Origin of the sequence: Spiroplasma phoeniceum P40 (genome assembly GCF_003339775.1) — a bacterium.
Taxonomy (GTDB): domain Bacteria; phylum Bacillota_I; class Bacilli_A; order Mycoplasmatales; family Mycoplasmataceae; genus Spiroplasma; species Spiroplasma phoeniceum.
Window position 1 is genome coordinate 1,211,102 of the sequence record NZ_CP031088.1, and the last position, 57,671, is coordinate 1,268,772.

The window sequence follows — 57,671 nt, forward strand, 5'->3', positions numbered from 1 at the left end:
GTAGAAAACTGTCCTTGCGGACAATTATATTTTATCATATTTTATTTCTTTTTAGAAAAAATGGTAAACCGCATTTATTCAATTCCTAATAAATTAGAAATTACAAAACTTCCGATTAAATAACTAGAAACTGTTCCATAGATATTTGCAACAACTAATTTAACTCCAATTTTTTGTTCAATTGGTAAAATTGGTAAGTTTTCAAAAATATTTTCGTTACTATTAACAACAGGATGGCCATCAACAAAATATTTGGTTCATTTTTCAGGATCTCAGACCGTAAAAGTTAAAGTGATTCCTGCAATATCATGACTAATAATATTTTGAATGCTTTCTTTATCGTTTTTGTTGCTATATTCTTTTCAAATATTTTTTAATTGAACATTATAATGTGTCTGCACTTTTTGCAAGTAAGTGTTAAGTAAAACATAATAAAAAATTCCTTGATCAAATTTTGTGTTTTCATTATAATTTGCGCTAGTAGGATTTAAAGTCCATGAATGAGAATCTTTAAATCAATCTTTTACATTTTCACTACGCAGTTGGTCAACATATAATCAACGTTTTTTGTCATATAAATCTGATTTTTCTGAAATTTGATTATCATAATAAGATACTAAAGTTTCTAAATCAGTTACTGTTTTATTTTTACTTGTTTGATCTAAATATCAATTATATTTCTCAACAACCGTTGGTCACGGCTGACTTCTTAAATCTCGAGATGACAGTAAACTTTTTTTCATATATTCTAAACTATCTTTTGCTAAATTTTCTTCACTATGAATTTTTTTTAATTGCGACATAGTTAGTTGCATTTGTTTTAAAATATCTTTGTTTTCAATATTAATATTCATAATATTTTCTTTTGGGAAAAAAGTTGGTTTTACTCATGTATCAAGATTATAATCAAATAATGTGTTAACATTACTATTTTCATCCAAAACAAGACTATTAATATTTTTCTTAGTATTTTCTGAAATTTGATTATTTGAAATATAAGGTAAATCAGGGATTGGATTACATCCAATTGTGTATGTTACCGGAGCAGCTAAGATGCTAATTGCATCAAAGACACTGAACAATTTTTTCATTCCTATTTATCTCCTTTACCAAGAATTTCACATTTGGTATTGTGTAATTACAAATAATTAATAATATATCATTTTTATAAAAAACAAGATTAAATTATCTTTTTTCTCAAATTGGGTGAACTTCGTGAACTTTCATCATTGTTGTTTTAATAATTTTATCACTTTTAATATTCATTGGTTTTTGAAACTCTTTTTTATTGTCTGTTTTGGTAACACCTTGGACTACTGCTTTTCAATCATTTAATGTTTCTCGTCGAGCTTTTGCATTTTTTCAATGCATTGCTAAACAATTATTAACTTCTAATTTACCGCCTTTTTCTATTGGCATTAATGGTTCAATCACTCACCCAAATTCTGTTTCTTGATTTAATTCTCCCATTTTAATAAAAGCTCCTGCAATATCACGACGATAAAGTAAATTATTACGACCACCACCACGAGCAGTATTATCTCAAATTGCACGAATTTCTGGTTCTGATAATTTTGAAAGATATTGTTTCTTCATAAGGTAATCCCCTTTTTAAATTAGTATTTTTTAACTAACAGGATTAATTATACACTATTTTATGTTATTTTCAATCTCTTAACAATCAGAACGATATCCTCTTTGTCAAAAATAAAAAAAGATAATAAAATAAATATTATCTTTTTTTAAATCAAATATTTTTACAATAAAAATTTCTTTTAAATTATTTTGATATAAAATAATCTTATTTTTCTATTCCGATGTCATCTGTATCTTTAACTTGCCCTACTAATTTATTTACGGCGTCTTCTTTTTCGTGTAATAACAGATTATTAGCATCATCAAGTAATTCTTTGTATTTATTTCCTTAGTCTTTATTAACAAAAGGAACATTATCGTAAATTGGTATTTCTTGCGAACATGCTAATGTTGGTGCTACTGATTCATTAACACTTTTTTTATTTTCTGAATTTTGTCAAAAACTAGGTGTTTGATAAGGTAAGTCTATTTGTTCAAAGTATCTACTATTTATGCATTATATTTATTAACTCATTTACATCATTAGAAATCTTACTTGATATTTTATTAGTTTCAATTTTATTAAAACCAAGTTTTTTAAAAAATTTATTAATGCTTTTTTTAATTGATTTATAATTTTTTTTAATGCTCTTTTAATTTCTGCAGTAATTTCCATTCTGTTTTTCTTTCTTATTCAATTAAGGCAATTTATTTTAAACCATAATACTTATTTTTTAAAATTATATACGGTTTTTATTCTATAACATTTAATTTAAATTAGCAATAGATTTTAAATTTATCATACTAGTTAAAAATCAAATTATTGCTTTATATAAAATAATAATAAATAAAAAACAACTTATAAAAAGTTGATTTATTGTCTTTATTTTTTTAAAAAAAATAAGCAAACTTAAATTCGATTAAAACTAAAATTAGATTTATCAAATTTTTGTTTTTTTTGTTTTCATTTTTTATTACCTTGGGTATTAAATTTCTTTTTTGCATTAGATTGGTTCTTTTTATTATCTAAATATGAATACTCATATTTAAAACTATTATTTTTTTGATTAAAAGTTGCTTTTTTATTACTAGAACTAATGTTTTTTGTTCCTTGTGGTTTTTGTTTTAAATCATATGTTGTAATATCTAATAACTCAATTTTTTTCTTTTGATATGCACCTAAATGTTGAATTTCTCTTAAATCATTACGTTTTGAAACAATTGATATTGCTACACCAGTAGCACCAGCACGTGCTGTTCTTCCAATCCGATGAATATAACTTTCTCGTTCTATTGGAATATCGTAATTAATAACATAATCAATATTATCAATATCAATTCCTCGTGCCGCAACATCAGTGGCAACCATAACTTGTACTTTACCATCCCGAAATAAACGCATTGCCTGCGCTCGTTCATAACGACTTTTATCACCATTAATGACACAACAAGGAATAGCATTAGTTGTTAACATTTCAGCAATTTTATTAGTAAAAACTTTTGTATTTGAAAAAATAATACTTCGTTTTGGTTGCAAATGTTTATATAATGCTATTAAAACATCTTCCTTATGATAAGACAATGCATTTACATATTGCTGTCTAATATTATTTTGTTCAATAACATTTTTTGTAACAACAATTTCAACAGGATTATTTTGATAGTTATTAGCAATTTCTAATACTTGTTTTGACATTGTTGCTGAAAATAATAATGTTTGATATTGTTTAGGAGTATTTTGAAATACTTTATCAAGATCATTTTTAAATCCCATTTTTAACATTTCATCAGCTTCATCTAAAACAATTGTTTTAATTTTATCTAATCGTAATGTTTTACGATTAATATGATCAGCAATTCGTCCCGGAGTTCCCACAATAATATTACTTTTTCGTAAAGCATAAATTTGACGTTGGATATGTGAACCACCACAAATTAAGGTTGCATTTACACCTTCCAAGTAAGTTGCTAATTTTCGAACCTGGTCAATTATTTGGGTCGCTAATTCATGGGTTGGGCATAAAATAATCGCTTGTGTTTGTTTTAAGTGCGTATTTAAGTTTTGTAAAATTGGCAAAATAAAAGCTACAGTTTTACCAGTTCCGGTATGACTTTTACCAATAATATCTTGATTATTAAGAGCCACTGGAATAGCTTTTTCTTGAATTTCAGTTAGGTTAGTATAACCCATTTTAACAATCATTCGCTGTAATGCTGGGTATAAATTTAATGTATTAAAATTCATTTAGTCTCCTTTAAAATTTAGTATAAATAGTTTAGTTGTTTTTTTAACATTACAGCTGTTGAATTTACATATTAATATTATTTTATATAACAGAATAAATTAAAGTTTAACAACTTATTAATTATATCTTAAAAAATTAATAAAATAAAGCATTTTTCCTAGAAATTAAAAGGAATTTTATTATAATTTTAGAATCACAAGCAAAATTAAAAGTAATGAATCCCATTGAATACAGAAAATCATTCCTATAACTTACTTTCTATATGTCTATTTTTTAGGTAGTATTCATTATTCTTAGGTTTTTAATAAAATTAAGTAATTAGAAACAAATTAAGTTTAACTTATGACTTAAATGGTAACAAAATTTATAAAAAATTCAACTTTTTAAAAAAATAATTTTTAATTAAATAAATAATTTTATAAAATGAACTATGTAAAATGAAGTGCAACAAATCTTTATTAATTAAATAATATAATAAAAATTACAAAAATCAACCATAAATTTAAAAAAAATAAAAATATTTTAATTTTTATTTTATTGACCGCGTAAAATATTCGGTTGGTATAAAATTTCCAAAAACTAAGAAAAAGATAGATATAAAATTCTATCTTTTTTAATTAGGTTAAAATTGTCGTTAACCTTGCTTAGTTTAAGAAAATAACAGCAAAACCAACCGAATAAAACTCTCCTACTTGGAATGTCGTAAAACCAAGCAAGCGAGGATAAACAATATAGGGGTGGCCGTACCGCTACGACATAATGGAGGCAATTCTTTTAGGCAATATAAAAGAGTTATTGTGGTTTGGGGATAAATCTTTAATCTGCAATGGTTAAAGGGTAAGTGTTCCACAATAAAAAAATTTAGAAATCTTACTATTTATAAGGAGGATTTGAAAGTGTCTTTAAAAGAACTCTGTTGAAAAGAGTTAAAAATTAAATTAACAAATAAGAGAGGATTAATTAATAAATGTCAGTGTTATATCAATGAGTACTTTACAAAATTAACCAAAAACAAAAAAGGCGGTTGATATTGTAAAAAGTATGCTCGGCATTGTTTAGCGAGACTAGAATTTATTAATAAACAAAAAATAAGTTATAATCTTTGATTTTTGACTTTACAATGCAAAAATAATCACCAAATTATTAAAAAAATAATTTTTAAGAAAAATAAATGATGAATTATTAATATCAAAAATTAGAAAGGAGAAATTATATGTTTGAAAATAATATCAAAAATACAATTAGCGATTTAATTAACGAGATTAAAACAACAACAGAAAACAATTTAAGCAATTTAGAACAAATTATGGAAGCTTTAATTGATAAAGTTAATAATATTGAAAATATTTTAAATCAAATACGATAAAAAAAATTAAACCAACTATTTATTAAAATTAGTTGGTTTTTTATTTTTGATAAATAAAAAAGAAAGGAGATAAAAATAATGAGGAAAAGTTGTCCTAAATGTAGATCAAAAATAGATGGTGATAATAAACATTTATGATGTACAAATGTTTATTGTATTTTTGCAAAAAACCCATATATTTTTAAAAAGAAAAATTAGATAAATATGTTTGTTTGTGACTCTTATTTTATTTTTTTTATTTAAGTTTTTAGATGATCGCTTAGTTATTTAAAATGTTGTGAAATATTAGGAAATTTGGAGAAAATTTAATATGTTTGATAAAAAGCAATATAAAAAATGAAACATATTATCAAAATATTTAAGTTGAGATGAAATATTTAGATATTTTAAAAGAGTTTATGATTATAAAAATGAAGAACAATTAAATCAAACACTTAATAATTATTTAAACAATTTACCAATTAAGGATATTGAAGAATATGAAAGAGAGATTTTAAATAATGACAATAACAAAATCAATTAAATTTAACAAACTACAAGAAGAAAACGAAAAACTAAAAAAGGAACTTATTGAAAAAAACAAAGAAATTGAAGAACTAAAATATAAACAATTATTTGAAGAAGATTTTGATAATATTTATATTCAAAGTAATATCCATAATTTTAGCGAACTTGAATGAAACTATTTTCAAAAATATAATTTTTTTTGTAAATAATGAGAGATTAATTAGGATGTTTGTTTTAAAAGACAGTTTAAAATATGAATTATTAGAAAGCAAAGGTGAAGAATAAAATATGTATTTAGTTACAAAAGATTCAGATAATATAAAAGATCATTATAAAATAACGGATTTAATTTCAAAAAATACCGATCATAAAGAAAAAGAAAACTTTTGATATAAATTTGGTTTAGAACAATATTGAACAGAATATTGTTTATCAAGTGGAACAATAGATAATATAAAAGATATTGATGAATATTTAACCAAAAAGTTTAAAGAATTTCAAGAAAAATCGTGAAATGAAATTATAGAAAATTATGTTGAAGATAAATTTGGTTATACAGTGATAAATTATTTATCTGATATTAAATGACAAAAAGAGTAAGACAAAAATATAGAACCAGTTCGTTAAGAAGTGATTTTTTGGTTTAATTAATTATTTATTTTTAAAATACTATTAGATATTAATTTTAGGAAAAATAAAATTAAAAGCAAAAAAAGTGAGGTAGGTGTTAAATGTGATAAAAAAAATTTATTTAAACCAAAATTTAATTTCACAAGAAATAAAAAATAAAACGCATATTTTAATAAACAAACAAAAAGATTGTGTTGTTTTAGATAAAAATTGTTTAGGTTTATCAAATTATAAAAATTATTTTTGTTTAAAAATTGATGAAAATAAAAATTATGCGGTTCATAGTAGTATCAATAATAAAAATGGTAATATTGTGGGAAAAAATTTAATTTTATCTTTTGAAAAATTAAAACAAGAAAACAAAAAACAGTTTAATTCGCAAAACAACATTGATGCTAATAATGATTTACTAAATAAATATGATAATCATTATAAAAATAATAAAATACAACAACAAAAATTAACATCAGAAGAATTAAAACAATTACTAGAAGATTTAGAAAATATTGATAACCCCAATTATTGAGATAATGGTTTTTATTTAGGATACAACAAATATGAAAAAATTACTTAGTTTTTTAGCAATATTTTCGTTATCGTGTACAAACACAGTGAATTTGATTAGTTGTGGTAATATTGCAAATAACAAACCACACTTACCACCAGCAAAACCAAAAGAGCCAATAGTCAAAGATGTTTTTTACTATGAAAAATTAAAACAAGAAATTACAGCAGAAATCAAAGAATATGATGAAGTAATTAAAGAAATTGAAAATAGTAAAAATGATTATGAAAACGAAACAGATTATCATATAGAATTAAACCAATCACAAGCAGAAAAATTTATTAAAATTTCTGAACTAAATAATTGCGAATATCAAATTTTACTATGTCAAAAAGAAAATGAGTTTACAGACGAACAAAAAACAACAAGCAATTAAGTTGTTAAAAAAACAAATAAACAACTTAAATAGTACTTTAAATTTATTAAGCGAAAATAAAAATAGTGATTTTGACCAGAAAGATTTAGAAAAAATAAATACAAAAATTAAAAATATAAAAACAATTTTAGACGAAATTAAAAACAATTAAGGAAGGAATGATTTATGTATAGATAACAAAAAACAAAATAAAAGCAAATATAAAGATGAAAATACATCAATAGATTAAATTAAAAAAACATAAATAATGAAAATAACACAAAACAAGATATTAATTATCTTGTTTTTTTAGAAAGAGGTGCAGAAATGATTAATTGCCCATTTTGTAAATATATTCATAATATTTATAATGAAAACAATATTAATATATTATTTTTTTGTTCTTATAGGTATCCCAATCCATGAATCATTTTAGATAAAAGAAAAATTAGAAGAATGATTGTTTATTATGCTTAAAGTAATTGAATTATTTGCTGGGATTGGGAGTCAAAGAAAAGCATTAGAAAAGATTGGAATTAACCACAAAGTAATTGCTTTTTGTGATAATGATAAATACGCTGAAAAATCATATCGAGCGATTTTTAATGATTATGACACACCAAATTTAGGTGACATTACTAAATTAGAAACTTTACCGTATGCTGATTTAATAACTTGATCATTCCCATGCCAAGACATATCAAATGCCAATAATAACGGGCAAGGATTAAATGGCAAGCGAAGTGGTTTAGCTTACAAAGTTGTTGATTTAATAGGCACAATGGCAATAAAACCGCAATATCTTTTAATGGAAAATGTACCAAATTTATTAAGTAAAAAGTTTTTTGTTGGATTTCAAAATCTACAAAATCAACTTAATAAATTAGGATATCATAACCAATATTTTACAATGAATGCCAAAGATTATGGAATTCCCCAAAATAGAAAACGATTATTTATGATTTCAACATTAAAGCAAGATTTTAAATTTCAATATCCCCAACCTTGTAATTTAAAATTTTTAGTAAAAGATATTTTAGAAAACAATGTAAATGAAAAATATTTTATTAGACAAGAATCAATGAAAAAAGCAATTGAAAACAATAAACTTAAAATCATTCAACAATGTTCTTATACAATTACAACAAAACAAATGCGATGAGGAAACGCAGGAATTATTGCAATTCCCAATGATATAAAAAAACTTAATGATGGAAAATTAATGATTAATCTGAGAAATTATAATCAAATTAATATTTTTAATGATATAACAAAAAATAATCTTATTCCAACCATTACAACAGGACACGGGAGACCACCACAAATTGCATTACCAATTAAGGATTATGGTAATTTTATTGTTTTACCACGAGCAAAAGATGGCTTGCTAATTAATGGATCATATAATCGGTTTTGAAAAACAGAAAATAATTATATGGGAACAATCGCAGCAAGTAATGTCAATAAAATTATGATTGATAATAAAAGACAACAACAAGATAGTAGTAAAATACTATCTTTTTTAATTGATGAAAAAGAATACTTTTTACGAGTGTTAACCCCTTGTGAATGTTGATTATTAATGGGATTTAGTAATAAAGACTTTGATAAAGCAAGCAAAGTTGTTTCAGAAACCCAACTTTATAAACAAGCTGGTAATAGCATTGTTGTTGATGTGTTAGAAAAAATATTTACAGCAATGTTTGAAATAGAAAAGAAAAATTAAAGATGCAAAATAAGAGAAAAGTTTGGTGAAAATGACTTTTATATCCTTTAACAATTATTATTGGAATTTTGTTGCTAGTAATTTCCCCTATTTTGTTTTTAATTGCCCTTGGAATTGATTGTGATTTTATGATTGGTAATTTATTATTGCATTTATTTTACTTACCTTTCGAAAGGAAAGAAAAAAATGACTAAGAAAAACAATATTAAAAATTACTTTAATAATCAACAGCAATATTATCAAAAAAAGAAAAATATTTATTATCAAAAAAGAAACAAATTAAGTAAAAGCAAATTTTTAAAATAACAAAGGAGGATGAAAATATGAAATCAAACAACACAGCAGATTTTAGTGGAATAATGGATGTTGTTATATTATGAAGTAATGTTGTTTTGCGAGTAATAATGGGTTTGGCAGTTGTTTTTGCAATTTGAAAATTAATTATTATTTTAATTTCAATAATGCGAAATGCTGATAATCCCGAAGCGAGAGGAAATGATTTAAGTGCTTTAAAATGACCGATTATAGCAATTATTATAATTTTAGTTGTAATTGCTGTTATGAATGTTATTTTACAAGTTATCAAAACATATAACCCTAGTATTGGAACATAGTTGATAAAAAATGAAAGGAAGTGAAAAATTATGATACTTAATGCACTGTATAAACTAATATGATCAATTTTTGTACAAGGCCCATTGCAATTAATTGCATCATTTAACACCGTTCTAAATTATTTAACGGGAGGAGTGGTTGGTGATTTAATGTTTGGATCAAAACAAGAATTTAGTTTTCAAAATATCCCAATGTCATTCTGATATTTTGTCATTACGGCTTTGTGCTTATTTTCCTTAATATTTACAATTACTATGATTAAAATTTTGTTTCAAGATGCCACCGAAACAAAAACAAAATTTATTGTTGCTTTACAAAATGGTAGTAAAGCGTTTGTTTTTATCTTTTTAATTCCAATCTTTTTCTTTTTGGCTAATTTTGCAATTGCTAACATTGCCAAAATGATTACATCGGGATTTGGTGGTGAAAACGGAAATATTGCAAACTATCTATACAATATCGGAAATACCAATTGAGATGGTGGTGGTGATAATATACCAAGGCAATTATTCCTATCCTGACAATATTGGTGATTTTAATATGATTGCCGAAGTTTTTGGAGTGTGATTTATGTTGTTTGCAATGTTTATGATTGGAATTGCTTTGGTACAAAAAATAATCAAATTGTTTTTCTTATTTATTATTTCGCCATGAGTAATGGTTATTATGACAATTGACAATGGTAAAGGAGCATTTATTTGAAAAGATATGGTAATTGCAAAATTTCTAGCATCAACCGCCACTTTAACAGGATATTTTATTTTTATGACAACAATTCAAACAATTTTAAGCACTAATTTAGCAGGATTAGGTATTGAGGGAATTGGAAAATCATTGTTTGTTATTCTGTTTATGTGCGGTGGTGGCTTGGCAGTAATGACGTTTTCGGATGTTGTTGCCAACTTAATTGGTGAAGCAGCTGGTGTTAGGGAGGGAATGAGTTCAATGAAATCAACTGTTGCTGGTGGAATGATGGCAATGGGAGCTGCTAAAATGGCAGGAAAAGCATTCGGATTTGCCAAAAGCAAAAGAGCCAAACGAGCAATGACAATGGGTGGTGGTACTAGACAAAGAAAAAGTGTTAAGGATATTTGCTAACAGTAATTATGGATTGAGTTATGATGACGAGTTATTGGCAGAGGGATTTGCATATTGGTTATTAACAAAACAAAGTATGCAAGCAAAAATATGAGCATTTTGAAACGAATACTTTACAAGTTATTTACCACAAATAAGAAATAAAAAAGAAAGGAAGTGTAAATGATGTTAAATACAATAATTGGTATGATAGGAACAATTGCCATAATCGCCTTGTTTGGTTGTTTATGGAAGTTTCTTGGTATTAAATTGCAAAAAATGAAAAAACAAATTGAGTTAACGAAATACAAAAAAACTTGTCGAATAATATTATATGTTAGTATAAGTTGTTTCGTGTTATTTTTGTTGGTATTTGGATTGTGGTTTGGATTAATATATCCAACTTTGAAATAAAATGAAAAAATATTTAAAAGCAATTTATAAAATATTTTTAAAGCAGAAAGGAGGTTATATCCTGTGAAAAAGATTATATTATCATGTTTATTAACATCGTTGATTGGTGTAAGTGAACCATTTATTGTCAAATCATCCATCAATGATAATTTTTTGTTTATAAAACAAGAACAAGTTATCAGTAAAAATGCAAAGAAAAGTTTTAATCCAACAGCACCAAGTTTTACAAAAAATATTAATTGAAATGATGATATTGATGTCGAAACGGGTGGAACTTGGGGTGGTGATTATACACAGAAAGTAGAATCATCATATTATTATGTTAATATATTGGATTATGCTAGTAGTTGAAATGATTTTAAAAATAAATACAAACAGATTAAAATTGATTTTGAGGGTTATGTTGCTCACAATCAGGCGGCTACGGCAAATTATAATGCTTATCACTATATCAATCTAAATGAAATAAGTGGCATAGCAAAAACAGAACAAATTTTTAATCACTATCAAGGTTATACCCAAAATGAAGAATGAGGATGAGCAAATGTAAGATATCAATTAGAAAATAATGATTGCATTAAAATTGATTTTTTGGTTTATGCACGAGCGAAAAACGGATGAAATTCAAGTAATACCTGAGCAAAAACATGATTAAAAGTTAATGAACTAATTTTTAATACAAGTTTTAGTTTTAATGATATGAAAAGTAATTTAACAAGAGAACTAAATAAAGAATTTAGTTATTATTCTAATATTGATAATAATCCACAAAGTTCACATAATTGAAACCAAATTAAAACACAAGTAGATAACAAAATCAAAAAAGCACTAAATGATAATAATGATACCCAAGGATGAATTGAATTTTTAAACCCAAATTATCAGTTAGAAAAAAGCAATAATGGTTATTTTATAAAAATAATAATTAACATTGATAATTATCAAAGTGGCAAGTATGAAACATGAGAATTTAAAACACCACTAAATTTTGATAGTGATTATAATATTGTTAATGCTAAAAATAGAATCGAAAATGAATTAAAACAAACAATTATTTATCAAAGTGATACATCAACCAATATTTTAGATGAAAGTAATTGAAATGCAATTAAAACTATCTTAGATAATAAAATATTTAGTGTTTTAGGAAAAAAAGGAAACATAATGGAATGAAAAAAACTTATCAATCCTAATTATGCCTTAATAACAGAAAGTAATAATTATTATCTTAAAACAAGTTTTAATATTTTTAATTATTTAACAGAACAATGAGAAAATTGAGTTTTTAAAACAAAACTCAATTTTTCATTAAGTGCAAAATATTGAAAAAGTAAATTACAAGAACGAATTTTAATAACACCAGGAAAAATTAGTGATGAAAATGGTGTTGCAATGATTAATGATATTGAAGAAGTTATTAATAACGGTGAAGGAAAAGAAAATAAATACAATTAATTTAAACGCTGTTAATGGTTTATACACATATACTTTTGATGATAAAGAAAAAGTTAATAAATATGAAATTGAAATTATCCACCGACCAAACCCTAAAATTGAGGGAGATGTTGGTGGTAATTTTAAGTTAACAATTTTAATTGAAACAATTACTCCATCATTACAATTAAAATTAATGGGGTGAGGGCCAAAAAATATTGATTATGAAAAATTAACAAGTGAATTTATCAAAGACCCAAGTAATGAAAATAAAACAATTAAAAACCCCAATTATGATCAAGAAATAAATAGACAAACAGGAACAAAAAAACAATTAATATGGGTTCGTCATCAATCTAACACCCCGTTTCCGTTAGATCCACTTGATAGAGATGGAAATTTAATAAAAAGTAGTAGTATTAATGATTATGATATTGGTTATTTAGCAGAAGCCAGTACAGTTGGAGCAGGATTTGAAAACTTTTACAATAATGACAACATTGAAAAAGTTATTCGTTATTTATCAAATGAAAATTTAGAGACTAAATTTGAAAATGGTTACGAATTAGAAAAAAACAAAACGGGAGATGTTAATACTAGTGCTGGGTGATTTCATTTTATTATTCAACAAAAACGCTTTAATGATTTAAACGGAAATACACAAACACCATTTTATCAACACAAATTTATTTATGTTGATAAAAATAAAAGTTCAAATTATGGATATTTTTTAAATTCAGTTAATAACCAAAATGCTAGTGATTTTTGAAATACAACACAAGGAAAACATTTAAAAAATTATATGATTAACTATAAAAAGTGAAATTCAGATAATGATTTATCAAAATTAACTTATGAAGCAGTTTTATCATATTGACGAGATTATGTTTCAGATATTCGTAATCATTTAGCGGTTAATGAAAGCATCAATAATTTTAAAGCATTAAATGATTTAAATATTAGTGCTTTGAAAATGAATACCAAAGATATGAAAACTATTAGAAATAAAATTGAAAACTTTGTTTGAAAAGAAATAAACAAACTTAGTTTATTAGCAACAATAAATAAAGATTATATTATTCAAATATATAAAAATAGTCAATGACAGAAATTAAATGATGATGATTTAAACCAATTAATAACTAATCAGCAAGAACAAACAAAAGAAATAATGCTAAAAATCAAAGCACTAAATACATCAATGTTTTTAATTGGTGAAACAAACCAATTTAAAGTTATTAATAACTTAAATTATGATGAAAATAAAGTAATTGATTTAAGTAAAATTAAATATCAAAATCAAGAATATAATTTTAAAGATAAAACAAAAGATGATATTTTAAATAATTATATTATGGAATATATTAAGCAAGGTTTTAAAATTAATAAATTAGATGAAATCTTGAAACAAGATATTGATTATCAAATATCATTACAAGGATTAAATGGCCAAAACATTAATATTAATGATAATGAATTACAGGAATTTATGAAAAAGATTCAAGAAAATAAATATAGTGAGTTAAAAATTAATATTTATGCTTTGGATAATAGTTTAAAAGCAGTTGGGAATGTTTCATATAAATTAATAAACAACCCAATAACAGAAAATGCTCCCAACAAACCAAATAAAATTCCCCCAACAGAGGGAATAATACCTAACACTCCTAATAATCCAAATGGAAATAACAAAAATAATGGGAATGAAGAGAATAATAATCCAAATAAACCAGAAAAACCAAACAAACAACCAGATCCTAACAAACCTAATAAAAATAATGAAAGTGGTTGAAAAAAGTTTTTTAAAAAACCAGTTAATTTATTTTTTATGACTTTGATTAGTTGTGTGATAGTTGGTGGTTTTATAACTTGGATTATCATTAAAAATCAATTAAATAAAAAAATTGGGGGCAAAAAGTTGAAAAAAATAAAAGCGATAATGAAGGAAAAAAACAGATAAAATATTAGTTTATTACCCCTTTATTTAATATCCTTATTACGCATTTTAATGGGCAAATTAGCAATGAAAGTTATTTTATAATAAAAAAATATAATTTATTTCTTAAAAAAAGGCATTTAAAATGCCGTTTTTTATTTTAAAGAAAGAGGTGCAAAATATGAAAAATGTAATACCAAAAAAACTAAAAGACGCCAAATATCGATTTTGACGCAATATAACAATAACAGATGTTTTGATAATTGCTGTTTGAGTTGGATTAACAATTATGTTTATATTTGGTTTTCAATGAAAACTATGAATAAAATTATTATCATCATCAATCATGATTTTAATTAGCTTACCACTAATTATTACAAATAAAAAGACTAATTTAAAAGGATGACAATGCTTATATTATAAAATAAATTTCCTATTTAGTTATAAGAAATATAGTAAAAACAAAACTAGTTTACTGGTGCCATATAATAAAGTTATTGATGATAATTATATTGCAACACACGGAATTTTAAAGGGTACTTTAAAAAAGACTTTAATTGGTGCAATTAAAACAAAGGGATTCGATATCACTTTATTAAGTAGCGAAGAGCAAATATTAAGATTGCGAGATTTGCAAGATGTTTTTAAATTTGCTAATTTTCCAATAACTTTTTTAAAGTTAGAATTACCATTAAATTTTGATGACAACATTAAATATTTACAAAAACAAATTAATAAAACACAAATTCGTTATAAAAACAATGAAATTATTTTTAATCAATTTGTAAAAATTACAAAACAAATTAAAAATAATATTGCTTTTTTAAAAAAAGAACTAATTAAAATAAACGATGAAATTAAAACTGAAAAATGTTTTTTTATTTTTGTATATGGAAATAATCAAAAAGATTTAAATGAAAAAATATTATTTTTAGAAGATAAATTATATAAAGGAAAAATTAATTGTAATACTTTATCTAATTACGAAATAACAAAAATCTTAAAATTAATTTGAAATCCGTATGAAAAACCATTAAATAAAACATATTTTAATAAAAATAAAGATAATTTAGCAAAATTATTGCAATTTAACTACCTAAATATTAAAAAAAATTATTTTATAGCAAATGATTTATATTATTCAATTAATACTATTCAGGACTACCCTTTATTTATTAATGATTTATGAGGGGCATGTTTATTTTCAAATGAGCAAACTATTATTTGAAATATAAATCCTTTAAATTATGATGAAACAAAAAAAGCAATCAACAGTGCCATTCAAACAACCCAAACAAGACAAGTAATGACAAAATCATATGTTAATACAAATGAAAATAACTATGAATTAGAAACATACTATCATTTAATTGATGAGATTAATGGTGGTGGCGAATTATTAAAAAATGTTAATATTTTATTTTTAAATTATGGAACAAATAAAAAAACATTACTACAATCACAAACACGATTAACAAAAGCATTAAAAGAAATGGATATTAAACTTAATCCATTGTGATATCAACAATTTAATGGTTTAAAAGGTTTTATACCCTATAATAATAAGGTCATAATAAAAAAATATGGCAGAGAAATGCCAACAAGTACCTTAGCAGCATCATTTCCATTTATTGATAGTGGCTTATATGATAAACAAGGAATGTACTTAGGAACAAATAATATTGGAAATGTTGTATTGTGAGATCAATTTAAAATTACAAGTAAAAGAACAAACCATAATATGTTTATTCTTGGTTCATCAGGAATGGGAAAAACATATTTGTTAAAAAAAATAATAAATTATCATATTCAGATGGGGCGGAAAGTGATTGTTATTGACCCTGAAAGAGAATACCAAGAATTATGCAAATATTATGATGGAAATTGAATTGATGCAGGAGATGCTTCGATAGGAAAAATAAACCCCCTACAAATTTTAGATAATAACTTTATTGATGAATTAGAAAATACCAATTCATCGCCCCTATCCAATCATTTACGATTTTTAGAACAATGATTCAAAACGCTTTATCCTGATTTTAATGGAAGAGAAATTAATTTATTAACAAAATATTTAAAATTATTATATCATCAATTTAATATTACAAATAATAGTAACATTAATAAAATTAATAATAATGATTTTCCAATTATGAATGATTTTTATTATTTATTAGAAAAAGAATATAAGAACAATAAAAATCAACTTTTAAAAGAATTTATGGATTTAATAGCAACTGATTTTTTAAATGATGGAAAATATCAAGCACTTTGAAATGGTTACACAACGATAAAATTCAATAACAACTTTATTGTTTATGATGTTTATAATTTGTTTGATTTAGATGACAAAAAAACAAACGCAGCACAATTAATTTTAATGCTAAATATTATTAAAAAAGAAGTGAAAGAAAATCGTTTTAAAAATGATAATGAAATTGTGATAATTGTTGATGAGGCTCATTTAGCAATTGACAAAGATAATCCAGTTGCTTTAAATTTTATGTATCAAGTGACAAAGCGAATTCGGAAATATAATGGTGCGTTGGTCGTGGCAACACAAAACATCGCTGATTTTGTAGAAAATGAAACCGTTTTAAAGAAAACCACAGCAATTATTAATAATAGTCAATATTCTTTTATTATGGGGTTAAAACCTAACGATTTAGAAAAAGTTATTAATTTATATAAAAGTTATGGCGGATTAACATCAGCAGAACAAGATTATATTGCTCGTAGCGTAAAAGGACAAGGGTTATTTTTTGTTTCTGGATTTGAAAGATATCGTATTGAAATTCAAGCAAACAAAAAAGAAAAAGCAGGGTTTGGAAAAAAAGATAATTAAAAAAACAAGTAAATTTACTTGTTTTTTTTAATTTTTATGAAGAATTTTATTAAATTTTTGCTTTTTTAGCAAAAAATAAAAAAGGAGGATAAAAATGTTAAAAACAAATTTAGGAAAATTAATAAATGGTGACGCATTAACTTTTATTAAAAGTTTAGAAAATGATAGCGTTGATTTAATTTTAACTGATCCACCCTATTTATATAATTTACCAAAAAGAAAAAACGAGCAAATAAATAAAAATAATATATCAAAAAGTATAAATAAATATATTAATGCTATCTATGATAATAATTTGCATAATTCATTTGATATAAATACTTATTTAGATGAGTTTTATCGAATTTCAAAAACTAAATTTATGTTAATTTGAATGAATAGATGACAAATTAAAGATTATTTAGATTGAGTTTATAAAAATAATATGAATTTTGATTTTTATTTTTGAGAAAAAACAAACCCAATGCCAACTAACAATTTTATTTTGCAAGATAAAGAATATTGTATGATTATTTACTCTAAAAAACACCAAATTCCAAATTATCAAAATAACTATGAAAATAAAAAAACAATATTTAAGAATTCAGTAGGATCAGCTTATAAAATAACACAACATCCAACAGAAAAACCACTAAATATATTTTACAATTTAATTCAAAAATATAGCAAACAAAATGATTTAATTTTTGATCCTTTTATGGGAAGTGGTACAACTGCGTATGCTTGTGAACAGTTAAATCGAAGATGACTAGGGTGTGAAATAAATAATAATTATTTTGCAATGATACAAAAACGATTAAAGAAAATACAACTTAAATTAAATTTTTAAAAAATGAATAATTTTCAATTAATTAAAAATATAAATTATGTGGCAGTTTTAATTGCAATGATGGTTGTATTATCGCAAACTATGCGAATCCAAATTATTCCAAGAACATCAATTCCATTATTTTTAATCCCCATTTTTATAAGCGGATTTATTTTAAATTGATATTGGTGTTTCTTAATTGGAATTATGGGGCATTTTCTATCAGATTTAACATTATGAGGTTTTACTGTGGGATCATTATGTTGAAATATTGGGACAGGTTTATTAGCAGTTTTAATTAAACTAATTAATTGAATAAAAATAAATCATAGTATTAAAATTATTCTTATTTTATTATCAAACATAATTATTTATCTTCCGATTGATTTTATGCTTTTTTGATTAAATATTGATGTTTTAAATATAGAACAAATAATTATCGGAATATTAATTACGAACACAATATGTTTACCAATTTTTTATTTTATAACATTAAAAATTAAAAAAAGATTAAAAATAATTTTATAGAGAAAGGAACTATCAAAATGAAAAAAACAGAAAAATATATAAGTTATCAAGTTATGACAAATAATTTAATTTTAACAAAACCTTATTATGATATTAAAGGTAATAAATGAATTGAGTTAAGGATAAAAAAATTATTGTATCCTTATGCAAGTATTAATATAAATAGCAAATATTTTAAATTACAATATAACAATGATTATTGTTTTATTACAATTTTTAAAAATCAAAACTTTTATATTAAAAATAAAGTTGGAAAAATTGAGGGTGAGATTAATTGAGAAAAAATCCACCCTTTTTTATTAGAAATGGATAAGCAAGTTTTAATTAAAAAAGCAGAACAAAAACAAATATACCAAGAAAATTTAAAATATTTTAATAGTAATAAATTTCCAAAAAAAGATGATTAATTAGACAAAATAAAAATGAAATTTTTGAAATATTTTGGCAAAGCCAAAATGTATGATGAGTAGTAATTTTGGCTTTTTAAATTTAATAAATTTTAAAGGATAAAAATTTCCAAAAAAGGAGGATAAAAAGATGGAAAAAGAATATAAATTTAAGTCATCACCACCGATTACAACTTTTAAAAAATATAAAAGTGGTACAGTTGACAAATTAATACGACATAATTTTAGAATTAAAGTACCTGAAAATGTCAACCCTGAGTTTACAAAATATAATTTTTATTATGTTGGTGATAAAAAAGAAAAAATTATAAATGATAAAGGTTTTAAGTTAGTAAATAATAAAAGATTTGAATTATTAAAAAATATAGAAGAAGATTGAAATAAACAACAACAAAAATATAGTGAAGCACAAAAATCAACTTTTAAAGAGTTTTGTAATAAACATAATACTTATATAGAAATTGTTTTGCCAGCAACAAGACAAGAATGATTTGAAAAAATGGGAATATGTCAATTTACAGATATTCAAGTATGAGATAAAAAAAACGGATACGCGTAAAATGGGACAATTAATTCCTGAAAGTATAAATTATCATAAATTAAATGAATGAGCTAATATTGAAATAAATTTTATGAAACAATGAATGAAAAATAATCTTAAAACAGATATGGGATATTTGTATTCAGCAGTTCACATGGATGAAACAACACCCCATATTCATTTTGGTTTTATTCCAATTAGTAAAGTTTTTTCAAAAAAACTTAATGGAGAAAGATACATAATTAGTAATAATCGTATTTTTGGGGGTAAAAAACAACTACAAAAATTCAATAATTATCATGCTAATTATTTAACAAAAGCAGGTTATGAAATAGAACCTGGTGAAATTGGTAGTAAAGGTAGTTATAATGCAATGAATTTTCGACAAGTTAAAGAATTTGAACGAAATAATCTGGAAAATGAAATCAATAATATATTTAATGAATACAATTTTGTAAAAAACAATATTAAAGAATTTAACAAAATTAAAAGTATTAATGATGATTATGATAGTTTAATTTATGAAATTAAACAATATTTAAAATATGAAAATAATTTTACAGATTATGAAATAAACCAATTAACTAAATATTTAGATTTAGCAGAAAAAATGAAATATTACAAAATTATAACTACTGTTGCTAACCCAAAAATAGTAGATTTTAAAAATATGAGTTTAATTGAACAAGAATTTAATAAAATGGTTTTTAAAATCAATCCGATTATGCAAAAAGAATATGATTTGGTAAGCAGTCTAGAAAGAGAATTATAAAAATATGTGAAATAAAATTAAAAAGAAAAAAATAAGTTTATTGATTGGTTTATGTTTTGTTCCAATTATTTTTATTTTTTGTTTAACATTATTTGGAATGGGTTATTCAATTTTTACTAATTGAAAAGAAATGACAATATTTATCAATGAAATTAAGCAATTTCAAATATTATCCTGATGAAATTATATAATTAAAAGTGAATATGGATTACTAATAACAGTTGGATTAAGTTTAGCGTTTTATTGCTGATTTTTTTATTTTGTTTTATTTAGTAAAGTGAAAAATAAAGAAACGGCAATCAAATCAACCGATAAAATAGATTTTGGGGATAGTAAATGATTAAGTATAAAAGAAATTGATAATATTAGTGATAAAGTTAATATCAAAGATAATTATAAAAATACTGGTTTTGTTTTTAAATGTAATAAAAACAAAAAAGATTTATTTTTTAACTTAAAAAAATAATATTCATAGTGTTATTGTTGGTTCAACAGCAAGCGGAAAAAAAACAAGGAATAGTATTACCAACAATTTATTTAAACGGAAAATCAACCGTAAAACCAACTATGATCATAACCGACCCCAAGGGAGAATTATATAATTTAACTAGTGGATTTTTAGCAGAAAATGGTTATAAAATAAAAGTTATTGATTTTCGTAATTTAGAGAAAGGAAATAATTGAAATCCATTAAAATTAATTTATGATGACTTTATTAAAATGATCATAACAGATAATGAAAAAGATAAAATAAAATGAAAAATAAAGTATCAAGATAAAATTAGATCACTTAGTCGTATGTTAATTGACAAAAATATTGAAGATGAATTTTGAAATAATTCAGCAAGTATGATTATTCAAGGAATTATTTTGGCAATATTAGAAGATTATGAATATAAAATAAATAAATTTAGTAAAAAATCAGAAATAGAAGAAATGTTAAACCAAGAATTATTTTTCAACAAATTTAATATGGCTTCTGTTGCTGCCATTGCTAGTCTTAAAAAAGATCTAGTTGAATGACTTAATAATCGAAAAAATACCAGCATTGCCAAAATAACAGCAAACCAAGCTTTGGTTGATAGTAAAGAAAATCGAACACTAGATAGTATTTTAATGACTGTTGCAAAAAGTTTAGAAATATTTAATAACGATTTTATTCGTAATTTAACATCCCAAAATGATATTAATTACAATGATTTTATCAAATATCCAACAGTTCTGTACATCATATTTAGTGACGAAAATGATAATTACTATAAATTAATAGCAATATTAATTAGTCAAATTTATCAATTTTTAACAAATAAAGCAAGTGAAACAATCGAACAAAAATTAGGAAAACCAGTATATTTTATATTAGATGAATTTGCTAATTTAACAAAAATAAACAACATTGAAAAATGAGTTAGTATTTCGCGTAGTAGAAACATCTTTTTTGAATTTATTTTACAAGATATTAACCAATTAAAATTAAATTATGGTGTTATAGTAGCAAAAATTATTTTAAATAACTGTGGGATGCATATTTTCTTACATACTAATGATTTAGAAACAATAAAATATTATAGTGAATTATTTGGAACAAAAACAATCGAACAAATTAGTATTAATGAAAATAAAAACAATATTAGTGTTTCAAAAAATTTAAAAAGTCATCCTTTAATGTTAACTAGTGAGTTAGCAAATTTAAAACAAGGGCAAGGAATTGTTAAAATAGCCATTATCAGGAGGATTGCCTTTCCGAAACATTGACATTCACATATTTAATTGACCAGTTAAAATATTTTATTCTTGTTTAATGTATTGAATACCATTGTCACTATGGATTATTACATTTTTGACTTTATTTCTTTAATTTTGTAGGTTATGTGCAAGAAGTCTAATAAATTTTTATTTAAATAAATATAATTTAAAGCAACTTTAAAATCTAATTTATGTAATCTGATTAATCCATTAACTAGTCCACAGATTAGTAAACCTAAAAATATTATAATTGGCAATAAAACTAAAATTGGCAATAAAACTAAATATACTATTAAAAATTGATTTATTTTTTTGAAATCAACTTCTCATATTATTAATTCCTTTCGCATAAGTATCCTATCCGAAAGTTAATAAAAAGCACATATTTTATTGTTCTCTAAAATTAAATTCTTTATTATGAAATTCTAAATATTTAATCATTTCCCTACCTGAAATATTGATTACTTTAGTTTCATTTACTAAATTAAAATAAGAAATTTGACCTACTATGCTTCTTGATATTTTTAAAATACCATTGGAATTAAAAGTAATTAAAAATTTATCAAACAATCCATCATGATTTGGACATAATAAAAAACCATTATTTGGATCAGAAATTTCTGTAATTTTTTGTAATTTATCTAAGGACTTATCATTAATTATTTTATTTACTGGTTTAATATGTGATGCCACCATTAACTCCAATATATTTATTCTACAATTAATAATCTCACATTCAATACCACGATTAGAAATCAACATTTCTCTGAATAGTCTTCTATATTTGTTATATTTTTTATTATTTTCATCAGTTAAATCTGATAATGGTATATTACTTAATTCTGAATTAATCATTGCTATATATTCTTTTTTTAAAATATCATTAAAAAATCATTCAAGTTTTTCTCAATAAACTATATATACATTCTTTTTATTATTATATTTATAAATTTTATTATTGATAACATCTAATATTTCTTCTAATTTAACTCATCGTGATGAAGAATTATATGTTTCTTTTTTAATAACATTTGATAAGTATATTTGTTTAGGGTCAACTATTAAATATACTTTTTTTGAGAAATCTGGATTACCATTATCGTCTAAAGGCACATAAATATTTATTACTAAAACTCTTTCGTAATTATTTATTATTTTTTTAAAAGCTGTTGTATGATAAGGTATTGCTATTTTTTTGCTTGTACTATTATAACTAATGTCTTTTCCTCCCCCATCAGGAAATTCTATAAAAATATTGTAATAAAGATTCTTATAATAAATTTTAAACAAATTTTTCTTACCATTACTAATTTCTTCAACATTTGTAATTTTTAAATCTTTCAATAAATATTCAATAAATATAGACTTATCTTTAATATTATCTAATGGATGTGGTTTTTCTAATTCAGTAATATTTCCTGAAACTATATGTTTATAACTATATGGATATTTTTTCATATACTAATAATTATTTAACAAATATTCTTGAATAAACGATACTATTGAAATATTAACTGAATTGCCAAATTGTTTATAGGAATAAAAATCATTATAATTATCTTCAATTTCACTATAAATTTTATAATTTTTAGGAAAACTTTGAAGATTTGCCGTTTCTCTAGGGGTTAAATAACGTCATGCATTATTAAATTCATCATAAATTATTGGTATTTGTACCATTGCAACTAGTGTTGGAAATTTAATAGGTCGCTTACATCTTATTCCTGATTGTCTTAACTGAATAAACGAGTCTTTTAAGTTTATAATATCTTTGCCTGCTTGTCATTCAAATTTTTGTTCACGTTTTTTTCAATTTTTTACATTATATTTTATCAATCATTTGTCTATAAATTTTTTATTTGTTTTATATATTTCTCTCATATCTAAAATATATTTTTTTCTTCATTCGCTTAATCCATCTAAATTATAATTTTTTCCAAATTCATAAGTTCAGATTACAGGAAGTGTTCTATCTTTAGGTTTTTTAACATTTTTTAAAAATTCATCTCATGCATCAAAAACAGTTAAAAGATATTTATCCTTATTATTTTCTTTACTTAAAAAATATTTTTTATCTACTTTTTTTTCTAAAAATTCATTTAATATATATATTCTAACTTCATCTGCTTTTAAATTATTTAAGGGATTATTATTTTTTAATTTAGTAAAATCAAAAACAATATATTCATCTTTGATATTTGTTTTTTCTTTTAAAATCCCCGGAATAAATACACGTTGTCTTTCTTGAGGAATTCCAAATTCATGAGGAGATAATATAAGAGGTTCTTTTGGTATTATATAACCTAAATCATCTTTTAAAGTTTTAATTATTATTTCTCAAGTTTTTCCATTATCATGATTTACTAAATGTTTTACATTTTCTAATAAAATGTATTTAGGTCTTTTGTTTTTTAAAATTTTTACAATATCAAAAAACAATGTTCCTCTAATTTCATCTAAAAATCCTTTTTTCTTTCCAGCATTAGAAAATGTTTGACATGGAAAACCAGCAAATAAAAAATCATGTTCTGGTACTTGACTAGCAGTTTCATCTAAATCATGAATATTAACGATTTTTTCTTTGTCAATTAAAAAATTATTTGAATATGTTTTTATAGCTTCTTGATCAATTTCACTAACAAATACACATTCAATATCATAGTTATTTTTTTCAGCAACTAATTGTAGTGCTTTGTGAAAACCACCAATACCTGCAAATAAATCAATAAATTTAATTTTTTTCATGAGATACTCCTATCATTTAACATTATTTCTATACATAAATGGTACCATAAATACTTTAATTTTTACTCTATAAATTTGCTTATACTCTATAAACAGGATAAGAACAGACCCCACATTCATAAAAAGCATAGATAAAATTTAGCTTTTTATTGGGGTCATATCCGTTCTTGAAAGGGTTAATTTTATCCCCTTTTGATATCAAAAGTTCGTATTTTCATACGCTTTTGCTAGAGATAAAATTAACCCTTTCTCAGCAACTCGGAAAACCGAGTTCTGTTACACTATATAAAATAATAAATCAGAAAAATAAAAATAGTAATTATTTTACTACTTTTGCACCTTTTCTTTTTTTACTTTCTTTAATTTTGTAGAAAACTCTTGATGAAATAAAAAAATCATCAATATGATAACTTAAAATAAATTTATATAAACTTTTAATATTATTATTTAACTTTTTTATACATTAAAATATAATACCGTTGATTGTTGGTTTGGTGTTAAACCTTTATGCTGGTATTTTCATTTTCAGAGATTTAAATAATTTTGAATGTTAGTGAACCCTAAACCATGATAATGAATTAAGGTTTCTTTAAGACTTGCTTGTAATTTACTAATTTTATTTAATTTTTGATAACTAGCATCAGGATTTGTACTAGTTTTAGTTGCTAATAAAATAGAATTTGTTTGTTTTGCTACTAATAAAAATAGTGGTTGCATATCAGAAATAATAATTGAATTTTCTTTGATTAATTGTTTATTCATATTGTTAATAATTAATTGTTTTTGTAATCGTTTGGTATTTGTTGATTTAACATAAATATTATTATTACTATCAATTGCCATTTGAATACAGCATTTGGTATTAGTTGAAAATGGATCAAGATTCGTTTTTCGCTTATCAAATTTATCTTTAAAATTACCTTTATGGATTTCTTTAATAAAAGTTTCATCAATTTGGATTTGACCATTTAATTTTTTAAATTTTAATTGGGTGTTTTCTAATTGTTTTGATTGCATTAATTTTTGTCGATTATATCAAGCAGTTTTTGGTGATGTTTTAATAAAACGAGAAATTATTTTGCTAGATTGCCCTAATAATGAAATTTGAATTAATAAATTTCATTGTTCATAATTTAAATGACTTCAATAAGTAAAATGATGACGAAAAGCATCAAAACTAGCACGGCATTTTTTACATAAATATTTTTGTTTTCCTTCGGGATTATGACCATTTTTAACACAATGAAAAGATTTGCAATTAGAACATGTAATGCCTTTATCTCTAAATTTTTGATCAATTTCATTTAAACGTTTTTGTTTTTTGATTATCTCTGCTTCTTTTTTGGCTTTTTCATAAAATTCTAAAAATTGATCATTTGTTAAACTGTTTTTTAATTCTGTAATTATTTTTCTATTAAGTATTTACCTCTTTATATTAAAAATGCACCTAATTTTAGATATATTCTATAAATATCAAGAGTTTTCTACAAAATTAAAGTTATTTTTTATATTGTAAATTATTACTTTTATGTTATAGTTAAATTAATTAAAAAAGATAAATTTATCTTTTTCTTAGGAATTTTATTTTAATAGGTAAATATTTATTAGAATAAGGTATCACCAACCGAATAATTTACTCCCTCTATTTTATTTTATCCATATTTAAACAAACTAAAAAATAATTTATTAATTTTAATTAATAAATACATATTTTATTATTTTAATAACATATTTTATAATTTAATATACGTTTTTAAATATTTATTGTTTATATATTCTGCAAAAACATTTTTTTAGCACTTATTCAAATTGAAACACGGTCGGAGTTTATCATTTATAACATTAACTACTCAATTTATTCTTTTCTGACTAACATTATTAAAATCAGTTCCCTTAGGAAATCAATATCTTAATTCACTATTCATATATTCAATTAAAGGTTTTTGTTGTGGTAAACCAGCATCACAAAAATACACTTGTATTTCAGCAAATATTTCCATTTCTCGTCATTTGCTAAATTCTTTCCCTCTATCTGTTATTATTCCTTTAATTTTTCCAATTAAATTATTATTTATAACAATTTCTTTAAACTTTTCAAAAACTTCATTAGCAGTATGATTTTTCTAATTTTATTGCAAAATATTTTTTACTTGATTGTTCTACTAAAACTAAACAACTAGATTGATGGTTTTTTTCAACAACAGTATCCATTTCAAATCATCCAACATTAACTCTTGGATAACGATTTTCTTTATAACGATCAACATTATCGACAATTTTTTTAGATACATCATACATCTTATATTTTACGGCAAAAGCATAAATAAAATCAGTTAAATCATCCAAAAAATTCTCCTTTTTAACATCATAAAATTTATCAACCATATATCAACTTTTTAAACTATGTCATTGTTGATAATAATTTAAAAATGTTCCACCAGGTTTATCATAAACAACTCCCGTAGAATAACTATCTTGTAAAAAATCCAAATACCATTTATCATTAAACGATAATTTTTTTGATGTTTTTAAAGTTGGATTAATAAAATAATTTGTTTCCGACCAATTTTCAAAAAAACTACTGCGTAAAAACATCGTATTAATAAAATCAGTTTCATTAATACCTTTATTAGTACTATTCTCTTGTTTAAGAGTATAATGCTGCTCATTTAAGGGTTTAAACGCCGTTAAAGTAATAAATGGAACAACCAAACCTAAAAAACTTAAAATAAATATGGCAAATAAAGATAACGATTTTTTCATAAACTCAACTCCTAACTATAAAATGTTTTTGAAACAATAAACCCAACAATATATAAACTCGATATTGTTAACATTAACGGATGACTAAACAAAACTGCCATTCTGCCAAATAATCAAATCAACCAAGTATCAGAATTATATAAATCCATAATAATATTTTTTGATGATTTAAATTGATTAATAATAACAGTAATAAAACCAGTTCCAAATATCGCGATTGCCGCAACCAATAAAACTAATTTAATCATTACTTTTTATCTCCTTTAAATTTAGTACTTCTAATATTTTTTGCTTGTTGTCTAATATTTTGTCGTTTAAGTTCTTTTTTAACTTGTTGCTTATTACTATTCTGACAAACATTTTTACCAATATTAATACCTTTTCGTACAGTTGACGAATATACTTGCGAAACACCATTATTAACTATTGAACCTAAATTATTATATTGTGTTGATGTGCCATGAATTGCATAAATAGATAACTTAATAACCATAAAAAAGACTAAAAAATAAGCAATAGATGTATTTGTCATCGGTAATTTTGTATTTCAAATTACATCAAAAATAAACAAAAATATATCAAAAACAAAACTAAAAATCTTGTCTCAATTACTATTATTATTTTCAACTAATAAATTAATCATCTTTACTATTTCCTTTCTCTTTTTTAGGTTTTAAATTCTTTTTCAAAATATCAATATCAAATAACTCCAATCGTTCTTTAACGCTTAATTTTGTGATTTCTAACCAATAATATTCTTTTTTATCAATAATTTCATCATTTTTTAAATCACGCACAAACTTTAACCATTGACTATCGTACTTATTGGCAAATTCAAGCGGAATAATTATTTTAAAAAACCGAATTCCTAACCCAACATCTGACTTATGTTTTGCTCTTTTACCTTCTGCTGTTCGTTCTACTGATTTTGTTTTTCAAATTTCATAATCCGTTATATCTTGAAAAATACCAATTCGCATAATAAAGAAACGATTAAAAAAAATTAAACCCTTTCTTAATAACTGGTTTTTTCAATGAAATTGGAATAATAATCCCACTTGCTAACTGGCGAATATTATTTCAAATCATACCCTCACGCTGAGCAGTAAACAACGCACGATTACCAAAATGTCTCGCTAAAACAATTCACGGTATTTTACTACTATGAACTTTTTTCTCATCGTGAGGACTAGTTCCATCAATATACAAATAACTTTCATCAAATAAAATAACACTATCATCGGGTGGGACTGGTTTTGTTCGATCGGTAAAATCTAAATTTTTAAATGTTAAAACTTTAACTTTATCATCTTCTAACGGATAATTACTATAAATTTCATATGTCAATAATTTCATAGTTTGCGACAAATAAGTTAAAAGTAATGTTTTACCGGTCCCTAACTTTCCAATAATAACTGATAACGGATTATCTCAAACAAAATTTACTAACCGAAAAGAATTTAAATGATAAAAAATATTTTTTCACAATCATCACACAAAATATACACATTGCAAAGCAAACAACAATCAAAATACTAAACCAACACAATACAAAGAAATTATACAAAGTAATAAATCAATTAAACTAAACAAAAACATTGAACCACTAATATAACAATAGTTTTTAAAGAAAAATATAAATTTTTTCATTATTTAAAATACCCAACTATTTTAAAAACCATTCATAATAAAAACCAAGTTAAAAACAAAATCACAATTCAAACACCAACCATTAAAGTTAAATATTGATTTTGAGTTAAATTTCAAGTTGTAATAGTTTCAACATTTGTTTTATCTATAAACAAAAAGAAATGAATAAAAAACTCTTTTAATTTAATTCAATCATTTTGCATATTTAAAAACTCCACATTTTTTGAATAAGTTTAAAAAACATCCCAAAAAACAAAACGATAAATAACACAAACGATATAACATATAAAAACTCAGGGGCATTTGCACCAATAATATAAATAACAAATTGAACTCAATAATCATATAAACTCATTTAATTTAAATTTTTCAAATCATTAATTAATTCTTGTTTTTTTCAAAACTTCAATTTATTAAATTATTATTTTTATTATTTGTTTTTGCTTTTTTAGGTTCACTTGAAAATAAAGCTTCTTTCATTTTAGTAAAATAATTTTGTTTATATTGATTATATAAATTTATTAATTCGGTTCCAGTTAAATATTTTCAAATATTCCGCTTTAAATTTTCATCATATTTTACAATAGGATAAGAATATAAACAATGTTATAAATAATGTTTATATAATGTTTATTTATTGCAATAAACACTGATTATTAACAATGTTATAAATAATGCTAATATATTGTTTATTTAATGTTTAATAAACACTGTTAATAAACATTTTTAAATATATAAAATAATAAAAATTGGCACACTGAAAATAACTATTAAGAACTTTAATAATAAATATAATAAGTTCATTTTTCTATTTAATAAATTCATTTTTTTACATCAAATCACATATAAAAAATAGTGTGCCACAGTCAAAATACATGATAAATAATAAATATTAAAATCCTTTAACCATAACACGGAAAAAGTTTAAGATTTTAATAATACAAAATATAGCAAATGGAATTAATATAATTCACGCTTCGCCTAAGAAAACCATTATCTCAGGTAAAATATTTGTTATACCTTCTTTAACTTTTCATAATGCACTAGTCAAACCAGTTCAAATCCCAGTCATACCCTCAGTCATAGTTTTAGGTGTAGGTGCTGTTAAAAAATTAAACGCTGTTGTTAAATACATACCTAACATTATTTTTTATCCTCCTTTCTTTCAATTTCTTTTTTTTCTTTTTTCTTTCCTCGAATTTGTTTAATTTTTTGATAAATTGATAAAACAATTCAAGCAAAAATCCCTAATATAATAACAACAATAAATATTGTCGTTAATCAAGTTGGCATAATATATCTCCTTTCAAAATTTTTAAATATCGCGTCACGCTCTGCGTGTTCGCTACGCTCAAAATAAACAATATTGAATAAATTACCGCTAATAAATTACGCGGATAATTTATTCATTTTCTTTTACATTATTAATTACTATTTTATTTACAGTATTAATAACAATATCTTTTCCATACTTAATTACTAAGGACCGCAAAATAAAATAATGTTTTCTTTCCATTAAAAAATCAACTCCTTTATGAGTTGATTTGTTGCACTTCGATTACACGATGCCATTACTTTATTTATATTTTTTATAAAACCTAAGCTTTTTTCTTACTATTATTTTTTAACATATTCATAAATTGCTTTTTTTATTTATTTTTAGATAAAAATCTTAAAATGGTCATCAAGTTTTTAAAAACTGAACCGTTGAAGATGCAGTATTCTTTGTTGTATCAATCGCTGAATTAGCAAAACTTTTCGCTTTATCAGGATTATTGTAAGAATAGTAAACTGCGCCAATTGTTGCTGAACCTAATACTATTCCTATTGATCCTGGCGCAAGTCCACCAAATAAAGCAAATAATAAACCATTAGTAAATTGACCTATTACTTTCCCTAATATTCGTGGTGCTTTTTTTAGCCCTTTATAAGCTAAAACTGCTTCTTTTTTAATTACTGTCTTAATATTTTTACCGTGAGTTTTTAGAAAAATTTTAAAATTCTTACCATCTTTTTTTGCAAAGGTTTTAACAGCAGCCCCTGTTGTTTTCATCCCTTGCAATCCACTATTAACAACTTTTTTTACTTTATTAGTTTTTTTTGTAAAGAAGTTTTTAATCCCATGGTTTCTTTTTACAATATCTTTAATACCAGTTTGCGATATTTTTTCAACTTTATCTAGCCCTGTTTCAATAGCTTTAGGCAGGATAATTTTTTTACCAAGACTTTTAGCATCTGCTTTAAATTCTTTATATGCTTTTTTAGTAAAATTCTGAAATTTTTTCAACATTTTAAAACCAGAATTAGTTTTAACTTTAGATGGTTTCTTATCTGAATTTAATAACGAGTAAACATTTGATGGTACTAATTCTGAATTTGATATATCCTCAATAATATCTTTCATAATAAATTCTTGTGATACAGTTTGATTTGAAGGATTTAAAGCAGGAGTTGCCATTAATGCCCCACTTAAGCCACTGCTGCTAAGTCCTAATGCCCCAAAAATAACTATTAGTTTTTTCATATTTAATTATCCTTTCTTATATAAAATTATCGTGTTTTAAAAATTGTTATGTTAAAAAGATAGTCAACTTTTTAAATAATCTGTTGTTGTTGAAATATAATGTTTAGCATTATTAACAGCTTTATTTGAAAAAGCTTTAATATCATCTCAATGTGTGTAAGTATAATATCCACCATATATTACTAATGCAATGGCTGTTGCTAACCCTAATGCTGTTGCCAATGTTCCTAATGAACCAGTTAAAAGACCACTTTCAATTGTTTCTCCAACGGTAATACTGTCATAACTCGCTTCTGCAAAAGCACTTTGAATTGTTTCTGCAATAATATCTTCTCTATCATTTTCACCCATTATTGCATTAAAAATTTCTTGCAAATCATCCATTGAAATTATTGATGATTCTTGATTAAGATCTTCTAATATTTTGCTTGAATTAGTAAGTGAACTATCCATATTATCAAGTTCATTTTTCATATTTTCAGTTTGATCACGGAATGAATCATTTCATAAATTATCACTATTTGATTTTATAATACTTACTTCAACGGTAGTTTGATTTATACTTGTATTAAATGTATTAATTGCAGGTATTGCACTACTAATAGCTCCTAATGTTCCTAAAATAATTGGTGTAACCTTCATTTGTTTTCTATCCTTTCTTAAAAATTAAATTAATCAATATAAAATAAGGACTTAAATATTATTTCTTTCTTATCTGAAGTTATATATATATATATATATATATATATATAAAAGGAATGGATAATTAATATTTTTTCTATTTTTCAAAGGAAGTTTTTAAATTTATTATTATTTTTAAAAGTTAGAAATATTATTTAAGTCCAATAGGGAGTAATACTTTTTTTAGTAAATTTAATTTTATTTCATTACTAAATTTATAATTTTATTTTGTGATAACTTAGTAATAAAACTAAGATGGTTTTAATACCGCAATTGCTAAAAATTTACTTGTACCAATTGAATTAGCAACAAAAATGATTAAGAGATAATAGAATTATACAAAGGTTAGAAACTTAAATGACTTTTTTTTGTTTTAGTATTTAAATCAACTTTTAATAATTTCTAAAATATCATATTTTCTTAATTAACATTTTGATTAGTGCTAACTAGTTATTATATTATTTCGTTTACTTTAAAATTATTGTTTATAGTTTTGTAAAAATAGATAATATAAAAGGAATTACTAACTATTAATAATTAATTAGATTTAAGAAATAATGCTTTCATAGTTTTATCTTCTTTCTTAAATATTTAAAAATAATATTTTTTAAATCAGGGAGTAAAATTATGTGTTATATATTCAGAATAAGAAAATTTGAAAACACGAAAATAATAAACTTCTAATTATCGTTTAACTTCTAGTTAATTGCCTGATTCTTTTAACTATATTATTTAATAAACAAAATTTATAATATTATTTTGATAATTGATATATCCATCTTTTTGATAAAATTTTGGTAAATAAATTTTTATAACAATACAACTGCTTACTCTATTTATAACTTTTTTTAAGAAAAAAAACAAGGATATTTTTAAAAAAAAAAAAAAAATTACTAAAGCATAATATGATAAACACTGCATTATTACTTTTAATTAATATAATTTTTTTAAAACAAATTTACAAAATCTAGATTAATTTAAAAAATACTTTAATTCTTCTTCCAAGATAATTATTATCTTTTTTACTAGAATCGGGCACTATAACAGCATAATCTTTCTTAATATCTTGAAACTTAATTCAATCAATATTTAGCATAAGGTTTTTTCTTTTAATACTTTACGTAATGTTGTTTCATTATTGTCTGTTAATATTCCCAAATTCGGGGTCTTAATTATTGAATGCAAAATAAAATTATTTGTTTTAAAAGTTACACTTGCATCGTTTTCAATTTTAGAACTGTAATTTGATAGCACTACATTGGCTTTGTTTTTTTTGAACATTAGTAAAAATAATCCGAATTGGTGCTTTAATACAAAGGTTTATTAAAACTTTGATTTAAAGTCGGATTTTTATAATATAGCGCATTACGAATATCATTTATTGAATTAGATGGAATCTTACCTAAATTAGGCTCTTTAATTAAATCTTTCATTGAATATTTATTATTTTTTTCAATAGTATTAGTATGATCATAAGTTATTGTTTTATTGGGTAAAATAATAGTAATAAAAAAAGAAATAAGCATTATTTTTATTAAAATATATACAAATAATATTATTTCAACTAAAATAATTATTTTTTTCACTAAATATCTTCCTTCCATAAATCATAAATTTTCCCTTTCATTGATTTAAAAAATTACTTTATAATTTTACCTAAATAAACTAGTTTTTACATATTATTTATGCATATTTATAAATAAAAAACAATAAAGTTTACTTTATTGTTCTTAACCTATCATAATTAATATCTTATGATGGTGGATAGACATAGTCTTCTGGTTTAAACGAAATTCGATATTTATCAATTGGTCAAGGTGTATAATAAATATTATTCGTTGTTTGGTTAACACCAAAACGAAATTTAAGTTCATTATATCATCCATAATGTCAAGTAAATGCACGATCATTACCAATGTCAACACTAAATTTGTTATGAGCTGTAACTCAGAACTTTCCAATATCAGGTAAAACTTTGATTTCAGGTTGTTCCTTAAATTCTCTTAAATAATTGTTTCAAATTGTTTTAAGCGATAAATCAGGATTTTTTGCAAATTGATTATTTAATGTTTCTCATTTTTTAATTGGTAAGAAAATAACCCCTTCAGTATGAACACGAATATCTCATGTAATTTGGAAATATTTATAAAACGCAGCAATAATTCGTCCAAAGTTCTCAATCTTTTTGATCATTCCTGCTCGTGTTATTCCTACATTAATATAAATTGGTTTATTGTCATTTACTGAAATACCTGATAACGGTAATCCAGCAACTAAAATTTTTGCTAAATTAATTTTAAACTGTCCTAACTGTAATTTTTCACCAGTTGAAGCAGTTAAAATATTCAATTTTTCACCATAAAATTCTAAGAAATTTTCAGGTGTTAATTTTTTTGGAGCATACCCAGTATTAACCCAGGCATATTTTTCATCATCTGGCAAGACTGGTGTCACACCGTTTGTATCTGGATTAATAATTGAACTTAATAAAATTAAGATTTTTTCATCACTAGCATAAGTGATATTTTCTCCAAGTTCTCCCAACGTATCATCTTCTTTTAATCCTTTTTCTAATTCTTTTTGGACAATTGTATCTAACATACTGTGATCATAAGCATAATTTAAATCAAAATTATCATAAATACTTTTGAAAGTTTCATTTTTATCAACAATAATATCACCGGACATCTTCTCATTAAAAAATTTAATAATTGACTTTGATATTTGTTCTACTACTGCTTTTAAAATTTTTTGCATTTTATCAATATCATTGGTAATAGTGTATTGAATTAAAAATGGTACAACTGTTTCTAATTTTTTAAATTTGATGTTAACATTAAATTTAAAATCTAAACGAACAGCTTTTAAACCTTCCGGATTAATATATGCTAGTTTACCTAATTTTTCAACATCAATAAAATTTAAAATAAAGTTCACACTATCTGGTTCAATATTCAGCGGAAAACTATTTGTATAATAGTTTGAATATTTATTAGCAATTTCTCGATTAATATTATTAAAAACTGCCATAAAACCAGTTTTAAGAGTTGCTAAAACTGGTGCAACCTTACCATCTTCTTCCTCTAATATTTCCTTTTGGTGATCATTTCTTACCATTGAAAATAAGTTTTCAAAATCAATATTTGGGTAAGAATTAGTATCAATTAAAGTTTTTTCTGCTGTGTATTTTTGAATAGCATTTGATGCTGCTTTTGTTATATCATTTAAAATTTTTAAATCTCCATTATAATCAATTTCATTTTCATTATTATGGTGATTATTGTTTGAATCATTTTTACAACTAATAACAGAACCAACACTAACCAAACTAAAATTTGCAACTCCCAACATTGCTAATAGCTTTTTCATAGTCTTTAAATCCATCCTTTTAAAAAATAACTATATCCCAAATATCTTATATATATTTTAATATCCTATATATTCGAAATATCTTTTATGTTATTAAAAAAAAAAAAAAAAATCAAGGGGGTTAACAATTATTTTAAAATATATTTTTTAATCCGAAAGAATTTATAATTTATGGCATAAATTAATCCATATATAAAATTTTAATCTTTAGTTTGAATTAAATATGTATAATTTAATGTAGATTTTTGCGGAATAATACGAAATAAACGTTTCAAAGAACGATTTTTTCAACCAATAATTAAATAATTTTTTCTTTTTATTCTTAATGCTTTTGGTAAAGATTTTTTAATAAATCGTTCTAATGACATTAAACCTGGCAAGGTTTTATTATTTTTAAAATCAGAATTTTTAAAAAACGCAGTTTGTGTGGCTCCAGGACAAATAGTAACTACACGAACTGGTGATTTTGTTTTCTTTAATTCAGTATTAATAGCAACAGATAAACTTAAAATATATGCTTTTGTTGCATAATAAGTTGCCATTCCAGGCCCAGGGAAAAAAGCAGATAAGGAAGAAATATTAATAATTCGTCCTTTTTTCTGCTCAATAAAATATTGCGTAAAAAGTTTTGTTAAAATATGGACTGCTTGAATATTTAGATTAATCATTTTTAATTCATCTGCTAAAGGAATTGTTATAAAAAGACCTTTTTTCCCAAAACCAGCATTATTAATAAATAAAACAATATGATACTGTTTTATTTTTTCAAATAAAGCATAACAATTTTCAGGAACAGACAAATCATATGATAAAGCAACAATTGTTTGTTCAGGAAATTGTTGTTGTAATTCTTTTGCTCATTCTGTATGGCGAGATACTCCAATAATATGATAACCTTGCTTCAACAATCACTGACAATAACCATATCCAATTCCTGATGATGCTCCTGTTACTACAACAAATTCTTTTTCCATAATATATCATCCTTTTCATTACATTAATTCTAACATTAAGTAAAATAATCTTTTTTTAAATGTAAATTAAATGCACAATAACAAATTTATTAACTAATATAATAGTAATTGTTGCAATTAAATAAATTATTAATTTATTTTATTATTTATTTTATTATAGTTCATATTAAACTTTAAAAAAGGTTAAAAACCTTAAACCTTATTTTCTAATTCCTAATGTTTTAATGATTGCTTTATATTCATTAAAATCAGTTTTGGTTAAATATGCAAGCAAGTGTTTTCTTTGTGCTACTTTTTGCAATAAGCTTCTTCTTGATACAATATCTTTTCGATGTACTTTTAAGTGTTCGGTTAAATTATTAATATCTTCTGTTAAGATTGCAATTTGAACTTTTGTTGAACCAGTATCTTTGGCATTTTGACCAAACTTTGTAACTAATTCTGCTTTTTTTTCTTTTGAAACCATTACTATTTTCTCCCTTCATTTAGTGGCTTATTATGTTAAAACAAAGAATTTAAGAAAGGGTTATCTTAAATCAACGAAATAACAACCTTATTAATATTATGCTTTTTTAGCAAAAAAAGCAAGGGTATTAACTAAATCTTGTTCTAAAAGCGTAACTAATTCTTCTAAATTATTAATTTTAATATTTTCTCGAAGATATTTTTTAAAATAAACAATGATTTCCTGACCATATAAATCCAAATTAACATTTATCAAATATGTTTCAACAACTTCTTTCCCTTCAAATAACCGATAAGATGTCATTGAAGGATAAAGTTTACCTTGTGCTAATGTTTCTGTCACATAAACACCATAGGGTAAAATTACTTTTTGTGGCAAATAAATATTTGCCGTTGGAAAATTAATTGTTCGTCCTAATTGTTTTCCTGGTTTTACTTTTCCACGTAAATTATAATCTTCATACAATAATTTATTTGCTGATGCTAAATCATATTTTAATAAAAAATTTCGAATTGTTGTTGAAGAAAACAAATTATCTTGGCGAGTAATTAAATAAACATTTTCTTGACCAAAAAAAGCAATAATATCATTAAAATCCCCTTCACGATTTTTTCCAAACCGAAAATCAGAGCCAATGACAATTTTTGTAACATTAAATTGTTTTTTTAAAATTGTTAAAAATTGTTGTGCAGATAAATTTATAATTGCAGTACTAAGCCGCACTTCTAAATAATAATTAAATCCTAATTTTTCAACAATTTGTTGTTTTGAATGATTATCTACTATTTTTGTATTTGTTTGTTGTAAAAAATCACTGACACTTTGTGACATAGTAAAAAATAATGTTGCAAGGTTATACTGTTTTTTAATCTCCATTAAACGTGTAATTAATTTTAAATGGCCTTGATGAAACCCATCAAACAAACCTAAACAAGCAACTTTTGGTTTCTTATAACTTGGATTATTTCATACTAAAGTTTTCATTAATAATGATTATCCTTCTCTCTGTCATCTTGGTTTTTAGGTTCAATATGTCCTCATAGTCCACGTTGACAGGCATAAACATGTTTTCCAATATGTTTATAAATTGCTAAAACATTTTTATTTTTATCAATAATAAAAATAATTGGGTCAGTATGATTAATAATAACAATAGGTTTTCCTTGCCGAATTTCTTCATCATGATGATAAAGTAATAATTGTTGATTATTAATAAATAAAGCATCATACATCGATATTAACTCATTAAAATTTACTGCTTCAGGGTTAATTGCTTTAGATAGCATAAAATTTCCTGATTGAGTACGGCATAAAGCTGTAACAGTAGCAATAGTATTTAATTTTGCCGCAATATCAGTCACTAAACTTCTAATATATGTTCCTTTAGTACATAACACACTAAATTTAATTGTATGATTATGTGCATCATATTTTTTTAATTTAATTGCCTTAATTGTAACAGTTCGTGGTTTAATTTTTACTTCTTTATCTTGACGTGCATACTCGTAAAGTTTTTTACCATTAACTTTAATAGAAGAATATTTTGGTGGATATTGTTCATACATAAATCCATTAAATTCATTAAAGATTTTTTTTAATATTTTCTTTTGAATCTTAAATGGTGCTGTTTCATTAAGCACATTCCCAGTAATATCACCAGTATCTGTCTCAACAAATAATCGCATTTCAACATCATACGCTTTATCTGCTGTTAACAAATATTCACTCATTTTCGTAGCATTATTCACTAAAACAACTAACAATCCTGTTGCTAATGGGTCTAATGTTCCTGCGTGACCAATTTTATTAATCTGCAATTTTTGTTTAATTTCTTGAATAACCTGATTACTTGTTTTTCCTGTTGGTTTATTGATTAAAAAAATACCGTCATGCATAATAACCACCCCACTTCCTGAAATATTATATCACTTTTTAATATATTCCTAACACTGATTAAAAAAGTACCTTATTTTTATCGTATTTTTTACAAAATTAATTGATTATTAGAAAAATATAGTTTATGATATTTATGTATGAAAAATAAATATTGTTACATTTATATCTTTCTTAAATTATTCTAGCCTTTTATTTTGTGCTAAAATTTGTATTTTGTGGCAATATTTAAATCTAAAATAATCTTAAAGTTTGTTTTTCATACGTTTTTAAAAATTAATTGAAGTTTCTTATAGGCTGTTCATTTTTCTTCAATTAATTTTTTTTATTTGTATAAAACAAAAAAAATTACTTTTAAAATCTTGCAATTTCAAAAATGTATGTTATTATTAAGAATGTCTTAAGTAGACAAATAAGTAAATCAAAATAAAAAAATTGGACATGTTATGTAATCTTTATTTTTTAATAAAATAAAGCAACGAACACAGATAAATGTATTAAATACCTAAATGGCCTTTAAAATTAATAAAATATCTCAAAAAAATATAAAAAATAGGACTTTAGTCCTATTTTTTATATTAATTTATTATCTTGTAAAATGGCAACTAATCCTTTAAAAAGTAAATCTTTATCATAATGGTAAGTAACTAATTTTTTAATGTAAACAGCATTACCTCCTGTTAAAATTACTTGTGGTTTTATTGCTTCAGTTGCAAGTTGGTTAACAAAAGCAGTAATTGCTAATAAATGACCATTGACTAATCCAATATTGATTGCTTGTTTAGTATTTTTTCCTAAAGTCGCATTGTCATAAGAAAAATCAAATTTTTGTAATAATTGTGCCCGCTCAAATAAAGCTTCTGCTGCTGTTTCTAAACCTGGCATAATAATTGTTCCTAAGAGAATTCCTTGTTTTAGTAATGAAATTGTTGTTGCTGTTCCCATATTAACTAAAATAACATCTTGTTTAGGAAATAAAACTAATGTTGCATATGAACCAACAATTAAATCAGCACCAAGATTGCGAAGATTAGGAATGTCTGTTTTTAATCGCTCAGTAAACAAATTTTTTTTAACTTGATAAAAAGGAATTTTTAAATCTGCAGCTAATTGATAAAATAAATCATCTCACATTGGCCGAACAGAAGATAAAGCTAATAATGTAAGATCTGTTAAAACTAATTTTATTGTACTTAAACCAGTTATTATTTTTTGCCGAAAATTCTTTTCAGCAACTAATTCGCGACTAGACATTGTTAAAAAAACAATAATCTTTTTTTGAGAATTAAGAATTGCAAATTTAATTGCTGTATTACCAATATCAACTAATAATTTCATTACTGTGTTCGTTCCTTTATTAATTCACTAATTGCTGCTAAAATTTCTTTTGCAATAATAATTTTGTTTTGACTACGAATTTGTTGATGCCCTTTTTTTGTTAATAAAATGATTTCATTTTGATCAGTACCCATAACATTAATTTGATTGATAATAATTAAATCTAAATTTTTGTCAATTAACTTTTGACGAGCATAATATAAATCAAAATTATTTTGAGCACTAAAACCAACTAAAATTTGGTGCTGTTTTAACTTAAATAATTTAAATAATACATCAACATTAGGAAGTAATGATACAGCAAGTTGAGGATTTTTTTGCTTGCTAATTTTTCCTTTAATTTTTCCTTTAATAGGAAACGCAACTTGATAATCATTTAAAGCAGCGCACGCAATAATAATGTCTTGTTCTTTATACGTTTTTAACATTGCTGTTAACATTTCATTGTTTGTGTTTGCTTTAACATGTTCATAATAAATTGGAAAATAACAATCACCAACAATTGTTGTTAAAGAACAGTTTGTTCATGTTAATACAGTATGCAATGCATTTCCCATTTTTCCGCTCGAATTATTTGTCAAATAACGAATATCATCTAAATATGTTTTTGTTCGCCCAAAATTAAGCATAACTTTTTTATCTTTTCACAAGTTTTTTCAAACTAAAAATTGCTTTATTTCCTTTAAAACATCTTCTCATTCTCAGGCACGACCAATCCCAACCATATTGCAAGCAAGCATCCCTAAACGAGGTTCATAAATTTGATTCCCATCTGCTATTAATTGTGCTAAATTCCGTAAATTAGTTCGTGATAAATACATCTTACTATTCATTGCGGGAAAAATCATTTTATAACTTTGCGTAGCACTATATACTAAACTCGCTAACGTATTTGTAAAACCATGAGCAATTTGAGCAATAAAGTTTTGTGTTGCTGGGTAAACAACAAATAAATCAGCTTGCTCAGCAATTGTAATATGTTCTGATAAGTCTTTTTTATCATAATATTATTTCATAAAAATTTCGGTTTTTGCTGTTGTTGGCCAATCCTTTAAAAATTTTAAAGCATCTTGTGTTAAAAGCAATTCAACATCATTTTCTTTCTTCAATGCTTCATATAAATGAAGACCCTTATGAGCAGCAATGCTTCCCGTAATAACTAAAATAATTTTTGCCATCTTAACAACTCACTCATTGTTATAATTATATAATTAAAAATCGATATATTTATGTTAATATATCGATTTTTAATTATTACCTTGTTGTTTTCTTTGCAAAAAACAGCCTGCATTCTTCGTTGCGATTCGGCAATAATTCCTTCTACTAATTCTTGTCATTGTTGTTGCTCTAAATAACGGCAATAAAAGTTACTAATTAATATTTAATCGTTCACCATAACGTTCTTGGGCAAAATATTTTACCTTTTTTAATATTGAGATATAGGCATATTGTAAATCTAATGGTTTTTGATAAATTTTTTGATAAACCTGTGCATATTCTTTAATTAACTCGGTTGCCTTATATTCTAAGGCTTTTGTTCGTTCAATAATTATTCGTTTTAAAATTTCATCTTTTTGTGTTGAATTATATTTTGAACTTTTCATAACATAATACAATTTTATTTCTAATGCTAAGACAGGGATTATTATGTGATATAATTTTTTCATTATTCACAATCATTGATAATTCACGAATAACATTATCATAAAATTGGCTACAATTGTTCCCTACTAAAGTTGACACTTTTTCACCCCACATAATAAATAGTTTTTAAATCATTATAAATAGTTTCAATCAAGTACCTTTCTCATAATAACATTATACCATATATTTATTATTTTTAATTAAAAACTTAACTAGTAAAAGTTCTAATTCATAGTTTTTATCCTTTAATTATCATTACCAATAACATAATCATCATTTTTTAAGTTATCAACAGAAGTCATAATAGCTTGCAATCGCATATAATAATTTGATGATGAAATAATTGGATATTTTTTATCAAAATAAACCTTAATATATGTCAATTTTTTACGATAAGTTGTTAATCATTTATGTGCAATTAAATTTAGTTCCTCCATAATCTCTCGTTGATTAACACTTATGGCATCTTTTCGTTTTGCCGGATCCAGTTTTTTAAATAGACCTGTTGCTTTTTGTTTAAAATTAATTGCGTAATCAATAAAACCAACTACCCCTGAAATTTTAACTGGTGTAACATAAATTCCTAAATCATGATTACGACAGTAATCATACTGAATTAGCGAAAAATTAGTATTTTTAAACTCTGATTGAACATAATTTAAATCATTAAATTCTTTAATATTATAAATTTTAAAATCCACATAATAATCATATGGTGTTAAAAAGCAATTATTGGTATATCAACTATAGCGTGAAATTGATTCAAAAATTTCTTCTTCAATAAATTCAAATTCACGAAAATAATATGTTTCTGTTTTTCAAAACCGTTCTAAAATATAAAAAATTAATTCTTCACCATCAATTTTATTTAAAAATCATTTTTTTTGAAAATTAATATTACGATACTTCATTAAATCTTGTTTTTCAATCCGCTTACTCATATCAATTTTTTGTAAATAATTATCATATCTTTTTGTAAAATATTCATAAAACCATCGTAAAGTTAAGGTATATAAAATATAATAATATGGAAAATAATCTTTCAAAACATACTTAATCATTTTTATTAATGTTCGTAATAAATTATTAGAAATCTTATTAGCTTTATTAAAAGCGTGGACAACTTGAATAACATTATCATTTTTTTCAATTCCATTTCGTCAAAAAATATATGTTAATTCTCCCTCTGAATTTTTTTTATAACAAAAAGGAATAATTCTTACAATAAAATTAATTTCATCGTTAACTTGATATTCTAAATAACCATCATTTTGACTATCCTTGATAACTGTTCTTTTACTAATATTTTTGCGCATTTCATTTAAAACAACTTGAAACATTTGTTCACGTAAGCCTGTTTTATTTTTAGGATGATACTTAAGAATGGCTAATTCTAACTCTAACTTGTCATATTTTGTTAATGTTTTAAAACCATACTCACCAAGAGCAATTGTTTGATAACCTAATTTTTGAAAACTATTTTTATAAATTCTAAAAATTTCCTGCATTTTTTTTCGAATATTAGTTGCTAAATTAAGTTGTTTACTAACAATACTATTTAATTCTAAAAACTTTGCTTTTTTCTGCATTAAGTTCGCCCCTATTTTCTACTTAAAAATATTATAACAAAAATTATTTAATATTTATAATCTCATCATTCACAACATCAATGCTAACAGCATTAGGAACTTTATTTAAACCCGGCATCGTAATAATATCTGCTAAATAAGCAATAAAATATTCTGCTCCTGAATTAATTTTTAAGTCACGAATAATAATTTGATCATCATAAGGATTTTTATTGCCAAAAATTGTTTGATGATTTTTAGCCATACAAACTGGTCAATGTTGATATTTTGTATTTTGTTGATAAAAATCAATCTTTGTTTGTGCCAAGGGACTAAAAACAATTTTTGTTGTTTGATAAATTTTTGTACAAATTATTTTAATTTTTTCAGTAAGCGATGTTGTTGATGGATTAAATAATAATTGATATTGTTGTGGTTTTTCAATTTCTTTAAGAATAGTTTTAACCAAAGTTGGATTATCTTTAATTCCGAAATGATATGTATTATTAATTCCAAATGGAATTTTTTGTTCTTTTAACCATTCAGTCACGACAGCAATTTCTTCAGGAGTGTCAGTTGCAAATTGATTTAAACAAACAACAAAATTTAAATGGTAATTTTGAATAATTTTAATATGATGTTGTAAATGCTCTAATCCTTTTTTCAAACTACCTAGATCAGCTGTTACTAATGTTGTTTCAATAGCACCACCATGTAATTTTAATGCTCTAATTGTTGCTACTAACACGGTACAATCTGGTGTATATTCCTCGTTTAAATTAATAATATCATTAAATTTTTGAAACCCTAAGTCACTCCCAAATCCAACTTCACTAACAACATAATCACTTAATTTTAATGCTAAATTTGTTGCAATTAAAGAATTTGTCCCATGGGAAATATTTGCAAATGGCCCACAATGGATTAATAATGGTGTACCATATTTTGTTTGTGCTAAATTTGGCAATAAAGCATTTTTTAATAAGGCTAATAATGAACCCGTAATTTTTAATTCGTGTAGGTAAACTGGTTCATTATAAAAATTATAAGCAACTATTGCTTGGTCTAAACGACGACGTAAATCATCAAAATCTTTACTTAAACCTAAAATTGCCATAATTTCGCTAGCAGCAGTAATTTGGAAATGTTCTGAACGATGTAATTTATCATTAATTTTTATTTCAATATTTCGTAAAACACGATCATTAACATCCAAACAACGTTGTCAAATAATTTGTTTAGGATCAATTTGCAGTGGATTTCCTCAATAAAGAAGGTTATCAATCATAGCACTGACCATATTATTTGCTGTTGTAATTGCATGAAAATCACCAGTATAATGTAAATTAATTTCATTTTCTGGTTCCATAATGCATTCGCCGCCACCGGTTGCTGAACCTTTTAATCCAAACACTGGTCCTAAAGATGGTTCTCGTAATGCTAAAGTTGTTTGATATCCTAAATGATTCAACATATCAGCAATGCCAATTGAACAAGTTGTTTTTCCCTCTCCTCCTTTGGTTGGATTAATTGCTGTCACTAAAATAAACTTTGCTTTTTTAGGTAAATTAATAAAATTAAAGGCTTTTACTTTTGCCATATAATCACCATATTTAATTAAGTCATCATCTTTTAAATTAATTTTTGTTGCAATTGTGATAATTTTTACCATTTTCTTTTACTCCTTTTAATTAATAATGTCCTATTTTTAGGGAGTGTCAATAATTTTTAAACACGATGCTATTTTAAAAATGCTAAGATTTTGTATTTAATTATTTAACTCTTTCAGATACAATAATTTATATACAGGTATTTTAGCATAGAAAAGAGCGAAAATTTAATGGATAAAACAAAAATAATTAATGGGAAAATGGTTAGTGAATTAATCAAAGTAAAAATAACTAAACAAATTTTAAAAATTAAGGCAAAAAAGCAACGTGTACCTGCATTAACAATTATTCAAATTGGTAATAATAAAGCTAGTACTACTTATATTAAAAATAAAAAAATTGCTTGTGAAAAAGTTGGTGTTACTTGTAATGTATTAAATTATCCAGATAGTATTGCCGAATCAGCTTTAATAAAAATTATTAATGACTTAAATAATAATTCTAACATTGATGCAATTCTTGTTCAACTTCCATTACCAAGGCATATCAATAGTGAAAAAATTATTAACACAATAACAACTAAAAAAGATGTTGATGGGTTTACTCCAGAAATATTAGGCAATTTAATGCTTGGACATTATAACTTATTGCCAGGGACGCCCAAAGGAATTATAGCCCTTTTAAAACACTACCAAATTCAATTAGCAGGACAGCATGTTGTAATTATTGGCCGTAGTAACATTGTTGGTAAACCCCTTGCTAATCTTTTAATAAATGCCTCAGCAACTGTAACAGTTTGCCATTCACAAACAAAAAATTTATCTGTTTTTACAAAACAAGCTGATATTTTAATTTCTGCCGTGGGGAAAGCTAAATTTGTTACAGCAGAGATGATTAAAGAAAATGCTATTGTGGTTGATGTTGGAATTAATCGTGATGAAAATAATAACTTATGTGGTGATGTTGACTTTAATAATGTTTTATCAAAAGTAAAAATGATTACCCCTGTTCCTGGCGGAGTTGGGCCAATAACAATTGCCGCATTATTAGAAAACATCTTATATCTTTATCAATTAAATCAAGAAACATGCTTTGTACTTTGATAAGGTTTCTTATTTTAAATTTTGCAAGATTGCTTCAATATTATTCGCATTATCTAATGAATGATCAAAAACAAATTCTAAATCCGGACAACGATAAATTTCTAATTTATGCGCTAATTTACTTCGAATTTTATTTTTATAATTCTGAACAACATTGTGAAGTTCTGCCTCTGATTTATTTAATAATGATGAATAATAAACCTTTGCATGACTCAAATCATTTGATAATTTTACAGCATGAATTGATATAGTATTTAAAATTTCATCACGAATTTCTCGTTGCATAATAATTGTTAAATCACGGGTAATCAAAGATTGCATTCTTTCAACTTTAATTTTATTTGCCATTATCTCACCTTTTTCTAACTTACTAGCATTATAACAAAGCATTTTATAAAAAGGAATAATTTTATTAATAAACAAAATTATTTTTAAAAAGAACTAAAAAAAGGATTAGATGTCATTAAAAAAACAATTTTTATGTGATTTGATGTAAAATATACCAAGGAGGGACTATGAAACGTTGAAATTATCGGATTTGATACAAAGATTATCTCTGATATTATAAAGTAATAATTGCCAGTTTAGCTTTTGGATTTTTAACTTATGGATTTTACATGGATATTTTTAAAGAATTTTGATATGTAAAAGGAACAAAACTTACTAGTTTGCAAAATTATGACATCTTATTAAGTTTTTATTCTGTTCAAGTTAATATCATAACTATTACTTGGTTAATATTAGCAATTTTTAATCATCATCGTGAACAAAAAAGTTGATTTTTTTCAACTAATGCTAAATTAAGTATTTTAAACTGAAATTTATTAATGTTTTTTATTTTTTGAATTGGAATTATTATTGATTATAAAAACAGAGAAGTAACAATTTATGAATATAGTAAAGCACAAATTAGTTGTACTGTTGTTACTCATTTTATTATGCCAATTCTCTTTTTTGGTTATACCTTCTTGTCATTTGGTGATCATCGTCTTAGTTGAAAAAAAGACTTTTTACAAAAAGATTGATGAATTAGTTTAAGTTATCCATTTTTTTATTTAATGTATGTTATTGTGCGGGCAGCAGCTTGAAAACGAGATGGCAATATTACTTGAGCATATCCTTATTTATTTTTAGACATTGATAATCCAATTATTTCAGGATTATCAAGAGTACAAGCAGCATGTTTTATTGCTTTTATTTTTATTATTGTTTTTACTATTTTTCACATTAGTTTGCATAGTCTTAACAATGGTATGTACCGTGTTTTTAATAAAAATCAAAATAAAAAAAGAAAATAGTGATAAATAAAGTTGTTTATCACTATTTTCTTTTTGCAGTTGTAATAAAATTTATTATTGCTATTAAATATTCCGTTGAATTATGATATATTCCGCGAACATGATAACAATCAAAAACAATTCGACGACTAATTTTTTGTTTTTCATACTTACGCTTATTCTGGTAAGCTACCAGCCCCATTATATATGGTGTTGCATTATCTTTCTTATTCAAGATATATAACACTGGTAATTTTGCTAATGCTTCCAAATTCTCACCAGGATTAATTTGTTCTGGATCATACCCGCGTGTTTCAATCGCATAACGACGAATTGCATAATAATGTTCATAATAATTAACTTTTGTCTTTAACATATAATAACGATATAAAACATTTAAATTACTAATTGTTGAATCTAAAACAGCACTATTAATTAATTTATTTTTATCAAATGCAAATTTTAAATATTCCATAATAACAAAAGTTCCCATTGACCAACCATGGAAATTAAGTTCCTTTAATTTTGGATCAATTTTAGTTTGTAAAAAATCAACTACTGATGCTAAATCATATTTCTCATAGTAACCCATTGTTGTCATTTTAGTAGTTGATTCGCCATGATTTCGTTGGTCAAATACAAGAATATTATAACCTAATCGAAGATAAATTAAACCAAAAAAAATTGCACGGAATTTATGTGAATTTAATCCGTGAACAACAATAACTCATTTTTTATTGTTGTCATTTTTTACTCATGAACGAATTGAAACTCCTTTTAACATCACATCTTCATAACCAGGAATATCATATTCCTGAATATCTCATTTTTGTGCTAATTCATCAGAAGTTAATGCCATTGTTTCAAGATGCAAACGCTTGGTTAAATCCATAATATACTTTTTACAATATGCTTCTAAATCATTATCAGTTTTTTTTCATCAAGTATGATGAGTTAATAAAAACCGTTTGTCATGAAAAGCATAAAAGATTTTAATATAAATAACATTATTATGCATATATTCTTGTAATTGATCATCAGGAACAAGACGATAACTATGGTCAGTAACAAAATCTTGTTGAAAATCTTCCTCATCTTTATGTTTCTTGACCATCCTACTGTAAATCCTCCTTCGTGAAGCCATATGGTAGTAAATCTTTAATTGTTAAAACATATGATTCACCTTTTTGATTATAAATTTCAATTGGAATTCGATGATCAACTAATTCTCATAAAAATTGCCGGCATATTCCACAAGGAGAACCTGCTTGTTTACTGTCAGTATATAAGTAAAATTTTATAATATCTGTTTTACGATAACCTAACGCATAAACCTGAGCTAAAGCTGTCCGTTCTGCGCAAATCGTAGCAGCATATGCTGCATTTTCAACATTAACACCAATAACTTCTGTACCATCTTTTAACAAACAAATTGCACTAACACGAAAATTTGAATATGGTGCATAAGCTTTTTTACTTAATAATTTTAACTTTTCAAAATAATTTGGCATTTCATTAACTCCCCTTTTTAACTAATTTGTAAATATAACTTAATAACATCCACCAACGGTGGTAACATTATTAATAATCCAATTGCAATTGCCAAAATAGAATTAATTAATGTTGCCGCGGCACAAATATCTTTAATTTTTTTTGCTTTAATATTATATTCAAATGATAATAAATCAACAAAATTTTCAACCATTGTATTAATTAACTCAAAACCAATGACAATTCCAATGGTTAATAATAAAATTGCTCATTGAACACATCCAAACTGGTTAGGAACCATTTTTTGCAATCAAATTCCCAGACCAATAACAACCAATGACACAATAAAATGAATAATTAAACTTGATTCTTCTTTAATTGCTGTATAAATTCCACGAAAAGCATTTGAAAATTTATTCCGTAATTTAAAAAATATTTTTTTCTTGACTCGTGACTCTTTTGCCATTATGTATCCCTTTCTTCTTTCTGTTTTTATTTTATTGGAATTCGGTTAATTTGTAAATCATTTAATACTTTTCGTTGTAAATTAAACATTTTTTCTTCATCAGTCGAAGTTTGATGATCATAACCTAAAATATGTAAAATACCATGAGTAAATAAAAAAGCAAATTCACGACGAAGAGAATGGTTATATTCAGCAGCTTGAGCAAGAGCTTTTTCATAGCAAATAAAAATATCCCCTAAAATGCGCAGTCCGGTTAATTGAAATAAATCAATCTTATTTTCTTCTTCTAAAGCAAAGGTAATAACATCAGCAACATAATCTTTGTTACGATATTTTCGATTAAGTTCTAATTGTTCTTGTGCATCAACAATAATTAATGATAATTCTAATGGCTCAGTTATTGCTAATAAAGTTTTAATTTTTTTGAAAATTGCATTAAAATCATCTTGATATGGTTTAATATCAAACTTTGTTTCATTATAAATCACAAAATCATCTTTCATTACCTCACCAGACCCTTCTCTTTTTTTATTATAACAAATTAAATCATTATCTTCAGTAAATAATCTAATGTTGTTTGCGAACCAATTTCTATTTTCGCTGATAAATATCAAACATTAATCATAAATTCTGGCTGTTTTAAAATAAGATAATAATCATTTTCTCTTTTAACTTACGTTATAATTATTTGCCATTTTTTCTCTACAAAATATTTTATTTTTACTTGTTGTCCTGGTTTAATAACTCAAGGTGCCTGATGGGGAACAAAAATATAGGTTAATTAATCGTCATTAGTTTGGCATCCTGTACGATGAACCCGTAAAAAAGCAACTCTTGTTAGAGTTGTTTTTTATTTGAAAAACAACTTTTGAAAAACAACTTAATAGCAGAGTGGGGCAGTTATTTAAAATAACTAAGTGTTTTTTTCCACATAGGCGGTCTAGCCCAGCGGTAATCAGCCCGGAAATAATAGACGCAATAAATTGCGATAGTCGTGATAAGTCCAGAGTTAATATCAAACGACAATAAAAATAAAGATAGTGACTTTACAATTAAATCTGCGAAAGATTTACTTCTTAGAAGTAGCAAGGGTTAAAAACCACAAAGCCAGCACTGGGCTATTCAAGGTGCGAGTGAATTTATTTTAAAAACTGAACGCTTTGACCTGAAATGGTGCGGATGAAGAGAGACATATGTTCTGGCGTCAAACAAATAAAAATAGTTGTATATTTACAAAATACAAAATATAGAACAATAAATTTAGGAGGTAAATATGAAAAATTTAAATAAAACTTGTCTTAAAAAAAGATATTGAGGATATTGTTTTAAATGTAATCAAGAAAATAAATTAAATGAATTAATGGGTAAAAGTTACCTGGTTTCACAAGATGAAATTGCTGATGAACATTGAGGATTAAATACAAAGAAAAATTAGGGGGAATTAAATTATGAATAAAAAATACTTATTAATAATTAAAAACAAATATAGCATTGATACTTTATCGTTTTATACATTTGAAGAAGCAAAAATAACTGCTAAAAATAAAAAGTATTATCCAACAGTAATTATTGATTTAGAAAATGAAAATATTAAATGACAAGGAGAATAAATAATATGTGAAAAGATGAAAATGGAAATATTTATACCGAAGAAGATTTATTTGAAGAAGCATTAGAAGAATGTTATTCAGAAGAAAGTGATTATGACTATATTGAAAAATTAATTATGGAAAAGAATTTGGAGGAAATTTAAAATGAATAATAATGATAATATTGTAAAAGATATAGTTCAAAATATTTCTTTATTCGAAAAACAATTAATTTGTATTTGAATCAAGAACAAGAAAAAATATGAAATAATTTACCACAAAACTATACTTTTTCAGAAAAAGTAGAATACTTTATTAATTTTTATATAAAACACAATAAAGGCGGTGATAAACCAGCACAAATATAATGTATGTACTGTAGAAAGGTTAAAGATATTTTAGAAAGGAGACAAGAAATTTATAATTTAAAACAAATAATTACTGAAAAAAATAAAGAAATTGCATTATTAAAAATTAGAATTATAAATGATAATGAAAGTAATTGTGAAGTGTTTGAAAAAGGACATAAATTACAAAAAGAAAATGAAAAATTAAAAAATGATTTTAAACATTATTTATTAGATTTAGATATAGAAAATAAAAAATAGCTTAATGCTATTTTTTTAAATGCTATTTGTAAGTTTTTCAATCCTTGGTCACCTAAAATTTGCGTATCAGAAATTAATTTAGTTAAAATATCACCCATTTTTTATCATGATAATAACTCATATCTAAATTAACTAATTTATTTAAAACTTTAATTCGAATATCAATTTCAATTTTTTGTGAAATTGACCCACCAACTAAACTTTGTAAATATAAAAACATTCCCGAAACAATAAAAGTTCCGGCAAAACCAATTGCTCAGTATAGTAATGTTCCTCATGGCATCGCAGGATCATTAATACTTGAGCACTTTGACATTCCCGTTGTCAATTCCATCATAACAATATTTGTTAATTTAGGTAAGGTAACTGTAATTCCACAAGTAATAATAAATAAGATTAAACATCATCAACGAAATCAAAATTGTTTATAATAAATTGAATAATAATTTAAAAAATCACATTGGGGTGGCTTTTGGCTTTTTAATTGGCAACGGTTCTTTTTTTGTATTATTACCAGTTAAATTTAACCCATCATTTTTTTCTCTCATAATAAACTCTTTTTTGTATTTTGTTAAGTATTTAACAAAATAATTATACAAATTCTAAAAAATATTACAAGTTATTTTATTAATATTTGTTAAATATTTAACATTTTATTTAAGATGTAGACCCTTCTTTTTTTAGCAACTCAACTATCCTTCCTAAATCAGCTAGTAAAGTTTCATATCGTGGTTTTGATAAAATTTGCATAATGCGTTGATCTAATTGATTTACTAAATTAAAAACAATTGGTTTTAATTTTCATCACTTTTCAGTTAAGGTTAAATAAATAATTTTTTTATTATTTTCTGGGCGATTTTTTACAACATAACCCTTTTGTACTAATTTTTTTGAAACAATCGTAATATTTGCCCGTGATTGATTAACAACTTGTGCTAATTCATTCATTGTATAGTCAGGAAGCCGTTCAATTAAAATTAATAACCAAATATTAGAAATTTGAAAATCATAATAACCTTGTTTTTGTAGTTCATTTTCAATTTGCTGTGTAAATGCTTTGTTAATAAAACCTAAATAACGAAAAAGTAATCCACCACATATTTCATTTTCTACTTGCATTTTTTCCAGAATAATCCTCCTCCTTCTCATTTATTTTTCTATATTTCTTATCTTTTTTTATCTTAACATAGAATAAATTAATGTTAAGTATTTAACAAAGATAAATAAAAATGTATTTAAAATAAATACACTTTTTTGTTTTTAACGTTCTAAATCATGAATTGGATTATTATTAGTTAAAAATTCAATTTCAAAAATAATATTTTTGGAAGTTAATTTGCCTTTTTTATCATCATTTACGCGAAAAGCATAATTTTGATAAACAAATTCTTTAATTTTATTTTCTGATTTTGTTAAATCATATCCTTTTTCCTTAACAAATCATTGATATAATGTTTTACCTGTACTTTCATTCTGCTAAATGCAAATATTTTTGAAATACTTTTTTAATCGAAGTACTACCATGAATTCAAAGCATATGGTGACCAATTTCTTTTACCTGCCCAGTTTCATCATCTTCATCATAAATTTCACCAACTAATTCTTCTAAAATATCTTCCAGTGTAACGATTCCAAGAAAATTATTACTATCTTCATTGGTAATAACAACTGCCATATGAACTTGCTCTTGTTGAAATAATTCTAAAGCATCATCTAATTTTAAATAACGAGAAAAAAATTGGTTCAGAAACTAAACTTTTGATATCAACTTATTGATGATCAATAACGGCAATAAAAACATCTTTAATGTTTAAAATTCCAATTACTTTTTCAGTTTCTGGAACTAAAACAGGAATACGCGTAAAACGTTCTTGCTTATAAAACCGTTGTAATTCTCGTCATGAAATATTACTATAAATTGTTTTAACTTTTTCCTTTGCTGTCATAATTGAACCAATTGTTTTTTCATCAAAAGTTATTTCTGATTCAATTAGTTCTTTCTCATTTTTTTCTAAAACACCTTCTGATTCAATTGTTGAAATTAATTCTAACAATTCATTTTCTGTTGTTAAAACACCATTTTTTTGTTTATGAAAGGTTAACAACCAAGTAAAAGGATAAAACAAAATTTTTCAGATTTATAAAATATAAGCTGAAAAAATTGAAAACTTTTCAGAAAAAACTTTAGCAATTGTTTTTGGTAATAATTCACCAAAAATTAAAACAGTTAAACCAATACCCCTGTTGCTACTCATGTTGCTGTTTCAGCATTGATAATCAAAGACGCAAAAAATAAAGTTCCAATTGTTGCTAAAGCCGTATTAACTAAAGTATTTGCAATTAAAATAGTTGCTAAAGTACGATCATAATCTTTGACCAATTTATAAACTTGTTTTGCTCAACGAATTGTTTTATTTGTTGATCTTTTTTTCCGTTTACTAACATTCTTTTTTGCCATTTGTTTTAAACGAATAACATTAATTGAGGTAATAGCTGTTTCTGAATCCGAAAAAAAACTTGAAAAAATTAATAAAATAATCATTATTGGAAGGAACACAGCCAATGCGGTGGTCATATCCATCATCATTTACTCTCCTTTAAAATCTATATTATTTTCTATCATTATATACTTTTATCTCATAATTATCTACTAAATAACACCATAAAAATATTTAGATTTAACTTTAAAAATATAAAAAATAATGTATAGTTATAGATAGACAATTATATAAAATAATTCTTGGGGAGGAATAGAAATGAAAAAACTGCTAAGTACAATGGCGGCAATGACACTCGCAACAACAACAGCAAAAGCAACAATAGCTTGTTCAGATCAAAATATGGCATATTACAATCAATTCGTCAATGGTATAAACAATAAAGAAAGTTTTATTTTTATGGTTTCAGCAAAGAATTGCATTAATTGTCAAAATACAACAGATACAACAATTCCAGATTTATATAATAAAAATGGTTATGGTAATGATAAATATGACAAGTATTTAGCAGGTAATTTTGGTGCCCAATATGCTTTAAAAACATATCCGATTAGTGCTGATGAACAAGAAAAAATTAAAAACACTCGCTTAATTATTACTGATAACATTAAAGATTATAATAATATTTGAAAAGAAAAATGAGAAAAAAAAATTGCTGATTGAATTGTAACACAAGAGCGAAATGCTCATAAAATTAATCGTGAAATTGACAAAACAATTACTGCTGATTCATTAGGATTAATTGGAACGCCAACTTACGTCTATATTAAAAATGGAAATTATGTTGGGTTCGAAACGGGTGAAGTTGGAAACTTACAAACGGAGGCCAATTCTGACTTATGAATGAATCGTTTTATTAAACATATGGTCTTAGAAGATTGAGATATTGATCATAATAAATCATAATAAAAAATACTCAGACAACTTGCTGGGTATTTTTTTAATTAATCATTGTTAAAATTGCATTAAAAATAATAAATAAATAATTATAAATAATTTGGTGGGTATACATTTTGCACCGATCATTAATAATAATCGATGTTTTTGTTGTTAAATTAGTTTCTATAATCGGTGAATTTTATTTTAAAATAAATTTAATATTATCTAACGGTAAAGTTTTATCAGTATGTTTTAAAACATTAAATAAATAAGTTTGATCTGTATCAATAATAATTCAAATTACAAGATCATCATCTCTTAATCGTTCTAAAAATTTTTTAGCAATAAATTCATGTGTTGTTACACTTACATCAAAACCAATTCCTAACAATTGATGATAAAAATTAATTAATAAATCTAAATGTGTATGTTCACCAATCAAATAATTTTTTTTTTTTTTTAGCATTGTTTTTAATTCTAAAATTGATGATAAATTTTCATTTAATAATTTTGTCATCATTGCACTATGGTTTGATACTAAATCATTAACAGTATTTTTTGATGGATTAAGACGATAAAAATTATTAATTTTTTTTAAATTATCTAATTCATAGCGAAAAAAAAAAAAAAAATATAAAATTCTTTTCATCCTGTAAAACCTAAACTTTTACAAAACTTTGTCACCGATGAAACACTTGTATGTGATGTTTCTGCAACAGCATTAATAATAAAATTTTCATTTGATACTTTAGCAAAATTTAAAATAGTTTGTGCAAAAATACCATTAACAGTATCATCATTATGATTAATAATTTCCTATAACTTCTCAAGAATATTAGTTTTTAATTTCATATTACCCACCTATTCATTCCATGGTTTAATCCCTTCAGATTTCAATTAGATTTTAATAAAATTTAGATAACAATGGAATGAAAAAAAAATGAGAGTTTAATGAAAATATTTTCCTAATCTACCTCATCGGTACGGTCTTTTACTACTTTCTCAATTTTTGCTAGCACAGTAAATAATTCTTCAAATTCAAACTTTTCAATTTGGTTACATACATGTTGGACATTATTTAAATCTATTTTAACCTCCTTTCAAGCAAAAAATTACCATCCTAAGTTAACTTTTCCTTTCAAATAAAAAACTTTGTTTAACAACAAAGTTTTATATTACTTTAACATTAAAATCATATTGTTTCATAACTTCTGTTTTGTCCGTTACTAAATATGAAACATCTTTAACGTCATAAAATTTAAAAAACCCAACTTTATCAAATTTTGTACTATCAGCTAATAAAATTTTAACTTGAACCCGTGCTAAGGCTGCTAATTCAACCCGCGCTTCTTCTTCATTACTTTTGAAAACAGCGCCAGTTTTATCAATTGTATTTGCTGAAAAAATAACTTTTGAAAATTGAATTAATGATAAACTTTCCTCACAAAACGAACCATAAAAAGCTTGTGATTTTTCTCGTAATTTGCCTCCAAATAAGACATTATATTGAACATTAGGATTATCTTTTGCCAATTGTAAAATTCGAAATGAATTAGTGACAATTTTTATTGGTTTATCAATTAAAGTAACAAAAATTTCACAAGTTGATCCTGCTCCGACAAAAATAACATCATTTTTTTCTAACAAATTTGTTAACTTTTTTCCGATAATCATTTTTTTATCAAAATTAATACTACTTGTTCGAACATTAATATTACATGTTTTATTATGAACTCCTAAAAAATTAATACCACCATAATACATTGTAATAATTCCTTCATTTTCAAGTTCTTTTAAATCACGGCGCGCAGTTGTTGGTGAAATATTATATTTTCGAACATATTCAAGAACATGATTCATTTCGTGAAAAAGTTTTTGACACAAATATGCTAATAATAAATCTTTTCGTTGGACTCGATGGATAATTCTCTACTCCTTTCATTGTTTAATTCTGTACTTAATTATTATACCGAAAAAAAGTTATTTACCAAAATGTTCCAAAAATTTTCTTAAATTTTCAATAAGTTTTTTATTATGCAATAATTGATATAATTCAGCATCACTTGCTTTTTGAATTGCACCAATACTTTCAAAATGGTGATTTAATAATTTAATTCGTTGTTTTCCAAACCCCGGGATTGTTTCTAGAATACTTGTTGTCAAAGCTTTTGTTTGCCGGCGGCGAAAACTAGTAATTGCAAAATTATGAACATCATCTTGCATTCTTGTTAAAAATAAAAATAAACGGCTACTTTTATCCAAATATACTTTATCTTTTTTTAAATTAAGTAAATGGTCAGTTTTATGATGATCATTTTTAACTAAACCAATCACGGGAATTGATAAATCTAATTTTGCTAGTTCTTTTAAACAAGCATTAACTTGTTGAATCCCACCATCCATAATAATTAAATTGGGAAGGGCTTGTTCTTCTTGAATAAT

At 24.2% G+C, this 57,671-nt stretch carries 70 protein-coding genes and 6 pseudogenes (1 of these 76 cut by a window edge); 32 read left to right on the top strand and 44 right to left on the bottom strand.

What is annotated here, in order from left to right:
* Positions 1-74 precede the first annotated feature (74 nt).
* The 3 genes from SDAV_RS07450 to SDAV_RS07465 form a co-directional block, all read right to left on the bottom strand.
* Complete coding sequence (locus SDAV_RS07450) at positions 75-1,091, bottom strand: hypothetical protein (protein WP_114565109.1); 1,017 nt, start codon at positions 1,089-1,091, stop codon at positions 75-77.
* Between the two features lie 94 nt (positions 1,092-1,185).
* Positions 1,186-1,596, bottom strand: a complete 411-nt coding sequence (locus tag SDAV_RS07455; RefSeq protein WP_114565110.1) for a hypothetical protein — start codon at positions 1,594-1,596, stop codon at positions 1,186-1,188.
* An 889-nt stretch (positions 1,597-2,485) separates the two neighbouring features.
* The gene (locus tag SDAV_RS07465; protein ID WP_114565111.1) at positions 2,486-3,820 is read right to left on the bottom strand and encodes a DEAD/DEAH box helicase; all 1,335 of its coding nucleotides are present in this window, start codon (positions 3,818-3,820) and stop codon (positions 2,486-2,488) included.
* Between the two features lie 897 nt (positions 3,821-4,717).
* Here SDAV_RS07465 and SDAV_RS07470 point away from each other — a divergent pair.
* From SDAV_RS07470 to SDAV_RS07580, 24 genes are all read left to right on the top strand, one after another.
* Positions 4,718-5,020 carry a hypothetical protein gene (locus tag SDAV_RS07470; protein WP_114565112.1) on the top strand — a complete coding sequence of 101 codons (303 nt, stop codon included), beginning with the start codon at positions 4,718-4,720 and terminating at the stop codon, positions 5,018-5,020.
* A gap of 14 nt (positions 5,021-5,034) precedes the next feature.
* On the top strand, positions 5,035-5,187 hold the full coding sequence (locus tag SDAV_RS12135) for a hypothetical protein (RefSeq protein ID WP_186823356.1): 153 nt from the start codon (positions 5,035-5,037) through the stop codon (positions 5,185-5,187).
* 310 nt (positions 5,188-5,497) lie between these two features.
* Entirely contained in the window at positions 5,498-5,710 is a 213-nt protein-coding gene (locus SDAV_RS07475; RefSeq protein ID WP_114565113.1) for a hypothetical protein, read from the top strand.
* On the top strand, positions 5,688-5,903 hold the full coding sequence (locus SDAV_RS07480; protein ID WP_114565114.1) for a hypothetical protein: 216 nt from the start codon (positions 5,688-5,690) through the stop codon (positions 5,901-5,903). Before SDAV_RS07475 ends, SDAV_RS07480 begins: the two co-directional genes overlap by 23 nt.
* Before the next feature lie 79 nt (positions 5,904-5,982).
* Entirely contained in the window at positions 5,983-6,294 is a 312-nt protein-coding gene (locus tag SDAV_RS07485; protein WP_114565115.1) for a hypothetical protein, read from the top strand.
* A 133-nt stretch (positions 6,295-6,427) separates the two neighbouring features.
* On the top strand, positions 6,428-6,898 hold the full coding sequence (locus SDAV_RS07490) for a hypothetical protein (protein ID WP_114565116.1): 471 nt from the start codon (positions 6,428-6,430) through the stop codon (positions 6,896-6,898).
* Positions 6,882-7,265 (top strand): hypothetical protein, encoded by a 384-nt coding sequence (locus SDAV_RS07495; RefSeq protein ID WP_114565117.1) that lies wholly within the window; start codon positions 6,882-6,884, stop codon positions 7,263-7,265. The genes SDAV_RS07490 and SDAV_RS07495 overlap by 17 nt, the downstream gene beginning before the upstream one ends.
* 1 nt (position 7,266) lies before the next feature.
* Positions 7,267-7,416 carry a hypothetical protein gene (locus SDAV_RS12140; protein WP_186823357.1) on the top strand — a complete coding sequence of 50 codons (150 nt, stop codon included), beginning with the start codon at positions 7,267-7,269 and terminating at the stop codon, positions 7,414-7,416.
* Positions 7,417-7,571: 155 nt separating this feature from the next.
* Positions 7,572-7,721 (top strand): hypothetical protein, encoded by a 150-nt coding sequence (locus SDAV_RS12145; protein ID WP_186823358.1) that lies wholly within the window; start codon positions 7,572-7,574, stop codon positions 7,719-7,721.
* Complete coding sequence (locus tag SDAV_RS07505; protein ID WP_114565119.1) at positions 7,714-8,970, top strand: DNA cytosine methyltransferase; 1,257 nt, start codon at positions 7,714-7,716, stop codon at positions 8,968-8,970. The genes SDAV_RS12145 and SDAV_RS07505 overlap by 8 nt, the downstream gene beginning before the upstream one ends.
* Positions 8,971-8,972: 2 nt before the next feature.
* Positions 8,973-9,164: a hypothetical protein gene (locus SDAV_RS07510; protein ID WP_114565120.1), complete on the top strand. Its 192-nt coding sequence runs from the start codon at positions 8,973-8,975 to the stop codon at positions 9,162-9,164.
* Between the two features lie 129 nt (positions 9,165-9,293).
* Positions 9,294-9,584: an Mbov_0395 family pilin-like conjugal transfer protein gene (locus SDAV_RS07515; protein WP_114565121.1), complete on the top strand. Its 291-nt coding sequence runs from the start codon at positions 9,294-9,296 to the stop codon at positions 9,582-9,584.
* A gap of 30 nt (positions 9,585-9,614) precedes the next feature.
* Positions 9,615-10,124 (top strand): Mbov_0396 family ICE element transmembrane protein, encoded by a 510-nt coding sequence (locus SDAV_RS07520; protein ID WP_114565122.1) that lies wholly within the window; start codon positions 9,615-9,617, stop codon positions 10,122-10,124.
* A gap of 1 nt (position 10,125) precedes the next feature.
* The gene (locus SDAV_RS07525) at positions 10,126-10,683 is read left to right on the top strand and encodes an Mbov_0396 family ICE element transmembrane protein (RefSeq protein WP_114565123.1); all 558 of its coding nucleotides are present in this window, start codon (positions 10,126-10,128) and stop codon (positions 10,681-10,683) included.
* Between the two features lie 456 nt (positions 10,684-11,139).
* Positions 11,140-12,531, top strand: coding sequence for a hypothetical protein (locus SDAV_RS07535; protein WP_114565125.1), 1,392 nt, complete (start codon positions 11,140-11,142; stop codon positions 12,529-12,531).
* Positions 12,503-14,470: a hypothetical protein gene (locus SDAV_RS07540; protein WP_151202519.1), complete on the top strand. Its 1,968-nt coding sequence runs from the start codon at positions 12,503-12,505 to the stop codon at positions 14,468-14,470. The genes SDAV_RS07535 and SDAV_RS07540 overlap by 29 nt, the downstream gene beginning before the upstream one ends.
* Before the next feature lie 157 nt (positions 14,471-14,627).
* Positions 14,628-17,291 (top strand): Mbov_0397 family ICE element conjugal transfer ATPase, encoded by a 2,664-nt coding sequence (locus SDAV_RS07545; protein WP_186823359.1) that lies wholly within the window; start codon positions 14,628-14,630, stop codon positions 17,289-17,291.
* A 94-nt stretch (positions 17,292-17,385) separates the two neighbouring features.
* Positions 17,386-18,120 (top strand): DNA-methyltransferase, encoded by a 735-nt coding sequence (locus tag SDAV_RS07550; protein ID WP_114565128.1) that lies wholly within the window; start codon positions 17,386-17,388, stop codon positions 18,118-18,120.
* A 3-nt stretch (positions 18,121-18,123) separates the two neighbouring features.
* Complete coding sequence (locus SDAV_RS07555; protein ID WP_114565129.1) at positions 18,124-18,627, top strand: ECF transporter S component; 504 nt, start codon at positions 18,124-18,126, stop codon at positions 18,625-18,627.
* Between the two features lie 17 nt (positions 18,628-18,644).
* Positions 18,645-19,034 carry a hypothetical protein gene (locus SDAV_RS07560; protein ID WP_114565130.1) on the top strand — a complete coding sequence of 130 codons (390 nt, stop codon included), beginning with the start codon at positions 18,645-18,647 and terminating at the stop codon, positions 19,032-19,034.
* Between the two features lie 130 nt (positions 19,035-19,164).
* Positions 19,165-19,593 carry a hypothetical protein gene (locus SDAV_RS07565; RefSeq protein ID WP_114565131.1) on the top strand — a complete coding sequence of 143 codons (429 nt, stop codon included), beginning with the start codon at positions 19,165-19,167 and terminating at the stop codon, positions 19,591-19,593.
* 1 nt (position 19,594) lies between these two features.
* Positions 19,595-20,347 (top strand): plasmid recombination protein, encoded by a 753-nt coding sequence (locus SDAV_RS07570; RefSeq protein ID WP_114565132.1) that lies wholly within the window; start codon positions 19,595-19,597, stop codon positions 20,345-20,347.
* A gap of 4 nt (positions 20,348-20,351) precedes the next feature.
* On the top strand, positions 20,352-20,813 hold the full coding sequence (locus tag SDAV_RS07575; protein ID WP_114565133.1) for a hypothetical protein: 462 nt from the start codon (positions 20,352-20,354) through the stop codon (positions 20,811-20,813).
* Between the two features lie 17 nt (positions 20,814-20,830).
* Positions 20,831-22,117: a VirD4-like conjugal transfer protein, CD1115 family gene (locus tag SDAV_RS07580; RefSeq protein ID WP_151202520.1), complete on the top strand. Its 1,287-nt coding sequence runs from the start codon at positions 20,831-20,833 to the stop codon at positions 22,115-22,117.
* A 363-nt stretch (positions 22,118-22,480) separates the two neighbouring features.
* On the opposite strand, the gene SDAV_RS07590 is transcribed toward SDAV_RS07580, so the two are convergent.
* The 28 genes and pseudogenes from SDAV_RS07590 to SDAV_RS07710 all read right to left on the bottom strand — a co-directional run bounded on the left by SDAV_RS07590 (position 22,481) and on the right by SDAV_RS07710 (position 45,380).
* A complete protein-coding gene (locus tag SDAV_RS07590; RefSeq protein ID WP_114565136.1) occupies positions 22,481-23,551 on the bottom strand; it encodes an HNH endonuclease signature motif containing protein in 1,071 nt (356 codons plus the stop codon).
* Positions 23,552-23,554: 3 nt separating this feature from the next.
* The gene (gene dcm / locus SDAV_RS07595) at positions 23,555-24,838 is read right to left on the bottom strand and encodes a DNA (cytosine-5-)-methyltransferase (RefSeq protein ID WP_114565137.1); all 1,284 of its coding nucleotides are present in this window, start codon (positions 24,836-24,838) and stop codon (positions 23,555-23,557) included.
* A gap of 456 nt (positions 24,839-25,294) precedes the next feature.
* Positions 25,295-25,855 (bottom strand): transposase, encoded by a 561-nt coding sequence (locus SDAV_RS07600; protein WP_114565138.1) that lies wholly within the window; start codon positions 25,853-25,855, stop codon positions 25,295-25,297.
* A 165-nt stretch (positions 25,856-26,020) separates the two neighbouring features.
* A pseudogene (locus SDAV_RS14715) lies at positions 26,021-26,260 on the bottom strand (IS1/IS1595 family N-terminal zinc-binding domain-containing protein); the annotation flags it as partial.
* 346 nt (positions 26,261-26,606) lie between these two features.
* A pseudogene (locus tag SDAV_RS12150) lies at positions 26,607-27,067 on the bottom strand (IS30 family transposase); the annotation flags it as partial.
* Positions 27,064-27,601, bottom strand: a pseudogene (locus SDAV_RS14665) (spiroplasma phage ORF1-like family protein); the annotation flags it as partial. The pseudogenes SDAV_RS12150 and SDAV_RS14665, both read right to left, overlap by 4 nt.
* 11 nt (positions 27,602-27,612) lie before the next feature.
* On the bottom strand, positions 27,613-27,849 hold the full coding sequence (locus SDAV_RS07610) for a hypothetical protein (protein ID WP_114565139.1): 237 nt from the start codon (positions 27,847-27,849) through the stop codon (positions 27,613-27,615).
* Positions 27,849-28,244: a hypothetical protein gene (locus tag SDAV_RS07615; protein WP_114565140.1), complete on the bottom strand. Its 396-nt coding sequence runs from the start codon at positions 28,242-28,244 to the stop codon at positions 27,849-27,851. The genes SDAV_RS07610 and SDAV_RS07615 overlap by 1 nt, the downstream gene beginning before the upstream one ends.
* Positions 28,237-29,251: pseudogene (locus tag SDAV_RS14445) on the bottom strand (hypothetical protein). The gene SDAV_RS07615 and the pseudogene SDAV_RS14445 overlap by 8 nt, the downstream one beginning before the upstream one ends.
* On the bottom strand, positions 29,251-29,454 hold the full coding sequence (locus SDAV_RS07625) for a DUF2649 family protein (RefSeq protein ID WP_114565141.1): 204 nt from the start codon (positions 29,452-29,454) through the stop codon (positions 29,251-29,253). Before SDAV_RS07625 ends, SDAV_RS14445 begins: the two are co-directional and overlap by 1 nt.
* A 152-nt stretch (positions 29,455-29,606) precedes the next feature.
* A pseudogene (locus SDAV_RS13370) lies at positions 29,607-29,845 on the bottom strand (DUF3627 domain-containing protein); the annotation flags it as partial.
* Positions 29,846-30,143: 298 nt separating this feature from the next.
* Entirely contained in the window at positions 30,144-30,395 is a 252-nt protein-coding gene (locus SDAV_RS07635) for a hypothetical protein (protein ID WP_071937632.1), read from the bottom strand.
* Positions 30,395-30,544, bottom strand: coding sequence for a hypothetical protein (locus SDAV_RS07640; RefSeq protein ID WP_114565142.1), 150 nt, complete (start codon positions 30,542-30,544; stop codon positions 30,395-30,397). The genes SDAV_RS07635 and SDAV_RS07640 overlap by 1 nt, the downstream gene beginning before the upstream one ends.
* 379 nt (positions 30,545-30,923) lie before the next feature.
* Positions 30,924-31,775 carry a hypothetical protein gene (locus tag SDAV_RS07645; RefSeq protein WP_114565143.1) on the bottom strand — a complete coding sequence of 284 codons (852 nt, stop codon included), beginning with the start codon at positions 31,773-31,775 and terminating at the stop codon, positions 30,924-30,926.
* Between the two features lie 51 nt (positions 31,776-31,826).
* The gene (locus tag SDAV_RS07650; RefSeq protein ID WP_114565144.1) at positions 31,827-32,417 is read right to left on the bottom strand and encodes a hypothetical protein; all 591 of its coding nucleotides are present in this window, start codon (positions 32,415-32,417) and stop codon (positions 31,827-31,829) included.
* A 1,006-nt stretch (positions 32,418-33,423) separates the two neighbouring features.
* Positions 33,424-33,552: a hypothetical protein gene (locus SDAV_RS14105; protein WP_281268786.1), complete on the bottom strand. Its 129-nt coding sequence runs from the start codon at positions 33,550-33,552 to the stop codon at positions 33,424-33,426.
* A 211-nt stretch (positions 33,553-33,763) separates the two neighbouring features.
* Positions 33,764-34,042, bottom strand: coding sequence for a hypothetical protein (locus tag SDAV_RS07660; RefSeq protein ID WP_151202521.1), 279 nt, complete (start codon positions 34,040-34,042; stop codon positions 33,764-33,766).
* A gap of 166 nt (positions 34,043-34,208) precedes the next feature.
* On the bottom strand, positions 34,209-35,825 hold the full coding sequence (locus tag SDAV_RS07665; protein ID WP_114565147.1) for a hypothetical protein: 1,617 nt from the start codon (positions 35,823-35,825) through the stop codon (positions 34,209-34,211).
* 200 nt (positions 35,826-36,025) lie between these two features.
* Positions 36,026-36,799 carry an SDR family NAD(P)-dependent oxidoreductase gene (locus SDAV_RS07670; RefSeq protein WP_114565148.1) on the bottom strand — a complete coding sequence of 258 codons (774 nt, stop codon included), beginning with the start codon at positions 36,797-36,799 and terminating at the stop codon, positions 36,026-36,028.
* A 199-nt stretch (positions 36,800-36,998) separates the two neighbouring features.
* Positions 36,999-37,265, bottom strand: coding sequence for a 30S ribosomal protein S15 (gene rpsO / locus SDAV_RS07675; RefSeq protein WP_114565149.1), 267 nt, complete (start codon positions 37,263-37,265; stop codon positions 36,999-37,001).
* A 96-nt stretch (positions 37,266-37,361) separates the two neighbouring features.
* On the bottom strand, positions 37,362-38,249 hold the full coding sequence (gene ribF / locus SDAV_RS07680; protein ID WP_114565150.1) for a riboflavin biosynthesis protein RibF: 888 nt from the start codon (positions 38,247-38,249) through the stop codon (positions 37,362-37,364).
* Positions 38,249-39,160: a tRNA pseudouridine(55) synthase TruB gene (gene truB / locus SDAV_RS07685; RefSeq protein ID WP_114565151.1), complete on the bottom strand. Its 912-nt coding sequence runs from the start codon at positions 39,158-39,160 to the stop codon at positions 38,249-38,251. The genes ribF and truB overlap by 1 nt, the downstream gene beginning before the upstream one ends.
* A gap of 571 nt (positions 39,161-39,731) precedes the next feature.
* Positions 39,732-40,496 (bottom strand): type III pantothenate kinase, encoded by a 765-nt coding sequence (locus SDAV_RS07690; RefSeq protein WP_114565152.1) that lies wholly within the window; start codon positions 40,494-40,496, stop codon positions 39,732-39,734.
* Entirely contained in the window at positions 40,496-41,236 is a 741-nt protein-coding gene (locus SDAV_RS13375) for a phosphopantothenoylcysteine decarboxylase domain-containing protein (RefSeq protein ID WP_334199355.1), read from the bottom strand. The genes SDAV_RS07690 and SDAV_RS13375 overlap by 1 nt, the downstream gene beginning before the upstream one ends.
* A gap of 33 nt (positions 41,237-41,269) precedes the next feature.
* Positions 41,270-41,674 (bottom strand): annotated as a pseudogene (locus SDAV_RS13380) (flavoprotein); the annotation flags it as partial.
* 192 nt (positions 41,675-41,866) lie between these two features.
* Positions 41,867-42,163 (bottom strand): hypothetical protein, encoded by a 297-nt coding sequence (locus SDAV_RS13385; RefSeq protein WP_245938327.1) that lies wholly within the window; start codon positions 42,161-42,163, stop codon positions 41,867-41,869.
* A 222-nt stretch (positions 42,164-42,385) separates the two neighbouring features.
* Positions 42,386-43,729 (bottom strand): hypothetical protein, encoded by a 1,344-nt coding sequence (locus SDAV_RS07705; RefSeq protein WP_114565153.1) that lies wholly within the window; start codon positions 43,727-43,729, stop codon positions 42,386-42,388.
* 43 nt (positions 43,730-43,772) lie between these two features.
* Positions 43,773-45,380 carry a formate--tetrahydrofolate ligase gene (locus SDAV_RS07710; RefSeq protein ID WP_114565154.1) on the bottom strand — a complete coding sequence of 536 codons (1,608 nt, stop codon included), beginning with the start codon at positions 45,378-45,380 and terminating at the stop codon, positions 43,773-43,775.
* A 168-nt stretch (positions 45,381-45,548) separates the two neighbouring features.
* Between SDAV_RS07710 and SDAV_RS07715 the strand changes: the two genes are divergently transcribed.
* Positions 45,549-46,424 carry a bifunctional 5,10-methylenetetrahydrofolate dehydrogenase/5,10-methenyltetrahydrofolate cyclohydrolase gene (locus SDAV_RS07715; RefSeq protein ID WP_114565155.1) on the top strand — a complete coding sequence of 292 codons (876 nt, stop codon included), beginning with the start codon at positions 45,549-45,551 and terminating at the stop codon, positions 46,422-46,424.
* A gap of 6 nt (positions 46,425-46,430) precedes the next feature.
* Here SDAV_RS07715 and rbfA read toward each other — a convergent pair whose 3' ends face one another.
* A complete protein-coding gene (gene rbfA, locus SDAV_RS07720; protein WP_114565156.1) occupies positions 46,431-46,769 on the bottom strand; it encodes a 30S ribosome-binding factor RbfA in 339 nt (112 codons plus the stop codon).
* Positions 46,770-46,936: 167 nt separating this feature from the next.
* On the opposite strand from rbfA, the gene SDAV_RS07725 reads away from it, so the two are divergent.
* Entirely contained in the window at positions 46,937-47,719 is a 783-nt protein-coding gene (locus SDAV_RS07725; RefSeq protein WP_114565157.1) for a hypothetical protein, read from the top strand.
* 22 nt (positions 47,720-47,741) lie between these two features.
* Here the strand turns inward: SDAV_RS07725 and SDAV_RS07730 are convergent, their stop codons facing one another.
* From SDAV_RS07730 to ybeY, 4 genes are read right to left on the bottom strand one after another with little or no spacing between them, the layout of a single operon-like run.
* Positions 47,742-48,812 carry an alpha/beta hydrolase gene (locus tag SDAV_RS07730; RefSeq protein ID WP_114565158.1) on the bottom strand — a complete coding sequence of 357 codons (1,071 nt, stop codon included), beginning with the start codon at positions 48,810-48,812 and terminating at the stop codon, positions 47,742-47,744.
* A gap of 1 nt (position 48,813) precedes the next feature.
* Positions 48,814-49,209 carry a cytidine deaminase gene (gene cdd / locus SDAV_RS07735; RefSeq protein ID WP_114565159.1) on the bottom strand — a complete coding sequence of 132 codons (396 nt, stop codon included), beginning with the start codon at positions 49,207-49,209 and terminating at the stop codon, positions 48,814-48,816.
* Positions 49,210-49,226: 17 nt separating this feature from the next.
* Positions 49,227-49,655, bottom strand: a complete 429-nt coding sequence (locus SDAV_RS07740) for a diacylglycerol kinase family protein (protein ID WP_114565160.1) — start codon at positions 49,653-49,655, stop codon at positions 49,227-49,229.
* Between the two features lie 26 nt (positions 49,656-49,681).
* Positions 49,682-50,158 (bottom strand): rRNA maturation RNase YbeY, encoded by a 477-nt coding sequence (gene ybeY, locus SDAV_RS07745; RefSeq protein ID WP_114565161.1) that lies wholly within the window; start codon positions 50,156-50,158, stop codon positions 49,682-49,684.
* Between the two features lie 770 nt (positions 50,159-50,928).
* On the opposite strand from ybeY, the gene SDAV_RS12160 reads away from it, so the two are divergent.
* The 5 genes from SDAV_RS12160 to SDAV_RS07755 all read left to right on the top strand — a co-directional run bounded on the left by SDAV_RS12160 (position 50,929) and on the right by SDAV_RS07755 (position 51,852).
* Positions 50,929-51,090, top strand: a complete 162-nt coding sequence (locus tag SDAV_RS12160; protein WP_186823360.1) for a hypothetical protein — start codon at positions 50,929-50,931, stop codon at positions 51,088-51,090.
* A 13-nt stretch (positions 51,091-51,103) separates the two neighbouring features.
* Positions 51,104-51,265, top strand: a complete 162-nt coding sequence (locus tag SDAV_RS12165) for a hypothetical protein (protein WP_186823361.1) — start codon at positions 51,104-51,106, stop codon at positions 51,263-51,265.
* Positions 51,266-51,270: 5 nt separating this feature from the next.
* Positions 51,271-51,408, top strand: coding sequence for a hypothetical protein (locus SDAV_RS12170; RefSeq protein ID WP_186823362.1), 138 nt, complete (start codon positions 51,271-51,273; stop codon positions 51,406-51,408).
* A gap of 75 nt (positions 51,409-51,483) precedes the next feature.
* Positions 51,484-51,612, top strand: a complete 129-nt coding sequence (locus SDAV_RS14110; RefSeq protein WP_281268788.1) for a hypothetical protein — start codon at positions 51,484-51,486, stop codon at positions 51,610-51,612.
* Between the two features lie 3 nt (positions 51,613-51,615).
* On the top strand, positions 51,616-51,852 hold the full coding sequence (locus SDAV_RS07755; protein WP_114565162.1) for a hypothetical protein: 237 nt from the start codon (positions 51,616-51,618) through the stop codon (positions 51,850-51,852).
* A gap of 82 nt (positions 51,853-51,934) precedes the next feature.
* On the opposite strand, the gene SDAV_RS13390 is transcribed toward SDAV_RS07755, so the two are convergent.
* The 5 genes from SDAV_RS13390 to SDAV_RS13405 form a co-directional block, all read right to left on the bottom strand.
* Positions 51,935-52,168, bottom strand: coding sequence for an ABC transporter transmembrane domain-containing protein (locus SDAV_RS13390; RefSeq protein ID WP_245938328.1), 234 nt, complete (start codon positions 52,166-52,168; stop codon positions 51,935-51,937).
* Positions 52,169-52,509: 341 nt separating this feature from the next.
* Positions 52,510-52,971, bottom strand: a complete 462-nt coding sequence (locus SDAV_RS07765) for a MarR family winged helix-turn-helix transcriptional regulator (protein WP_114565163.1) — start codon at positions 52,969-52,971, stop codon at positions 52,510-52,512.
* 337 nt (positions 52,972-53,308) lie between these two features.
* On the bottom strand, positions 53,309-53,527 hold the full coding sequence (locus SDAV_RS13395) for a CBS domain-containing protein (protein ID WP_245938329.1): 219 nt from the start codon (positions 53,525-53,527) through the stop codon (positions 53,309-53,311).
* 94 nt (positions 53,528-53,621) lie between these two features.
* A complete protein-coding gene (locus SDAV_RS13400; RefSeq protein WP_245938330.1) occupies positions 53,622-53,906 on the bottom strand; it encodes a CBS domain-containing protein in 285 nt (94 codons plus the stop codon).
* A 173-nt stretch (positions 53,907-54,079) separates the two neighbouring features.
* Positions 54,080-54,439 carry a DUF21 domain-containing protein gene (locus SDAV_RS13405; RefSeq protein WP_245938331.1) on the bottom strand — a complete coding sequence of 120 codons (360 nt, stop codon included), beginning with the start codon at positions 54,437-54,439 and terminating at the stop codon, positions 54,080-54,082.
* Between the two features lie 169 nt (positions 54,440-54,608).
* Between SDAV_RS13405 and SDAV_RS07775 the strand changes: the two genes are divergently transcribed.
* On the top strand, positions 54,609-55,256 hold the full coding sequence (locus tag SDAV_RS07775; RefSeq protein ID WP_114565164.1) for a hypothetical protein: 648 nt from the start codon (positions 54,609-54,611) through the stop codon (positions 55,254-55,256).
* Between the two features lie 172 nt (positions 55,257-55,428).
* On the opposite strand, the gene SDAV_RS13410 is transcribed toward SDAV_RS07775, so the two are convergent.
* From SDAV_RS13410 to uvrC, 3 genes are all read right to left on the bottom strand, one after another.
* Complete coding sequence (locus SDAV_RS13410) at positions 55,429-55,878, bottom strand: hypothetical protein (RefSeq protein WP_245938332.1); 450 nt, start codon at positions 55,876-55,878, stop codon at positions 55,429-55,431.
* A gap of 521 nt (positions 55,879-56,399) precedes the next feature.
* Positions 56,400-57,155 (bottom strand): DeoR/GlpR family DNA-binding transcription regulator, encoded by a 756-nt coding sequence (locus tag SDAV_RS07785; RefSeq protein ID WP_334199356.1) that lies wholly within the window; start codon positions 57,153-57,155, stop codon positions 56,400-56,402.
* A 54-nt stretch (positions 57,156-57,209) separates the two neighbouring features.
* Positions 57,210-57,671, bottom strand: partial view of an excinuclease ABC subunit UvrC gene (gene uvrC, locus SDAV_RS07790; protein ID WP_114565166.1) — the 3' portion only. 1,320 nt of this gene lie beyond the right edge of the window; only the last 462 of its 1,782 coding nucleotides appear in the window; its start codon lies beyond the right edge, outside the window; its stop codon occupies positions 57,210-57,212.